We start from the raw sequence: 56,067 nt of genomic DNA, 5'->3' as shown, positions 1-56,067 counted from the left end.
CGGTGCAGGCCAGAACCCGGCACGCCAGGCTCTGATCAAGGCCGGCCTGCCCATCTCCACCCCGGCCTCCACCCTCAATGTAGTTTGCGGCTCCGGCCTGCGCGCCGTGCATCTGGCCGCTCAGGCCATTGCCAATGGCGATGCCGAAATCGTGATTGCCGGTGGCCAGGAAAGCATGTCGCTGTCGCCGCACATCCTGCCGGGTTCGCGTGATGGTTTCCGCATGGGCAATGCCCAACTGGTGGACACCATGGTGGCCGACGGCCTGACCGATGCCTACAACCAGTACCACATGGGCATCACTGCCGAAAACGTGGCCGAAAAATACGGCATCAGCCGCGAAGAGCAGGACGCGCTGGCACTGGCCTCGCAAAACCGCGCTGAAGCCGCCCAGAAAGCTGGCAAGTTCAAGGACGAAATCGTTCCGGTACTGGTACCGCAGCGCAAGGGTGATCCGGTGGCAGTTGATGCCGACGAATACATCAAGGCCGGTACCACGGCCGAGACCCTGGCCAAACTGCGCCCGGCCTTCAAGAAAGATGGCACCGTCACCGCCGGCAACGCCTCCGGCATCAATGATGGCGCTGCCGCCGTCATGCTGATGACGGCAGCCAAGGCCGACCAACTGGGCCTGAAGCCGCTGGCGGTGATTCGTGGTTATGCCCTCACCGGCTGCGCCCCGGAAATCATGGGTATCGGCCCGGTTGCCGCCACTCGCAAGGCCGTGGAGAAAGCTGGCTGGACTGTCGAGCAACTGGATCTGGTAGAAGCCAACGAAGCCTTTGCTGCACAAGCACTGGGTGTAGCGCGTGAACTGGGCTGGTCTGCCGACAAGGTGAACGTCAACGGTGGAGCCATTGCACTGGGCCACCCGATTGGCGCATCCGGCTGCCGCGTACTGGTTACCCTGCTGCACGAAATGCAGCGTCGCGATGCCAAGAAAGGCCTGGCTACCCTGTGTATCGGTGGCGGCATGGGTGTTGCACTGGCAGTGGAACGTCCGTAAGCTACATAAACTGCACTTGCCGTACCAACAAACCGGGTGCACTGCCCGGTTTTTTCATGGATGGCCCGCCCGCAAAAAAGCCCCGGCACACTGGCCGGGGCAGGTTCGGTCAACCGCCCTGCTGGCTGACCGAGGTGGAGACTTCACACCACCAGGCAATCCACTCTGCGGCACTGCCTGGGAGGTTTTTTCAGCATAGATGGGGGCAAGAAATTTCCCAGCGCAATATAACCGGCCTTCAGTCCAGTTGTAGTGGTGGCAAGCCATGCTGGGCACGTGCCCGATTACATGCTTCTTCGTACACACCGATGCTGGCACGTGCGCCAAATTCGCGACAAGGTGACGGCCGCTCACTATAGATGCCGCAGCTGACCGACTCTCCCACCCGGCCGATCAGGGCAATGCAGCGCGGGCGGGCATAATCTGTGCCACGCATGCGTACGGTGCTGCGGGTTTCCTCATCGGCCAATCGCGCCGGCACCCAGCCACCCGGCTCACTATCCAGTTCGGAATGATGAAAGCTGACACGAAATGCCGCGCAACAGGCACCGCAGCGTTGGCATATGTTTTGCTCAGATGAAGACATGACGATGGAAAACAGAAAATTCAAGTGGCCACAGTATGCCTGTAAGCTGGAGGAAATTCAGCAGCCTTGCGAGCCTTGCATGCCTACCTTGCTTTCTACTCTCTGCCCCGGCAGCCACTGGCCCGACTACCGGGGCGGCAGCTTGCTCAATCTGATCGCCAGTCTGTCGACCGAACTGGGTGGTCCACAGACCGATATAGCGGGACTCTACCAGCCATGGCTGGCGGGCATTGGCCGGCATCGCCATGTAGTATTGATCCTGATCGACGGGCTGGGCAGCCGGCAACTAGCAGAGCTGGGACCACACAGCCATTTGCACCGACACCAGCTCACCACGCTGACTTCGGTTTTCCCTGCCACCACCGCAGCGGCGATTACCAGCCTGATGACCGGCCAGTCCTCCGCCAGCCATGGTCTGGTGGGTTGGCATCTGTACAGCGATAGTGGCAGCAATGCTCCAGCAGAAATCGTCGCACCGCTACCGCTCACCGTGCGCCATCCGGCCGACAGCGCGTCCACTCCGCAGCAACTAGCCGAACACTTGCTGGTGTGCCCGCCCTTGCTGCCACAATTTGGCCGGCGGGTGCAGATAATGCAACCGCACTACATCGCCGACTCGCCCTACAGCCTGCACCATGCGGGCTCGGCCCATCGCCGCAGTTATCGCAGCATAGACGAGGCTTTCAAGCTGCTGGCCCTCAGTCTGCAAACGGCATCCGCACCATGTTTTCATTATCTCTATCTGCCGCAACTGGATAGCCTGATGCACCGTCACGGCACGCAAAACGGTGCAGTTCGTGCGCTATTCGCCCAGATTGACCAAGGATTCTCCAGCCTGGCCGCCATTGCCGAGCAGACGGATTGCGCCCTGCTGGTCACAGCGGATCATGGCTTTGTCGACACACCACGTCAGCGGCAGATCAGCCTGGACGAAGCGTTTCCCGCGCTGTACGCCATGCTGGACCAACCCTTGTCCGGCGAACGCCGCGCTGTGTTTTGCCATCTCAGGCCCGGTTTGCAGGAGCGCTTCATCAGCCTGGCACAACAGCAGATAGGCCATGCCTACTGGGTGATCGAGAGTACGCAGCTGCTGGCTGGCGGCGCCTTCGGCCCTGGCCCGCAGCATCCGCAACTGGCGCAGCGGATTGGTGAGGTCTGCCTGCTGGCCAAGGACGACTGGAGTATTCGCGATACGCTGCCTCAGGAAAAACCGCTATACCTGCCCGGCCAGCACGGCGGCGTGACCGCAGCAGAAATGACCGTGCCACTCATCGTGCGCCTACCCCGGAAGGATTAGCGCCCATCCTTCCTGTGGCGAATACCATTGGCAGGAGTCCACAACGCACAATGGGGCATGACAAAGCCGAATCTTCCCTTGGTCTATGCCTGTTCCGGCTGCTCCAGTGCTGCCCAGATGGCTAACGATCTTGCCCTGCGACTGGACTGCGCAGGATTAGCCGAGATGTCCTGCATCGCCGGTGTAGGGGGAGGTGTGGCCGCACTGGTCAGACTGGCCCAATCCGGCCGGCCAGTGCTGGCATTGGATGGCTGCAAACTGGCCTGTGTACAGGCATGTCTGCAGCAGATCGACGTCACGGCAGACCGCACGCTGTTACTGTCAGAGCTAGGGGTCATCAAGCGCAAGCACCAGGCTTACGCGGCAGAACAGGCCGAGGAAATCTGGCCCATGCTCAGCACTCTGGCCAATAGCCTGACCAAGGCATCATCAGAATAAACCGCTTTGTTGCTGTTGCTGCTGCAGGCTGGCCAGTTCGTCGGCAAACTGCTGTTCCAGCTCGCGCAATTGCTGGCGATTGACATGCACCGGCATGATGGCACGGGAGACCGGCTGCAATTGACCCAGCACCACGTGTTCGTAGCTGAGGGCGGTCACGTCGTCGGCAGCTGGCCGCTCATGCCGTACGCCCATGCGGTTGAGGTAGATGGTTTCAGCCTCGATACGGAAAAATGCTGCAGGCTGCTCCAGCACTTGGCACACCACATCCAGTATGCCGCTCAGTTCGGCCAGGCCAGCCAGCGGCTGCAACTGCTGCTGCAACGCGGCTTCCCGCTGGCGCAAACCTGGCTCATCCGCTGGCAGGCTTGCCGCGCCGGAAGAGACATTGCCGGTGGCATCAATCACCTTGCCGCCGCCGCGTGAAAGCGTCAGCAGTTTCAGTTGCACCTGCTCCAACTCGCTTTGCAGATCCAGGCGCATCTGCTGCATCAAGCGCAGACGTCGGCCAATGACGGCCACCAACACCGCCAGCCCGCGCTGACTGACGTTTTGTTGCAAGTCTTCCTGATTTGCCGAGGGGTCCATCAAGCGGTGCTGATCGAAACTGACCACCAGCTGTGCCACATCGCTACGCACTTCTCCGTTGAACTCGGTCATACCGAAACGGGCCGTCTCGCTGCGGTTCATGCTCATCATGGCCCAGGCATCGTCCCCCTTGCTGGCCGACAGGAAAAAGTCTTCCAGTGCGGAGCTACTCTTGAGGAACAGCAACAGGCTGAGCGGGCTGGAAAACAGCAGGCCAAGGCGCCGGTCGGTCGCGAAACCGCGCAAGGACAACTCGACCGGCTCAATGCGCTGCCAAGGCAGGCTGGCCAGATAGTCCAGCGAACGCCGCATGCCGGGCAGCAAGCGCTGCTGATAGCCAGACAACAGCCGCAAACGGGCATCGCTGCCATCCACCACGGCCTCAATGGCCTGCAACAAGGTGGCCTTGCGCTGCCGGGACGCCGCATCCAGCTCCAGTTTTTGCCATAGCCAATCGAACATCGGCAGACTCCCTTCACAACAAACTACAGGCCAGACCAAGGCCTGCAGTAGCGGATTATGATCATGCTCCCGCACATTCAGGATTTTTGCCTGCTGCGGCACAGGCGGGAAGAAGCGGCGCAGACAGCCAGAACATCAGCCCGCCCAATACCGCAGGCCGAGCAGAGCGGCCTGATACAGCATGCCAGGATTTTACCGGTGTGCTGTAGCGCAGCATCAAACTTGTGGCGAACTGCCTTGCAAAATCTCTTGCAAGGCCGCCAGCGTCTGCACAGCGAATACCACCGGCAGCACATGCGTGCCACCATCGATGGTAATCAGCGGCGCATCCAGCAGCAGGGCCAGCCGCTGGCCAATATCCAGTGGGAAAATCTCGTCCTGTGAGCCCCAGACAATGGCAACCGGCATGGTCAGTGGCTGGCTATGGCGCTCCAGATGCTGTTGCTGGCGAGTCGCCAGTTCCTGCATCAGCGCGCGCAACTGCGGCGCGCGGTCACGGTAATAGAATTGCCAGACATCCTTCAGCAAGAACTGCGGCGCACGGGCCAGCGGGCTTCCCACCATTGCCATCATGCGCGCCACGCCCTGTGGATCGTCCGGCACAAACAGCTGCTCGGCTGACGCCACCTGAGCACGTAGCAGCAAATCTTGCTGATCCTCCGGGGTATACACCATGCCAGGTGAAGCCATGATCACCAGCTGCGACACCTGCTGCGGCAAACGCCGCGCCAGCTCCAGCGCAACAAAGCCGCCGTAGGACAAGCCCACCAGCTGTACGGGGCCGCTGATACGAGCACGAATCAGTGCCTCCAGCGCGTCAGCCTGCGCCAGCAGCGAAGGGGCTGTAGCGGCATGGCTGCGGCCGAACCACAGCAAGTCTGGCACCAGCACATGGTGACGCCGGACCAGCCCGGCCATCACCCGCCCCCAACTAGCCGGACCATCCCCGCCGAAACCGTGAATCAGCAACACGCTGCTGCCCTGCCCGCCCTCCAGAAAGGCCAGTTCACCCTGCTCCAGCGACAAGCGACGGCTGTGAAAGCCGGCCAGTCGCAAATAAATCCGCACCATATACTGGCCGGTAGCAGAAGGAAAACAGCAGGCCAGTACCACGGCTGCAAGCAACAACAAGAGAATGAGATAGGCGTTCATGCTAGTGATGATGTCATGCCCTCCTTACAAATCCAAGTCAGCCGCACCATGCAAAACGGCGACCATTCCGTCGCCGTGTTTGCCCGACACCTGTCGTCGCTCAGAACATTTCGTCATCACGCAGGTAACGCCATTGCCCGGTCGGCAAATTGCCCAGTTTGATGGTGCCGATGCGGATACGCTTCAGCCCCACCACGCGCAAGCCTACCAGCTCGCACATGCGGCGAATCTGGCGCTTCTTGCCTTCGCGCAGGATAAAGCGCAACTGGTCTTCGTTCTGCCAGGCAACTTCAGCCGGCTTCAGTGCCTCGCCATCCAGCGACAGACCATGATTGAGCAGGGCCAGGCCACGCTCGTCCAGCTCCCCGGTCACACGGACCAGGTATTCCTTTTCCACCTCGGAGTTCTCGCCGATGATGTGCTTGGCGACACGACCATCCTGCGTCAGCACCAGCAGGCCGACCGAATCGATATCCAGCCGCCCGGCCGGAGCCAGACCACGCAGATGGGCAGGAATGAAGCGCTTCTTGCTGGGGTCTTCTGTCCAGTGATTGTCTGGCTTCACCAACGTTACCGCCGGTTGATAACCCTTTTCTGCCTGGCCGGAGACATAGCCCATCGGCTTGTTCAGCAGGATGGTGACGCGGGAAGCTTGCGCATCCTGCGCCTTCTTCAGTACTTCGATGGTGTTGTGCGGCAGCACTTTCTGGCCAAGCACGGCCACTTCGCCGTCTACCTTGACCCAGCCTTGCTCGATATAGCTGTCCGCCTCACGACGGGAACAGATGCCCAGCTCGGCCATACGCTTGGAAAGGCGCACGGGTTCCATTGGATAATCCTGTAATAAAAAAAGCGGGTAGCACCGGGTGTCATGCCGCCACGGGCCATTCCCGTTCGCTGCATGCCGCCATCGGCACAGCCGCTGTTGATCTGCCGCCATTGTAGGGGATAGACCGGCGACTGACCATGATTTACGCGGATTCAGCCTGACACCACCATGGCTGAGCACTGGCGGCAGCGTCATTCCGACATCAGACATGATGCAAAAAAAGAATAACCGAGGATGACAGCGGACAAGAAAATGCCCGGTGAGTCGGGGAGGATTCACCGGGCCGAGGTATAGCCAATACTGAAGAGGAACAAAAGCCAGAGGTACTTCAACAACAAGCAAAAATAAGGTTGGCAGGTACTACAGGAGATCCAATAAGTACGGGCACTGCCAACAGAGCTAACTTTAGTCGCTGTTTACACTTTTAACCATCCGTAAAAATCCGTAGTCAAAACCACATTACTTGGCGGCCGACAGTTCTGTCGGCGGGCGTGGAGTGGCAGCAACCGTGCCACGGCTGAGCGAACCGAGCACAATACCCGAGAAAATAGCAGCCAAGCCAGCCACATGATACCAACGCAAATCCTCCCCCAGCAGCAGGATGGACTGCAGCGCACCGAAGGCCGGCATCAGATAGAGAAAAGCCGCTGCCTTGGCCGCGCCCACCTGGGCAATGGCGCGGTTGTACATCAGGAAGGCCAGCACCGACGGGAAAACACCCAGATACAGCAAACAGCCCATGATGGGGCCGGACAGCAGATGAAAACCTCCGGCCTGCCAGGTTTCCGCCACAAAAGCCGGCAGTAGTATCGCTTCGCCCACCAGCAACAGCACCATCATCATGACTAGCGGGTCCAGCCCCGGCAACAAGGTACGCAGACCAAGCGTATACACCGCCCAGCACAGTCCGGCAGCCAGTACCAGCAGATCACCGTGACTGAACTGAAAATGGCTCATACCCAGCAGATTTTCCTTCAGCACGATCAGCAAGGCCCCTGCCAGTGCCAGGCCCATGCCAGCCCACTGACGCCGGCTCAGCCGCTGCCGGAAGTACAGCGAGCCCAGTACCAGCACCATCATCGGCGTGGCGCTGTTGAGAATGACCGCATTGGTGGCCGTGGTGCTACGCACAGCAACATAGACCAGCGTATTGGTCAGCCCGATACCGAACACGCCCAGTAGCAGCAGCTTTTGCCACTGCAGCCTCAACAAAGGCCAGGCCAGGCCCGGGCCAGCCGAGGCAAGCCAAACGGCAACAGGCAGAGCAAGGCGATGGCCCAGCGGCCGAAGGCCAGCCCGAAAGGACCGATCTGGCCATGAATGGCACGGGCAATGACAAAGTTGGTCGACCACAGCAACATGGTGAGTACCAACAGCAGATAAGCCACGCGGGAAGACTGGGAACTTGAACGGGACATGATGATGTAGCGAGATGGGTAATGGCAGAAATTCTACCCAAACAAACTTAAACAATATTGCCATTTAAAATATTAAAATAAATTAATAGTGCTTATTTTTTTAAATATATAGATTTTAATTTTACAATAATAAAAATACTCGCAATCGTAGGCAACCACTCCTTCTTGGAGCAAGAAGCAGAAGAAGCTATGCTATCCGGATTGCATAGCCCGGTGGTCTCCATGGCATTTTTCCCTGAATACGAAAACCTCGACGGCATCGCTCTGGCCGCCCTGCTGCAAAAGGGTGAGATCAGCACTGCCGATTTATTGCGCGCCGCCCAAGAGCGGATGGATTTGCACAATCCGGCGGTCAATGCCGTGCTGCTGCGCCTGGATGAACAAGCGGCCCGCCAGCTACAACGCGCGGGTGCCAGCCCCTTGGCCGGCCTGCCTATCCTGATCAAGGACTTGCAGGCCGACATCCAGGGCTGTCCCACGCGCAGCGGTAGCCGATTGTTCCAGGATCATGTCGCCACCGAGGATAGTGAACTGATCCGTCGTTACCGCCAGGCCGGGCTGATTTTCGCCGGCAAGACCACCACGCCGGAGTTTGGCCTTTATCCCTATACCGAATCCAGGCTCAGCGGTACCACCCGCAACCCCTGGGACAACAGCCGGACTTGTGGCGGCTCCAGCGGTGGCTCGGCGGCAGCCGTGGCAACCGGTATGGTACCCATTGCCCATGGTGGCGACGGTGGCGGTTCCATCCGCATCCCGGCATCCAACTGCGGGCTGTTTGGTCTGAAGCCCAGCCGTGGCCGCTCGCCCTGCGGCCCGCACACTTCCGAACTGTGGCAAGGCTATGCCAGCGAACACGCCTTGACCCGCAGCGTGCGCGACAGTGCGGCCATGCTGGACATCCTGTGCAAGGGCTTTGACGCGGGCGATGCCTATCATTGCCCGCTGCCGGAAACCTCGTTTCTGGCCAGCCTGCAACAACCCATCGGCAAGCTGCGCATTGCCTTTACCCGCCAGCCGTTTCTAGGTGGCAAGCTGCATGCCGATGGCGAGGCTGCGCTCAGTCACAGCCTGCGCCTGCTGCGCGATCTGGGCCATGAAGTGGAAGAGGCCCACCCGGCGCTGGGCAGCGCTGAGGAAATGTGCCATGCGATGCTGGTGATGATTTGCGGCGAACTGGCCTGCCTGATGCGCAACAGCCAGCGGCTATGTGGACGCAAGGCTGATTTCCGTCTGGTTGAAGCCGACAGCTGGACGCTGGCCCGTTACGGCGAGCTGCTGTCGGCGGGCGAATTTGCCTGGATGCGTGACTTTGCCCTGCGCCAGGGCCGCATCATGCAGGCATTCCATCAGCGCTACGATGTGTTGGTGACGCCGGTACTGAATCAGCCACCGGCAGCTATCGGCGCACTGGCCACCTCGCGCTTTGAACAATCCCTGTCCACGCTGTTGCTGGGGCATCTGGGCTGGGACTGGACGCTGAAGCTAAGCCGTCTGGTACCAGAGCATTCACGCAAGCTGATGGAATACATCGGCTGGACCATTCCCTTCAATATGAGCGGCCAGCCGGCAATGAGCGTGCCACTGTTCTGGAATGAGGCCAATCTGCCCATCGGCACGCAAATGGTGGCAGCTTACGGCAAGGAGGCCCTGCTGCTGCAACTGGCGGCACAACTGGAACAGACGCAGCCCTGGTTCCAGCGCCGTCCGCCACGACAACAGGGCTAGCCTGCAGTCGCTCGCAGCCAGTCCGGGTGGGCTGCCAGGGCATCGGCAATCTGGCGGCTCACGCTATCCAGCAGCACCTGCTGCGCCACCACCAAGGCCGCCTGTTCGCTGCCGCTTACTGGCTGGCGCTGGCTGAAATAGCCTTGCAGCACTGGTGCAGCCTGGCCATGCCGGACAATACGCCAGGCGGCAGTCAGCAATGCGCCCTGCCCCGGCTGCAAGCGGAACTCGCGCACATCCAGCTGCAAGGTCAGATCGGCCCGCGCCAGACTCAGTTGCGGCGCGGCATAGACACCCGACAACCCCAATTGGCGCGACACATTGAGCGCCAGCGCCTGCGTCAGCAGCCGTGACAGGCTGGCCGTCCAGTAGTCGCGCTCCTGGATCTGCGGCTGTCCCTGACGGTCTTCCAACAGCAATTGCGGCCGGTCCACACTGGCGGGCAGGCTGACCGCCTCCACCAGGATCACCGCACCAGCCTGCGGCACGCCCTGTGCGGGCAGGCCAGCCTGCAACTGATAGTAATGCAGCGGGGCCGAGCTGCAGCCGGCCAGCACCAGCCCCAGTAGCAGGCCACTTGCGGTACGGATAAGGGTGTTCTTGCTCATGGTTTGCTTTCCTGCTTGCCACGGATCAGCGCTTCCGGGTGGCGGTCCAGATAATCACTCAACGCGCGGAAGCTGCGTGCGGTGTCGCTGACTTCCTGTGCGGCCTTGCGTACGTCCTGCTGCAGCGGCGAATTGGCTTGCAGGGTCTGGTTGGCGGCATCCAGCGTGCGCTGCAACTGCTGCAGCGTTTGCAGAGTTTGCGGGACCACCTTGCCATCCAGGCTTTCGCCCAGCTGGCGGGTGGCGGCCAGTGTGGCATGCAGCTCCTTGATGGTGCCGTCCAGCTCCTTGCCGATACTGTCGAACGGCACCTTGTCCAGCTTGCGGGCAATACGTTGCAGCACGCCCTGCAGCTCTTCCAGATCGCCCGGAATGGTGGGCAGCACATCCATACCCTGGCCGTGTTCCAGCCGTGCTGGTTTGGCGTCTCGGAAGAAATCCAGTGCCACGTACAGCTGGCCGGTCAGCAGACTGCCGGAGCGCAGTTGTGCGCGCATGCCGTGCTCCACCATTTTTTCCAGTTTCAGCTGATGCAGCCTGGCTTCGTCCAGATTGCGCGACATGCTCAGCAAACGGCTGGGGTAGATGCGGATATCCACCAGCATGTTGAAGTCTTTGCGTGGCGCATCATATTCCATGCTGATACTGGTGACTTCGCCAATGATGATGCCGCGGAAGTCCACGGGAGCGCCCACGGCGAGGCCACGTACCGATTGCTGGAATTTCAATTGCAGCGGCACGACCTCATGATCGGGCGACTGCATCGCCTGATCGCGGGTATTGGACAGGGAGAAGGTGCTACTGGCCGCGGCCGGCTTGCTCTCTTGCACGCTGGTCGGGGTTTCGAATGCCACCCCGCCCAGCATGATGGCGCTAAGCGACTGGGTATTCACTTTAAGGCCATTGGCCGAGACCGACAGATCCACTCCGCTGGCGTGCCAGAAACGACTGTCATCGGTGACAAAGTGATCATACGGCGCGTTGATGAACACGGTGATATCAACGCTGCGGCCCTTCTTGTCCAACTGGTAAGCCACCACCTGGCCCACCGGCACCCGTCGAAAATAGACTGGCGCGCCGATGTCCAGCGACCCCAGCTCCGTGGCCTTGAGGACAAACTGGCGGCCGGGCAGATCGCCGGTGAGAATCGGCGGCACTTCCAGTCCGGTAAAGTGCTGGCTCATCTCGCTGCTCTTGCCCGCATCCATACCGACATAGGCGCCGGACAACAGCGTACCCAGACCGGACACGCTGCCACCGGCGATACGCGGCCGCACGATCCAGAAACGGCTGTCGCGCGCCAGAAAGCGCTCGGCCTCCTTGCTCAGTTGAGCGGTGGCTTCGATATTCTTGCTATCCGGGCTGATGCGTACCGCAGTGACTTCGCCGATTTCCACATCCTTGTACTTGATGCGGGTCTTGCCAGCCTCCAGCCCCTCACCACTGCGGAAGGTAATGGTAATGGTCGGCCCGCGCGACAGAATAGCCTGCACCGCCAGATAGCCACCAATCAAGGCCGCCACCAGCGGAATCAGCCAGACCAGCGAAGGTGACCAGCGGCTGGGGCGGTTGGGGTCGGCCACCGCCAATGGCACGGCATCTGGCTGGACGGGCAGACCTTCATCCGCGGTCTGCGCTATGTGCTTGTCACTCATCATCATCCTCGAAAACATCCCAGATCAGTCTGGGATCAAAATACATGGCCGACAACATGGTCAGTACCACCACGGCACCAAAGGCAATCGCCCCCGGCCCGGCCTTGATGGTGGCCAGCGACTGCAACTGCACCAGTGCCACCAGCAGGCCAACGACATAAATATCCAGCATCGACCACGGCCCCACCACTTCCAGCAAGCGATACAAGCGGGTGCGCTGGCGTGGTGCCCAACGCGAGCGCCAGTGCACGGTGAGCAGCAGCAGCAGCATGGACAGAATCTTCAATAAGGGCACCAGTACGCTGGCAATGAACACCACCAGCGCCAGTGGCCAGGAACCACCCTGCCATAGATACACTACCCCGCTCATGATGGTGTCGCGCTGGGTACCCGACAGCATGTCGGTGAGCATGATGGGTAGCAGATTAGCCGGGATATAGCAGATTATCGCAGCGATCAGGAAGGCCCAGGCATATTGCAGGCTGTGCGGCTTGCGTCGGTGCAGTGCTGCGCCACAGCGCGGGCAATGCCAGGCTGACTGTTGCGCAGCAGCCGGCAGGCGGCATAACAGATTGCAGCCGTGACAGCTCCACAAACCGTGGCGGGCAGCGGTCTTCAGCGGGTAGCGCGGCATGCCTGATAGCGCTCCCATAGCAAGCCGGCATCAAAACGGCTGGCGCTGCCCGCCAACAGCAGAATAAGGGCGAAAAACGACCACAGGCCGATGCCGGGATGCACAGCAGCCATGTGGGCCAGCTTGACCAGCGACACCAGCACACCCAGCAAAAAAACCTCGACCATGCCCCAGGGATGCAGGATGCGCACCAGGCGCATCACGGCGGCAAAGCCACGCGGTGCATGCCCCAGTGTCAGCGGCAGCAACAGATAGAGCAGGCAGAGCAGCTCCAGACCAGGCAGCAACACGCCCGTCAGCAGGATAAGCAGCGCCACCGGCTGCATCTGCTGCTGCGCCAGCTGCCAGGCGGTGCCAAGCAAGGTGGTGGCGGTGCGTACACCGCCGGCTTCCAGCCCGACTACGGGGAAGACATTGGCCAGAATGAATACCAGCAGGCCGGCCAGCACAAGCGCCAGCGAAGTGGCCGGCTGATAGCTGGGGCCGGGCAACAAGCGGCAGCCGCAGCGGGCACAGCAGACACCGTAAGCAGCATGTGCGGGCGCGGTCTGCAGCAGATCGCACTCGTGGCAGGCCAGCACCGGAGAATCTGCTTGGGAAGCGAGAGAGTTCATCATGGCTGGCTATTGTACAAGCGGCCATGCGGGGCCGACAGCCCGGCCGGCAAGCTCGGCCTTGCGCTGTGCGGTGAAATGCCACCACGGCAGGGCCTGATCCTGCTGCAGGTAATGGGTGACCGCGATAAAAACATCCAGCACGCAAGGATCATGCCGCTTGCCGGTTTGCTGGCACAGGGCCAGGTAAAGCGCATAGGGATCAGCCTGGCGCAGTGATTGCGGGCTGTCATACCCCAGCAAGTACAAATCCGCTGCCATGGCCGGCCCGACATTAGGCAATTGCAATAAATTAACGGCCTCGCTGGCTGGCGGGCAGCGTGCAGGGTGCATGCCTGTTCTCCTCACGATAATGCCGATATCTTAAAACAACAGCGGCTGCTTGGACGGCTTGCGGAGCAGATTTTCTTATCCTGCCTCAAGGAGGCCTACCGTCGGACTGCGACAAAATCCTGGCTTCACTCCCTCAAGCCGGAAGATCAACGTGACTACACTATCCCCTCAACTGAATACCAGCTATCTGTTTGATGCTCGCGGTATTGCCAAGCGCTTTCGCCACGCTGCCATTTTTGCGGCACTGGAAAGCCTGCACGATGGCGATATCATGCGCTTTGTCAACGATCACGATCCGCTGCCGCTGCTGGAGCAGATTGCCCAGCGCTATGCACAGCAGATCAGCTATCGCTATGTTGACCGCTTGCCGGAGATGATCGTGATCGAATTCCAGATCAGCCTGGGTCAACAGCAGGAAGCTGCGCCAGCCAACGCCGGTGGTTGCGGCGGTGGCGGCGGCGGTTGTGGCTGCTCCGGCCAGTAATACCCGCATCGACAAGCTGCGTCCAAGCGGCATGACAATGGCTGTTGCAGGGTCTGCGCATTTATCCGGCCTGACTCTGTAACAGATTGTTATAAAACCACCACCGCAACGTGGCATATAAAACATTTTAAAAACAGATAATTAGAATAAATATTGCGCACAGAAATACCATGATCATTATCAGGTAAACGCTTTTCAATACTTGCTAACATTTCACTGCTTGTCGGTTTTACCCAGCCCTTACTAGACTGCCGCCACTTACACAGTGGATTAGCGAATCATGCAAATGAACAAATGGATTTCGGTGATTGCCCTCAGCCTGGCCGCTACGGCAGCCCAGGCTGGCTCGACAACAGATGCGATTCTTGGTGGTGCAGTGGGCGGTGCCGCAGGCGCTGCGGTGGGTAATGCGGTAGGTGGCCGCAACGGCGCCATCATTGGCAGCGCAGTAGGCGGCGCCACCGGCGTGGCCATCACCACCAAGAATCAGCACGAAGACCGACCGGCAGCACCGGCACGTGATGAAGGACGCCGCCATCACCGCCATCATCACCATGATAATGGTCGTCATCGCGGCTGGGACAAGCACGACTGAGTCTCTCCCGTACGCAACAAGACAAAAAAAGACCACGCCGTTACGCGTGGTCTTTTTTCGCCCGGCCGGCATGCCAGGCTCAGCCATGCAGCCAGGGTTGCAGCATGTCCCAGGCCAGCTTGCCGATCAGCACCGTGGTCAGCAACAGAAACAGGATACGGACGAAGCCAGCGCCCTTTTTCATGGCTACCCAGGAGCCGGTCATCGCGCCCAGCACATTGAAGCCGGCCATGGGAATGGCGTACTGGAACAGCACATTGCCGGTGGGAATGAAAAAGGCCAGTGCCGCCACATTGGTGGTGAGATTGACCACCTTGGCCGCGGCCGAGGCATGCAGAAAGTCAAAGGCGAAAAAGCGGATGAACAGGAAGATCAGGAAGCTGCCGGTACCCGGTCCGAACAGGCCATCATAAAAACCGATGGCCCCGCCAATGGCCATGCCCACCGCCATTTCGCGCCGCCCTATCGTCACCGGCTTGTGCAGTTTGCCAAAGTCCTTTTTCCACAAAGTATACATGGCCATCAGCACCAACAGTACCAATACCAGCGGGCGGATCACCGACTTGGGAATGGCATTGACCGTAGCCGCCCCGGCAAAGGACATGATGAAGGCAGTGATGGCGGCTGGAATCACCAGCTTCCATGGCAGGCGTACCCGCTGCAGATAAGACCGCGTTGCCGACAAGGTGCCCACCGCCGATGACATCTTGTTGGTGCCAAACAGCGTGGCTGCCGAGTACTGCGGCAGGAAGTTGAACAGCGCCGGCGTCTGGATCAGACCACCACCACCCACGGCCGCATCGATCAGACCGGCCATGAAAGAAAAAAAACACAAAAACCCCAAGGTCAACAACATGACTGCCTCCTGATAATGCAGCCATTGTAGGGCTTGCCCTGGCTGCATGCTTGCAATACCGTATTGCAATTTCTGCAATCAAGGCCAAATCAATGAAGCTGTTATGGGAGCTGCAGGTATTCTGCGCCGTGGTGGAACGCAAGAGCTTCGTCTCGGCGGCGCGTCAGCTGGGCACCTCACCCAGTACCGCCACCCGCGCCGTCCAGGCGCTGGAGGAAAGCCTGGGCAGCAGCCTGCTGGCCCGCTCGCAAAAACAGGTCAGCCTGACCATGGCCGGCGAAGCCTATTACGATACCGCACGCCAGATGCTGCAATTACAGGAAGAAGTGGAAGACGACCTGGCGGCGCTGGGCAGCACGCCACGCGGTTGGCTGCGCTTTTCTGCACCAGAGGTGATGGCCAGCCATTTCCTGCCTGCCATCCTGCAGCAGCTGGCGGAACACAATCCGCAACTGCGGTTTGACATCCTGTACAGCGACACCATTCTGGAGCCTATCCGCGAAAAGCTGGACTTCAGCATTCGTGGTGCCTATCCCGCCTCCAGCGAGCTGATCGGCTTTCCGCTATGGCCTTATCAACGCCGGCTATATGCCAGCCCGGCCTATGTTGCCAGTCGCGGCCTGCCGCTACAGCCAGAAGAGCTGACCGATCACGCCATCCTGATTCATGCTGCGCCGCGCATCCTGAAAGCCTGGAATTTCGTCTCGGATACCCATCAGGTCAGCCTCAACCTGAATGCCAGTCATCGGGTGAGTTCCGGCAATGCCGTGCTGCAGGCAGCGCTGGCCGGCTGGGGCATAGCCCGCATGGGTGACTGGCTGGCCGAACCGCTGGTGGCCAGTGGCCACCTGACACGGCTGTGCCCTGACTACCGCATCGTGTCCAGCCGCGGCGAAGATGCGCAGATGCATGCGGTATTTGCCAGCCGGCGCATTCCGCGCAAGGCCAGACTGGTGCTGGATGCCATCCGCAACACAGCCCAGGCGGCCGGTTTTGGCCACCACCCAGCACCATGACGCATGCAAAAGGGCCGGCATGGCCGGCCCTGCTCACTGCAGCAGACTACACGCGGCTTACATGGCTGCGCGGTAGATGGCGCAGATTTCTTCATGCGTGGCTTGTACCGGATTGGTAAAGCCACAAGCATCCTTCAAGGCATTGGTGGCCAGTACCGGGATATCTTGCTCTTTCACGCCCAGCTGGGTCAGACCGGCCGGAATGCCCACCTTGGCCGCCAGAGTGCGGATAGCCTGAATCGCCTCCTCCGCACTGGCTTTCACCCCCAGCGCCACACCGACATCCGCCAGCCGCGCAGCCGCCACCTTGCTGTTGAACACTTGCACGTGCGGCAGCAGCACTGCATTGCACACGCCGTGCGGCAGGTCGTAAAAACCGCCCAACTGGTGCGCCATCGCATGCACATAACCCAGCGAGGCATTGTTGAAAGCCATGCCGGCGAGGAACTGGGCATAGGCCATTTGTTCACGCGCTTCCATATCCTGGCCGTTTTCCACGGCACGCGGCAGAAAGGCGACGATCAGGCTGATGGCCTTGAGCGCGCAGGCATCGGTAATCGGCGTGGCAATAGTCGACACATAAGCCTCGACGGCATGGGTGAGCGCATCCATGCCGGTGGCAGCGGTCAGCGAAGGCGGCATGCCGGCCATGGTTTCCGGGTCGTTTACCGACAGGATAGGCGTGGTGTGCTTGTCGACAATGGCCATCTTGATGTGGCGCGACTCGTCGGTGATGATGCAGAAGCGGGTCATTTCGCTGGCGGTGCCGGCCGTGGTATTGATGGCCACCAGCGGCAGCTGCGGCTTGGCCGACTTGTCCACGCCCTCGTAGTCCTGAATCTTGCCGCCATTGACGGCGACCAGGGCAATACCCTTGGCACAGTCGTGCGGCGAACCGCCACCCAGCGAAATCACCACATCACACTGTTTTTCCTTGAGCAAGGCCAGGCCGGCATTGACATTGGCGCAGGTCGGATTGGGATGCACGCCGTCAAATACCACGGACTGGATATCCGCCGCAGCCAGCAGCGTGCTGACTTTCGCCGCCAGACCGGTCTTGACCAGACCGGCATCGGTCACGATCAGCGCACGTTTGAAACCCTGCGCCTGCATGCTGTCGACTGCCTGTTGCAGACAGCCCGCTCCCATCAGATTGACGGAAGGAATGAAGAATGCACTGATGGCCATGATGATCTCCTCGTGGTGGGTTCAAGCTTTGTCATCATCTTGGCACGACAGTGGAATGGCATATTGCGGCAGATCAAGCGCCCTAACTTGTAGTGCCAGCACTACAAACTCGCCGCAGAACAAGGGCTTGCTGGCCTGAAACTGCAGCAAAGGTGCGCTCCGACAGCCATCGGTAGATAATCGCTTTTTTACACCCTGCCAGAGCTTGCCATGCAGATTCTGTCCGCCCACGACTATCCTGCCACCCCCTGGAAAAATGGCGGCGGCATGACCCGCCAGGTAGTGATTTCACCGCCCGGCTCCACACTGGACAACTTCGACTACCGCATCAGCATCGCCAGCGTAGCCAGTGACGGCGACTTCTCCCACTTTCCCGGCATCGATCGCCAGCTATTGCTGCTACAGGGAGCGGCCTTGCTACTGCAACGCGAGGACGGTAGCGAAGTACGGCTGGATACCTTCAGCCTGCCACTGGCTTTTACTGGCGAGGAAAACATCAGCAGTCGGCTGACAGAAGGCCCGGTCACCGATTTCAATGTCATGACCCGGCGCGGCCGCTATCTGCAGCAAGTAGAGGACTTCACCCTGGACGGCGAACGCCAGCTGCAAAGTGATGATGAAATCTTGCTGGTATTGCTGGCTGCCGGCGCCGAGCTGGAAATCAGCCGTGAAGATGGCCGCAGCTGTCGCCTGCTGCCACAGGACGCGCTGCTGCAACAGCTGGCCATCGGCCTGACACTGCGTAGCAGCGCGGCGGCACGGGTAATCGTGGTAAGGCTGAACCGACTGTCTGCCACATGAATTACCTGGCACACCTGCATCTGGCGCCAGATGACGCCACTGCCCGTGTCGGCAATCTGCTGGGGGATTTCATCAAGCCAGCCCACGCCGGCCACCTGCCGCAGGCTCTGCAACAAGGCATGGCCCTGCATCGCTGGATCGACAGCCATACCGACCAGCACCCGCTGGTATTGCAGAGCAAGCTGCGCATCGCCCCACAACGCCGCCGCTATGCCGGCATCCTGGTGGATATTTTTTACGATCATTTTCTGGCGCGGCACTGGGATCAATTTTCTGCCATGCCACTGGCCACGTTTACCCACCGCAGCTATGCCGAACTGCAGCAGCACCGCCAATGGCTGCCACCGCGTCTACTCGACATCCTGCCGCGCATGCAGTCAGAAGACTGGCTACTGTCCTACGCTGAGGTGGACGGCATCGCGGCGGTGCTATGTGGTTTTTCCCGCCATCGCATTCAGCGCGCCAATCCGGTTGCCGCCGGTATCGAGGATCTGCTGCTGCACCATGCGGCACTGGAGCAGGACTTTCTCGCCTTCTACCCGCAGTTGCAGCAGGCGCTACGCGACATGCAGGCTAGCGATGCAGCAGATTGGCATTACTCTGAATCAGCTCGACAAACAGCTGCTCCACCCCTTCCCACATGATCTGCACCCCCAGACACATCAGGATGAAGGCTGAAAGCCGCAGGAACACCACCGAGCCCGTCTGACCCAGATAGCCCAGCAGCTTGTCGGCATGGCGGTAGCACATATACACGAGTACAGACAGCGACAGCACAGCCGCCAGACTGGCCATGGGCACCAGCATGTACTTGATCATCGGCTTGCCGGTTACTGTCAGCGATGCACCCACGGTAATCGAGACCGAAATCGAACCCGGCCCCACCGTCAGCGGAAAGGTCAGCGGGTAAAAAGCCCGCTGCTTGAGCTCGTCGCGGTTTTCCTGCCGCACCGGCTCACTGGAAGGTTGGGTACTCTCGGCCGGGCTGTCATTCAGCATGCGCCAGGCTGCCAGCGAAATGAGCAGGCCGCCAGACAGTTGCACCACCGGCAACGACACACCGAAAAACTCCAGCACAAAACTGCCGACATACATGCTGCCCAGCAGCAGCAAGAAACAGTACATGGCAATACGGCGCGCCAGGAAAGCCCGCTGCTGCTTGCTGTTGCGTGCTGTCATGGAAATGAAGATGGGCACCAGTCCGGGGGGATTGATGATGGGCAGCAAGGCTGCCAGCACAAACAAATACTTGCTGAAAAACAGTGACATCAAGGCCATATTATTGTTCTCCGGGTATGCACCCTCAATGCGGTGGTGGGGTCTGCCAGTGTCGGCCGAATGCGGCGATTGTAGCTTGCCGCCGGCGCAGACACACCATTGCGGGACAGCAGGCGGCTACAGCATCGGCACACACGACAACGGCCCGGTCAAACCGGGCCGTTGCAGGGCATGCAAGACCAGCGATCAGCCGGTAGTTTGCTGCGCCAGTTGACCATCAGCCAGCTCGTCGCGCTTGAGTTGGGCATGCGCCTCGGCCAGTGCGATCTTGTCCAGCGGGATCAGCTTGCTGCCATGCTTCCATTTGTAGCCCAGCCACAGCAACAGGAACAGCGGAATGCCGATATAAGTGGCGATAATGCCGTTCCAGTCCACCTTGGCACTGGTGAAGGCTGCATAGTTCTGCCCCAGCATGATCAGCATGCACAGTGCAAAGGCAAACAGCGGCCCCAGCGGAAACCAGCGCGCCTTGTAAGGCAGATCGGCCAGATCATAACCCTGCTTTACATAGGCGCGGCGGAAGCGGTAATGACAGATGGCAATGCCCAACCAGGCAATGAAACCGGTCATGCCGGAAGAGTTCAGCAGCCACAGATAGACCGCGTTGCTCTCAAACAGCGAAGTCAGAAAGCACAACCCGGCAATCACCGTGGTGGCATACAAGGCATTGCGCGGCACGCCGCTGCTCGACAGCTGGCCGAACCAGGCCGGTGCCATCTTGTTCTTGGCCATCACATACAGCATGCGGGTAGAGGCATACATGCCGGAATTGCCGGCCGACAGAATAGCCGACAGGATGACCGCGTTCATCAGACTGGCCGACAAGGCCAGACCGGCACGGCTGAATACCAGCGTGAAGGGGCTGGCACCCACGTCCTGCACGTCGTTCTTCAACAGCATGGGATCGTTATACGGCAGGATGAAGCCGATGATCAGAATGGACAGCATGTAAAACATCAGGATGCGCCAGAAAATCTGCTTCACCGCACGCGGAATGGTCTTGGCCGGATGGCTGGACTCCCCCGCCGCCACGCCGATCAGCTCGGTTCCCTGGAAAGAGAAACCGACAATCATCGACACGCTGACAAAGGCCGCCATGCCACCGACAAAGGGCCCATCGCCGTGCACAAACACATTCAGCCCCGGCGCATAACGGCTGTTATCCGGATGGAACATGATGCCCCAGATCATCATGAAACCCACGATGATGAAGGCAATGATGGTGACCACCTTGAGCATGGAGCACCAGAACTCCGCCTCACCAAAGCCCTTCACCGAGAAATAATTGAGGGCAAAGATGATGGCCAGGAACAGCGCACTCCACACCACTCCCGGCACGTGCGGCAACCAGTAGTGCATCACAATGGATGCGGCGGCCAGTTCCACTGCAATGGTTACTGCCCAGTTATACCAATAGTTCCAACCCTGGGCGAAACCAAAGGAGTGATCAACAAAACGCGAACCATACACCTGGAAAGAGCCGGAAACCGGCATGAAAGCCGCCATCTCGCCCAGGCTGGTCATCAGGAAATACACCATCAGCCCGATCAGAGCATATGACAGCAAGGCGCCGCCAGGGCCGGAAGTGGCTACCGTGGCCCCCGAGGCCAGAAACAGCCCGGTGCCGATGGAGCCGCCAATGGCGATCATGGACAGGTGGCGCGCCTGCAGGCTGCGCCGAAGTCCTTCGCCCTCTCGATTATTTTCCATAGTCTGTCCCTACTGCAGAGTTTCCAACTTGTGCTCCCGATGTCTGAGGCAAAATATCAGCAAAGGGTAATGATCAAAACCGTACAGGATGTCAGTAGATAACAGAATAATCCAGCTCATTTTTGTATTGAATTGTAAGAATATGAATAATGAATTTTCTTTTAATGACAAAAATCAAGTAATTGTCACTCACCACCCCACGCCAGTGCAGTAGACAAGGGCATCCAGCCCAGATCGCATACATGCCTCAGGCGGTGGCACGCGGTAGCAACACCACGCCCGCACCCAGCTTGCCGCTGGCTCTGCTATACCGCGGCATGGTCCACACACAAGCCATCACCCACCAACCTTGCACGGCGATGAGTGCCAAATAGCATGCCGGACTGCGTGTCTTGCAACAGATAGCAACCGCGCTAAGCTGCGGATGCATAAGTGTTTTTAGCCATTGCAACAGCATGGCAAGGCACCAAGCCAATCCCGCCTACATTTCTACTGACAAATCAGCCATTTAGCCGTATAATGCGCCCTGCCTCCTTCCGGACCGTTCCCCAGCACGGGGTTCAATCCGTCTGCCTTGCCTTGGTAACGGCACATTTTTACTGTGTGCTACCTGTCTTACCTGCTTGGTTATCGATAGAAGCAATCTGTTATCACAGATCGTGCGGCGCTCCGTGAGGGACTGCCGCATGGGCTATTGGCCCACCCGTTACACTGAAAGGAATCGTTAATGTCCAAAGAAGACATGATCGAGCTGCAAGGCGTTGTTATTGAAATGCTGCCGGAATCGCGCTTCCGCGTGCGTCTGGACAACAACGTAGAAATCCTGGCCTATGGCTCGGGCAAGATGAAGATGCACCGCATCCGCGTCCTGGTTGGCGACCGCGTTACCGTGGAAATGTCTCCCTACGACCTGACCAAAGGTCGCATCAACTTCCGTCATCCGACCGCACCGGTTGGCGGCGGCGCACCGCACCACTTCAAGCGTCGTTGATAAGCTGAGTTCCCTCGCGGCCACTCAGCCCACCTGTGGGTCGCGTAGTCAGTTCCTGCCTTGCCCGCCGGCTATTCTGCCCGGCATCATATCGCAGCACACTGCCCCGGAAGTGATGACCATACGGTCCATCGCTTTGCGGCAGGTGACCGCTTGACGGCTGCCCGGCCGCCGGACCTCTGTCCCGGCCTTCAGCCACCTCACCTTCATATCAAGATATTCTGTCGGCGAATCGCAATCCGTTTAAGTTAAATCCGGTTAAATTCCCAACACCGGTTTACAAATAAACGATTTATCGATTTTTCCACTGGCAAGAATGCATGACACCTGCTTAGATTGAGAAATACCCTTCTAAACAGTGCGTCAGCCATGACCAGCCAGATTCCAAGACAGATTCTGCTCGCCGAAGACAGCAGCAGTCAGCGCAGCCTGCTCAAGGCGCTCTGCCTGCAAATACCCAATACCGTGGTACACGAAGCTGCCGACGGTAGCTGGGCCTTCCAGCTCAGTCGCAAGATTCCCAAACTGGACTTGGTCATCACCGACCTGAACATGCCGGGCATGGATGGCATCGAACTGGTGGAGCAGCTGTCACGCCAGCCACACATTCCGTCATTGCTGCTGATCAGCGGCCACTCGCCAGAACTACTGTCCAACAGCGTGCGTGCCGCTCAGGAGCTGGGCTTTACCGGCATCGGCCATTTGGCCAAACCGATTGATGATGATCTGTTTCTGACGGAGATCACCCGCCTGCTCGATGTGCAGCAAGACATCAGCGACAGCAAGAGCAGCCTGCCGCTGATCGACATCATTACCGGGCTGGCACACAACCAGTTCTGCGCCTTCTATCAGCCCATTTACGATTTGCGCCAGGGCCGTGCCGTGCAGATCGAGGCCCTGGCACGCTGGCGTCACCCGCAGCAAGGCATACTGGGGCCCAACCAATTCATCGGCATGCTGGAACACGAAGGCTTTATCTCGCTGCTGACCAACCGCATCGTGCAAACCAGCCTGGACATGCTGATCCGTGAGCCAAACATGCAGCAGCTGCGGCTGTCGATCAATCTGTCGCGCCGCCTGCTGGATGACCGCGAGTTTCTGGATTGGCTGGTTGAGCAGGTGGCATCGCGCGGGCTGGCTTTTGACCGCATCGTGCTGGAAATCACTGAGACCATGGCCTTCACCAACTTCGGCCATACCCTGGCGACCCTGCTACGGCTGCGCATGCGTGGTTTCGAATTGTCGCTGGATGATTTTGGCACCGGCCACACCACGCTGGAACACATCAAGAACCTGCCGCTAACCGAGCTGAAGTTCGACCGCATCCTGATCAAGGACATCCACCGAGATGCCCGCAGCCAGAGCATCATTTCCGGCATGGCCAATATTGCCCGTGAACTGGGCCTGCGCATGGTGGCAGAGGGAATCGACAATACCGAAGACCTGGACTATCTGTGCGCGCAGCACCCGGACATCGAGCTGCAAGGCTTTCTGCTATGCCGCCCCGTGCCGGCAGAAGAACTGGGCAAGCACATCTTCCCCAGCTGTCAGCTCAGCCGGCGTGCCTGAGCACCACCCCTGCCCCGCCATCAGTCCGCAATCTTGCCGCGCAAGGCCTTGATGCCGCTGCGCCGCGACTTGCCCTCCAGCCTGCGCTGTTTCGAGCCATAGGTAGGCCGGGTGGCATGCCTGGCCTTGGGCACGTGCGCTGCCGCATCCACCATGGCCTGCAGCCGCGCCAGCGCATCGGCACGGTTCAGCTCCTGCGTGCGGTGCTGCTGCGCCTTGATGATGATGACCCCATCCTTGCTCACGCGGGCATCAGACATTGCCAGCAGACGCTGCTTGATGTGATCGGGCAGGCTGGAGGCCGTCACGTCAAAACGCAGGTGAATGGCAGAAGACACCTTGTTGACGTTCTGGCCACCAGCACCCTGCGCCCGGATGGCCGTCAGTTCAATCTGCTTCGGATCAAGCGGATAACGACTCACTGCCATCCTTCCCTGCTTCCAGGGCCTGCAACACCTGGGCCGTACTGCGCACCCGACCAAGGCGCGGGAAAATATGCTTGACCGAGAACTGGTGGCACTCCAGCAGCGGGCAGCTCATGGCATCCTCCGCCAGCACCACCGCATAGCCACGCTCCCAGGCGGCACGGGCGGTCGAGTCCACCCCGATATGGGTGGAGATACCCGCCAGCACCACGGTGCGCACACCACGGCGGCGTAGCTGCAAATCCAGCTCCGTGCCATAAAAGGCATTCCACTGCCGCTTGATGATCTGGATATCACTGGCAGCCACCTCCAGTTCTGCCGGCTGTTGCAGCCAGTTATCCGGCACTGGCGTGGCTGGCGGCTGCAGATCGGTCGGCAGCTTCAATGCATCCCCACCATCGGCCGACCAACCCACCCGCACCAGCACCACCGGAGCACCAGCTGCGCGAAACGCCCGCGCCAGGGCCGCCGAGCGTTCCAGCACCTGTTCGGTGTCATAGGGTTGTTTGGCAAAACCGAGAATGCCCTGCTGCAGATCGACCAGGATCAGGGCGGTGGTGGCGGGATCAAAACGGTCCGGCATGGCAGTCCTCAAACAGTGACAAGACAGGCTCCGACAATACTACTGCCAGCGCCACAGCAACAAGAAAAATGGCGAAACGCCGTAGCGTTTCGCCATGTTCCACTACCGGTCCAGCCAGACCGGGTCGGTGTGCGACATCAATCCGGCAGGGCGACCTTGCCATCCTTGCTGAACTGGTAATCCTTGAACACGTGCTCGGCGCTGAGGATCTGGTAGCTGCCGTCCTCATTGCGACGGGTCGTGTCCTTCAGGCGATAGGTGTACTGACCACAAGTCCAGCAATCAAAGTTGCGCATGTGGGTGCACAGACAGGTCTTGTCCATCACCTTGATGCGGCGCTCGCCCGGATGGGCCGCCACTTCGCGGTTATAGGCCTGGATGTAGGCACAGCTGCCATTGGCATCCAGCAGATAGCCGTAAGCCTCGCAATTGGGACGGATGCCGTCGCCAATGGCCGGGCAGGACTTGATCATGCGCATCGGGTAGCCGGTGGGCGACAGCTGGTTGACTTCGATATCGTCTTCCGTTGCCTTGAAATATTCCTGCTGCACTTTTTCCGGCAGACCGCATTCGCTGGTGACGGTAAAGCGGGTGGCCACCTGCACGGCACTGGCACCGTTTTCCAGGAAACCCACGGCATCGCTGCCGGTGAAGATGCCACCAGCCGGAATCAGCGGAATATCCAGCTGTTCGGCCTGCATCCAGGCGTGAATCTCGGCGACGATGGTGGCCAGATCATACTGCGCCCAGTCCATGCCGAAACCCAGATGGCCGCCAGCCAGCGGGCCTTCCACCACCACGTAGTCCGGCAGGCGGCCGGTACGGGCGGATTTTTTCAGGAACAGCTGCAAGGCACGCAGCGACGAAACAATGATGCCCAGCTTTACATCACGAAAACGCGGGTGGTCTTCGATCAGGGCAAACGAACCCAGATGCAGGCCGGCAGCCAGGGTGATGCCGTCGATGCCGGCATCCATGGCGGTTTGCATGCGTACGCGCAAGGTTTCCTTGGGCGCATTCATGGTGAGCTTTTCCATGCAGTTGATGAAAATCAGCCCATCGCCCTTTTTGGCGTCCATGGCGGAGCCAACGTGCATTTTGGTGGCTTCAGCCAGAATATCCAGGTCGAACTTGACCACGGACTTGTCGGCGTTCTCCACGTTGAATTTGTACTGCTTGAGCTTGTCCTTGACGAACTTGGTATTGAAGCGGCGGTCGGTAACCGTCGGCACCATGGCATCGGAAATATGACCGATGCCGCCCAGACGGGCCGCTTCCAGCGACAGGGCAACGGTGGAAATGTCCACACCCATGCCACCGACCATGATGGGAACCAGCTCTTGCTTGCCCAGACGCAGGCGGAAATCGTCAACACACTTCATTTTGATGAACCTCAGTTTGGCTGGGCGGCATTATCCCCCATCCCTTTGCACAAAATCCATTTTTTTAGAGTTTTTGCTCGCAGCCAAGGTAAGTCAGGCGGGCCGGCGGGTGCCAGCGGCCTCCACTCAAGCATACAAGGCCTTTGTTACCGTGGTGCTCCCGTTTCAGCGCATGGCCAGGGGCAGCCGGTCACGGGTGTCCTTCACGGTTTTCAGCACGATGAAGGAACTGAAGTCGCGCATGCCGGGTACCTTGTTCAGCTTTTCGACGATGAAATCGGAAAACGCCGGCAAGCTGCGACAACGTACATGCAGAATGTAATTGCAGGGGCCGGTCACCACATAGGCTGCGGTCACCTCCTCGAATGCGTCCATCTGCTGCAGGAACTCGCCATGCCAGTCTTCCCGGCTACGATCCAGCGTGACCTGCACGATGGCTTCCAGCTCGAAGCCCAGCGCCACCGCGTCCAGCTCGGCGTGATAGCCACGAATCAGCCCACCCTCCTCCAGTGTGCGCACCCGGCGCAGGCAGGCCGAAGGCGATAAGGCCACCTGGTCGGCCAGATCCTGATTGCTGAGCCGGCCGTTGTGCTGCAGTGCAGAAAGAATACGCACATCAATGGCATCCAGCTGCATTTGCAACTTCCTTTCTTCAACAATGAAATTTGTTGAATATTCTGCGAAATATCACCAAACCACAAGTTGAACTTGCAATTTTTCAAAATAATCACGGTGCTAACATGAATTGCCCAATCCATGGAGAGCACCATGCTGTATGACATCAGCCCGCCGCTGTATGCCGGCATGCCAGTGTGGCCGGGAGATACCGCGCTACAGGAAAGCCCGGCCTGGCAGCTGGATGCACACTGCCCGGTCAATGTCGCCAGGCTGACCTTGTCGCCGCACAGTGGCGCACATGCCGATGCGCCGCTGCATTACCAGGCGGACGGTCTGCCCATTGGCCGGGTTGATCTGGACGCCTACCTTGGCCCCTGCCGCGTGGTGCACTGCCTGGATGCAACGCCCTTGCTCACCCTGCCCCGGCTGCAGCAGGCACTGGCAAGCCAGCCGGACCCGCTGCCCCCACGGCTGCTGATCCGCTGCTACCGGCAGTTTCCGCAGCAATGGGATGCCAACTTCTGCACCATGGACCCGGCACTCATCCACTGGCTGGGCCAGCAAGGGGTACGGCTGATCGGCGTGGATACCGCCTCGCTGGATGGGGCAGACAGCAAGACGCTGGACGCCCATCACGCCGTTGCCCAGCACGGTATGGCCATTCTGGAAAACCTGTGGCTGGACGAGACGCCACCCGGCGACTACGAGCTGATCGCCCTGCCACTGAAATTGATCAACCTGGATGCCAGTCCGGTCCGCGCCGTACTGCGCACCACCCTGCCCCGATAACAAACACAGCACCACAAAGGAGAGACTGATGCTGACTCGTGAACACTGCCTGGCCGCCGACCGCCAGGATCAACTGGCTGCCCTGCGCCAGCAATTCGACCTGCCGCCAGGCGTGCTCTACCTGGATGGCAACTCGCTGGGCGTACTGCCCAGAAGTGCCGAGGCACGCAGCCTGGAAGTATTGCGCCAGGAATGGGGGGTGGGCCTGATCCGCAGCTGGAATAGCGCCGACTGGTTCGAACTGCCGCGCCGGCTGGGCAACAAGCTGGCCGGGCTGATCGGTGCCGGTAGCGATGAAGTGGTGATTACCGACACCACCTCGCTCAATATCTTCAAGGCACTGGCCGCCGCCATCCGCATCCAGCAGCAAGCCGCCCCGCAGCGCAAGGTAATTGTCTCGGAGCGCGACAACTTCCCCACCGACCTGTACATGATCCAGGGCATGATCGACCTGCTACAGCAGGGCTACGAAATGCGGCTGATCGACGACACCCTGTCGCTGGAACAGGCACTGGGCGAAGACGTGGCGGTCTTGCTGCTGTCACACGTCAATTACCGTACCGGCGCCATGTATGACATGGCCGCCGTCACCGCCCAGGCCCATCAGCATGGCGTGCTCACCATCTGGGACCTGGCCCATGCAGCAGGGGCCGTACCGGTAGACCTGAACGCCGCCCAGGCCGACTTCGCGGTCGGCTGCACCTACAAATACCTCAATGGCGGCCCCGGTTCCCCCGCTTTCATCTGGGTAGCGGCCCGCCATCAGGATGGCTTCTGGCAACCCTTGTCCGGCTGGTGGGGCCACTCGCGCCCGTTTGACATGGCTGTCGATTACCAGCCGGCCCAGGGCATCCGCCGTTTTCTCTGTGGCACCCAGCCCATCCTGTCGATGTCGCTGGTGGAGTGCGGGCTGGACGCCACGCTGCAAACCAGCATGGCGGCACTGCGCGAGAAATCGCTGGCGCTGACCGACCTGTTCATCCAGTTGGTGGAACAGCGCTGCGGCCACCACCCGCTGACGCTGATCACCCCGCGTGAGCATGTCCGCCGTGGCAGCCATGTCAGCTACCGCCACCCCGAGGGCTATGCGGTGATGCAGGCACTGATCGACCGTGGCGTCATCGGTGACTACCGCGAGCCGGAAGTGCTGCGCTTTGGCATCACCCCGCTCTATCTGAGCCATACCGATATCTGGGATGCCGTGGAAATCCTGCGCGACATTCTGGACAGCGCCAGCTGGGACCAGCCGCGCTTCAAGCAGCGTCACGCCGTGACCTGAGCCACACCCCGCCAGCCGCCCGGCTGGCGGCTCTCACCCGGTAACACACCATCAGCGGAGCCGAGCGCATCCAGGCCAAGCCACGCCCAAGAGAAATGCACTGCTCCATCAGGAAGGTAAGGAGAAGACATGAGTTTTGACCACATCCAGCAGCGCGAAAGCGGACTGCAACGCCGGCTGAGCGGCCGGCAGATGAGCATGATCGCCATCGGTGGTGCCATTGGCACCGGCCTGTTTCTTGGCAGCAAGTTTGCCATCGGCTTTGCCGGCCCCAGCGTCTTGCTCAGCTACGCCATCGGCGGGCTGATTACCCTGCTGCTGATGGGCTGCCTGGCGGAAATGACCATCGCCCACGCCACATCCGGTTCGTTTGGTGCGTTTGCCGAGCATTACATCAGCCCGCTGGCCGGTTTTCTGGTGCGCTACAGTTACTGGACCTGCATCGTCATGGCCGTGGGTACCGAAGTCACGGCAGTGGCCGAATACATGCAGTACTGGTTCCCCCACGCACCATCGTGGATCTGGATCGTGCTGTTCTCCGGCGTGCTGATCGGTGTCAATGCCATGAGCGTCAAAGCCTTTGGCACGGTCGAATACTGGTTTTCCGCCATCAAGATCTTTGCCATCGTCGGCTTCATCCTGCTGGGTAGCTACGTGGTGTGGGGCAGTGGCAACCCGGCTTATGGCACGCAGAACTTCACCAGCCATGGCGGTTTTTTCCCGCATGGCTGGTGGGGAATGTGGGTGGCGGTGGTGATCTCCATCTTCAGCTATCTGAGCGTGGAGATGATCGCGGTGGCAGCGGGTGAAGCCGAACACCCGGAACAGGCAGTGCGCCACGCCTTTCGCGCCACCATCGTGCGCCTGCTGGTGTTTTACGTCTTGTCGCTGACGCTGATTCTGGCCATCGTGCCCTGGGATGGCCTGGGCAAGGGCAGCAGCCCCTTTGTCACCGTGATGCAGGTGCTGGGCATTCCCTATGCGGCAGGCATCCTCAATTTCGTCGTCATCGTGGCGGCGCTGTCGGCCATGAACAGCCAACTCTACATCACCACCCGCATGATGTTCAGCCTGTCACGCGCAGGCGATGCCCCCGCCAGCCTGGGCAAGCTCAATCACAACGGTATTCCGCTCAATGCCCTGCTGCTGTCCACCAGCGGTATTGCCCTGGCTACCCTGCTGTTTGTGCTGTTCCCCGGCCAGGCCTTCACCCTGATGATGTCGCTGTCGATGTTTGGCGCGCTGTTTACCTGGATGATGATCTTCCTCACTCACTGGTATTTCCGCCGCCATCACCAGCGCCACGGTGCCAAACCGCTGGCTTTCCGCCTGCCCGGCTTTCCGGTTTCCACCCTGCTGGGCCTGGGGCTGATGCTGGCCATCTTGCTGACCACGGCGCTGACCGATGTCTTCCGCCTGACACTGGCCTTCGGCCTGCCCTTCCTGTTGCTGCTGATTGTGCTGTACCGCTTTGTGCGGCCGCCACGCCCATAAACCAGCGCCAGCATGCAAAAAGCCACCCCGCAGGGTGGCTTTTTTGACTTGAGCGTCAGCGAAGCCGCTCAGGCGCGCAGGCGGCGCAGTACTTCTTCCTTGCCGATCACCGCCAGTACCGCATCGACCGACGGGGTCTGGGTGGTGCCGCACACCAGCACGCGCAGCGGCATGCCCAGTTGGCCCATCTTGATGCCTTCTTCGGCGCAGAAGGGCTTGAACAGCTCATGGATGCTTTCTGCCGTCCAGCTATCCAGCGCAGCCAGCTTGTCGGCAAAGCGGCCCATGCGAGCCACGGCATCGCCAGCCAGGTGCTTTTCCACGTCGGCTGCGGCGGCTTCGCGCTTCTGGTAGAAGTAATCCACTTCCACTGCCAGCGCGTTCAGGTCTTGCACACGTTCTTTTACCAGTGCGATCACGTCTTCGATGGCCGGGCCGCTGCTGGTATCGACACCAGCAGCCGCCAGACGCGGGGCAATCAGCGCAGCCAGACGGCTGTTGTCCGCCGCCTTGATGTGCTGGGCATTCAGCCACAGGAATTTTTCCTGATTGAAACGGCTGGCCGAGGCGCTGACCGCTTCCAGGCTGAACCACTCGACAAACTGCTCCATGCTGAAGAATTCGTCATCGCCATGACCCCAGCCCAGACGCGCCAGGTAGTTGAGCAGCGCTTCCGGCAGGATGCCCTTGTCGGCGTAGTCCACCACGCTCACTGCGTCGCGGCGCTTGGACATCTTCTGGCCGTCCTCATTCAGGATCATCGGCAGATGGCCATACACCGGCAGCGGTGCATTCAGCGCCTTGAGGATGTTGATCTGGCGCGGGGTATTGTTGACGTGGTCGTCACCACGGATCACGTGGGTGATCTGCATGTCCCAGTCGTCCACCACTACGCAGAAGTTGTAGGTGGGGCTGCCATCCGGGCGGGCGATGATCAGGTCGTCCAGCTCGGTATTGGAGAATTCGATACGGCCCTTCACCGCGTCGTCCCAGGCGACGGTGCCGTCCAGCGGGGTGCGGAAGCGGATCACCGGCTGCACGTCGGCCGGAATGGCCGGCAGGGTCTTGCCCTCTTCCGGGCGCCAGCGACGGTCGTAACGCGGCTTTTCACCATTGGCTTCCTGCTCGGCGCGCATGGCTTCCAGTTCTTCCTTGCTGCAGTAGCAGCGATAGGCATGGCCGGATTCCAGCAATTGCTGGATCACTTCCTTGTAGCGGTCGAAACGCTGGGTCTGGTAGAAGGGACCTTCGTCATAATCCAGCCCAACCCAGTGCATGCCGTCCATGATGGCCTTGACCGACTCCGGCGTGGAGCGCTCAAGGTCGGTGTCTTCGATGCGCAGCACGAAAACGCCATTGTTCTTGCGGGCATAGGCCCAGGAAAAGAGAGCGGTGCGCACGCCACCGATATGCAGATAGCCGGTGGGGCTGGGGGCAAAGCGGGTACGGATCATGATGGGATGGGTCCAGCCGGATGAAGAAAGGCGCTATTGTACGCCGCCAACAAAACAGCCCGCAAATGCGGGCTGGGTATGCGTCATGCTCCGGCAGGATTCTGCTGACTCAAATCAGGCCGCCAACGGCTGGCAGCACGTCGGCAGGCAGCATCTGCGCCAGCAGCCAGAAAGCCGTACCGGCCAGCATGGCGGCCATGCCGCAGTTGAAGGCACGCAGCCGGCGCGGCGAGGCCAGCCAGCGGCGGATGGCCACGCCACTGCCCGCCCACAGCGCAATGCAGGGCAAGCCGACCACAAAGGTAATGGCAGCGAACAGCAGGCCGGCGGTGAAGGGGTGCATGTGCTGCGGCAGGAACACCACGGCAATATTGAAACCCATCAGCCACACCTTGGGGTTCAGCCAGTTGAACAGCAGGCCGCCGACAAAACCCATGGGCTGGCCTTGATCATCCTGCTCACCGGCCGCGCCAGCGCGGGCCATCCCCCAAGACAGCCACAGCAGATAGCTGCAGCCAGCCAGGGCCAGATACAGCTGCACGCTGCTGATCAAGGCCACCAGATTACCCAGGAATACCGTCAACACCCCCACCTGCAGCGCCAGCCCCAGCGCCATGCCCATCATGGCTGGCAGGGTGCGGCCAAAGCCGTAATTGACCCCGGACGAGGCCAGCACCAGATTATTCGGGCCGGGGGTGATGGACATCACCAGCAGATAGGTGACCAGTGCAACAAGATTCATGACAACTCCAGGGTAGGGCTGAGGCGGAAGCACCTGCAGCGACCGGCTTGTGGCCAGCCGGGCAAAGGCGGCAGCGCTATCGGTTTTTGATGAGCACATGGTACGCAAAGGGACTGGACAGTAACAGATTCAGAAAAATACAATTGAGACCATAACAGTTGGCAACATACAAAACTGTTCCGGTCTGTTCCGGGCCAAATTGTGCCGGCCAGGCCATCCCACAGCCTGCAGGAGACGTGTAATGAGCCAGGAGCCGCTGTATCAACAGCTGGTCAATGAGTGGATCACCCTGATCCAGAACGGTGTGGTACGCGCTGGCGAACGCCTGCCCTCGGTACGCAAGGCCTGCGCCATGCACAAGGTCAGCCCCTCCACCATCCTGCTGACGTATCGCACGCTGGAAGACCGTGGTTTTATCGAGGCCAGGCCGCAATCCGGCTTCTATGTAAAAGCTGCCGCCAGCCTGCCGCTGCCGCGCATGCGCCGCCAGAGCGAAGCCGCGCCCACCGGCGAGGTGGTGGACCATATCGAAACCGTGATGCGGGTACAGACCGCTGCTGATTTCATCGACCTGTCATTGGCCAGCCCGCGCGGCAGTGACTTCTACCCCACCACCCGCTTCAAGCACATCATGGGCCGGCTGCTGCGCCAGCAGCCGGAGCTGACCACCGACTACCCCTTCCCGCCCGGCTCCGAACGGCTACGCCGGCAAATCGCCCAGCGTGCGGTCAGCTGGGGCTGCGTGCTGGCCATGGACGACATCGTCATCACCAATGGCTGCTCCGAAGCGCTGCAACTGGCCTTGCGCGCGGTGTGCAAGCCGGGTGATACGGTGGGGCTGGAATCGCCTACTTATTTTTATTTGCTGCCGCTGCTGAAAAGCCTGGGCCTGTCGGTGATCGAAATCCCCACCCATCCCAATAGCGGGCTGTCGCTGGATGCACTGGAACTGCTGCTGTCGGAAAAACGGCTGCAAGCCATCGTGGCCATGCCCACCGTGCACAATCCGCTGGGCAGCACCATGCCGCCCGAGGCCAAGCGCCGGCTGGCGCAGCTGGTCAACGACTACCGCGTGCCCTTGATCGAGGACGCGCCGCACGCCGATCTGCACTACGGCGTGCAAACGCCGGACGCGGTAAAAGCCTTCGACCGTGATGGCTGGGTGCTGCTGTGCTCCAGCTATAGCAAGACGCTGGCACCGGGCTTTCGTATTGGCTGGATTGCCGCCGGGCGCTTTGCCCGCGAGGTATTGCAGCTGAAGTGCGCCAGCTCGCTGGGCCAACCACGCCTGCTGGAAGAAACCCTGGCCGAGTATCTGGAAAGCGGCGGTTACGACCACCACCTGCGGTTGATCCGTCGCCATTTCATGAGCCAGATGGAGCGGCTGCGCGGCACGGTGGCCAGCCGCTTCCCGCAGGGCACCCGCGCCACCCTGCCCTCTGGCGGCTGCCTGCTATGGGTGGAGCTGCCCTCTGGCGTGGACACGCTGGAGCTGTTTCATGCGGCCTTGGCCGAACGCATTACCGTGGTGCCGGGGGTGATGTACTCGGCACGCGGCCGTTATCGCAACTGCCTGCGCCTGTCCTGCTGCTACCCCTGGAACGAAGCCTACGAACGGGCGCTGGTGCGGGTGGGCGAGCTGGCCTCGGGCATGGGCGACTCAGCGCTTGCCGGGCTGGGCGACTGACAAGGGCAGGCTCGCCGACATGGTCAGGGCAGGTTCTGGCGGTGTCGCCGCACTGGCCGGCAAGGGCAGCAGGATGTCCAGGTGGTGAATCCCGCCTTCCGGATTGTGATGTACCACCACGACCTTGCCGGCCTGGCCGGCCTGCAGTAGCGCTGGTTCCAGCCCCAGGTCGGCCGCCATGTCTTGCAGCGTGACATTGGCGATGGCGCCGCGCTGCTCCTCACCGGAAAAGCGCCAGTAGTTGATGCGCGACCACAGCACCAGACCGCCACCAAACAGGCAGACCAGCAAGGCATAGCGTCCCAGCACCGCCAGATGACCGGGGAGCTGGTCGATCCGCACCGTCACCGGCAATAGCTGTTCGCCCCAGATCAGCAAGCTGGCAAAGGCCAGGGCCGGCAGCCACAGATACACCCACAGCAGCCACCACAGCACGGTCAGCAGCCGTGACACCAGCCGCTGCAGCCAGCTCATATTGTGGGCAGCGCGTATGATCAGCACATCGGCCAGTTTTTTCATGCGCGTACTCCCCGGTCCGGACTGACCCAGCGTGCACGCTTGCCCTTGCGCCGCAGCACGCCCTGCGGGAAAGCCACCACGGTGGTGCCGATATTCAGCAGCCAGTAGGCCAGCGGATACCAGATCATCCAGAAATAGTTCTTGCCCAGATCGACGTCATACTGGCTGTCCATCAGTTTGCTGGTGGCAAACTGCAGCATGCAGGTCACCCCCAGCACCACGCCATGCCAGCCGGGCAGAAAGGGCGACTCCATCACCGGCACGATGCCCGGCAACAACAGGCTGAGCAGCCAGCTGACGATGATGAAGGCCATGACGTACGACCACACCACGCTGAGGAAATACTCGGCATACACCGGCCACATGCGGCGGTGCTTCCAGTGGCCGACAATCCAGGCATTGCGCATCAGCGCCTGGGTACCACCCTTGGCCCAGCGCAGCCGCTGCTTCCACAGGCCGCGCAGGGTTTCCGGCATCAGTATCCACACCAGCGCGCGCGGCTCGAAGCGTACATCCCAGTGCTGCAGCTGGATTTTCCAGCTGATGTCGATGTCTTCGGTCAGCATGTCGTCGCTCCAGTAGCCGGCCTGCACCACCGCCGTCTTGCGAAAGGCGCTGATCACCCCGGACACGGTAAACAGCCGGCCATAAGTACGCTGGGCGCGCTTGATCAGCCCGATGATGGCGGTGAACTCGCCCACCTGCAGCCGCCCCAGCAAGGTAGTGCGGTTGCGGATGCGCGGATTGCCGGTCACCGCCCCCACCCGTGGCGAACCATGAAAGTGGCGCATCAGCCATTTGGCCGAATAGGGATCGAGCAGCGCATCGCCATCAATGCACAGCAGGTATTCGTAGCGGGCCATGGTCAGCGCCGTGTTCAGCCCCACCGCCTTGCCCTGGTTGCTAGCCTGATGCAGTACGCGCAGCCGCGGATGTAGCGCCGCCAGTTCATTCAGGATGGAGGCCGTGGCGTCCTTGCTGCCATCGTTGACAGCAATCACTTCGTATTCCGGATAGTCCAGTGACAGCGCGTAGTGCAGGGTTTCGCGCACATTGTCTTCTTCGTTGTAACAGGGCACCACCACGGTAATGGGCGGGTAATCCAGCGGCGGCGGCTGATCCAGCGGCGGGTCTTTGCGTTCGTAATGAAAGTAGTAATGGATTGCCCCCACCATCCATAAATACGCCATGAACAGCGGGTAGAAAAAAGCATAGCCCAATAGCAGTGCCAGAGCGGTGGTCATGATCTGACTCCTTGCATGTGTGCAGCGACAGCGGCAATGATCGCCGCCGGGCTGGGGACGGGGGGCCGGCACACGGCCGGTAGCACTTACTGTTCGGGACGGCTGCGCATGGAAAATGCCGCCTTGAAATCGGCCAGCCGCGGCTGGTCCTGGAACAGGTCGTCCGGGTAATAGGCAATGTGGCGTGCGCCGCGGGTGTGCAACTCATCCACTACTTCGGCCATTTCCCGGGTGGGAATCGGCTTGCCGTTGCGCCAGTCACGCGCCTGCAATTCGAACACCGTGCGATCCAGCGCACCGGGCACGGCCTTTACCTTGTCAAACAGCTGGCGCAGCCATTGCCGTGGTTGTGCGGCGTTTTCCATATAGGGCATGGCCATGACGGCCACACGGTCGTAGTGCTGCAGCGCCGTGGCATAGGACTGGGCAAACCAGCTTTCCGTCGCCGGATTCATCACCACCCCGGCGTAGAGATTACGGGCGGTTTTCAGCGTGGGCTGCCAGGTGCGCACCACTTGTGCCAGCTCCAGTGTGAAGTCGTCCAGCAGCTTGATCTTGCTGTCGTTCCAGCGCTGCAGGGCTGCCTCGTCCTGCTGCAATGCGGGTAGTGAGTCCGGCAGGCCCATGGCGCGGTTGGCTGCCATGGCGGCTCCACTGATGTCTTCCACATCGGACAGGGTGGCGTCGTCATGGAACAGCAGGCCGTCAAACTGCACGCTGCGCGCCAGGTCTTCGTAAATCTCGCGTATGGTCTGCCGCGACTCGGCCGAATACGGGCTCAGCCGGATATAGCCCTGCTGCTCCGGCAGCCCCTGCCGCCCCAGAGCCAGCACTCTTTGCTGGCGCAAGGGGTTTTCACGCGGCAGATCGAAAGCCAGCAGCGGCATCCAGGCGTAGACGCGCACGCCAACACGGGTGCGCAATTGCCAGACTGCACGGTTGAACAGATCAGCCCGCATCGGCAGGTGGCGATTGGGGAAATACAGCGACCGCGCCACGCCATCGCCTTCGGGGTTGGCAAAGGCCTGCAGATAGACCGTGCTGGCCCCCATGGCCTTGACCCGCTCCAGCAGACGGCCCAGGTTTGCTTCCTGCCGCGCCGGATCGGGGTCGTAGATATAGTCGAGATCGACATGCATGATGCGGCTGGGCTCGGGCCGAATGCCGTCCGGCCAGGTTTCCAGCTGCTGGAACTGCCAGGCCAGATCGGCCACGCTCATATTGGCGTCCAGCAGCAGTCGGCGCAGCCCGGCCAGCGGGGTCTGCCGCGTATTGATGCCCTCGTCCAGGCTCATGGTCAGCGGCATGCCCAGTGCGCCGGCGATGGCCGCCGTTTCGCGGGTATAGCTGCCATAGGGCCATACCATCACCCGTGGTGCGCGGCCCAGACGCGCCTTGATCAACTCACTGTTGCGCTGCAAATCGGCACGGACACGCGCCTGGTAGGCTTCCGGGGTTTCATAGCCGCCTGCTTTCCAGGCAAGCGAAGTAATGGCCGGCTCGCTATTGCCCTGCGGATTGGCCTGTTGGCCAAAATGCTCGGCATAGCTGTGGCTAGCCACCTCGACCAGGCCGCTGGCCTGCATTTCGCGGATCTGCGCCCAGCTCAGAAAGGTGCTGCGTGGCACCAGGCCCTCGCCATAACGCACTTGCTCGCCATCCGCAGCCTCCAGCCAGCTCCCCACCAGCGCTATCAGCGCCGGCGCATGAAAGCTGCGCAATACCGGATAGACCTGGGTATAGACGCTGCGGTAGCCGTCATCGAAAGTCAGCAGCACCGCCTTGTCCGGCAGCGGCTTCTTGCCGGCACGGTCGGCCAGCACATCCTCCACGCTGACAAACTGATAACCCTGCCCGCGCATCCATTCCATCTGCCGCACCAGGCTGCGGGCATCCACAGCAAAGGGGTCGCTGCTGCGCTCATCTGGCTGCCCCACTTCGTGGTAACACAGAATGATCAGCCCGGAGCCGGCCTGCACCGGCGCGGCCAGCGCAAACAGTGTGCACAGGGCCAGCCACATCAGCAAAAACCATTGTTTCGTTTTCATCAGAACCGCCAATCGATATTCAGATAAACCTTGCTGCCAAAATCAGCCTGGCCGTCATAGGGGTGACGTACCCGGGTGTAGCCATAACGCAGGCTGGCACGCTCGCCCCAGCGCCATTCCTGCTCCAGCATCAGCCCCCATACGCCGCCACTGCCATAGCCTTGCTGCTGGTATGTGCCAAGCGTCAGCCCCAGCCGCTGATGCAGGCTGTTGTCGTAATGGCCCCACAAGCGCCAGTCCTGGGTAATGGTGAGGTCGGCTTCGCTATCGCTCCGCGGATTGAAATACAGGGCGGAAGGCGTGTCGCGATTGTGGCTGGCAGCCAGCCATAACGTACTGTCCAGCTTGTAGAGCGGGCCGCTATGCCAGCGCTCGGTCCAGCCGCCACCCAGCGACTGGCGCAGATTGCCGTCGGACAGCGACAGTTGACTCAGTTGCAGGGAAAACTGGCGGTAGTCATCCACCCGGTAGCCCGCCTGCAGCTCGGCCTTGTTGCCACGGGTCTGGCTCAGCCGCGCCTTGAGCGGGGTGTCGGCACTGTTCTGCTCGTAGCGTGCACCGAGAGTCCACTGGTCATCCGGCGTCCAGCTGTAGCCGGCAAAGGCGCCAGCCTGCTGCTGACCATCCATGCCAGCCAGCAGGCCAAACTCGCCACTGCCCTGCGCGCTGCGGTATTGCAGCCCCAAGCCGCCAGTTTCATAGCTGGCCGGCTCCGGCTGATCGACATAGCTGGCCCGCTGCAGCTGATGCTGGGCAAACAGCCGCCAGTGGCCGAAGGGGGAGGAATACAACCGTGACAGGGTATCCCAGGCATTCTGTTCGCTACTGCCCTGGCCGCCGGACAGGTCGCGCCCGGCCTCTACCGTCAGCTCCGGCCGTTGCGACCAGTCGTAGCTGCGCTGCAGCTTGTCCAGTTCTGTCCAGTCCGGCCGCTGTTGCCGCAGTTCGCCCAGGATGGCTGCCGCCTGCGGATACTCCCAGGTATCCAGCGCCACGCTGGCCAACCCGGCGCGGGCCTCGAGCGAGGCCGGATCATCCACCTGCAAGCGACGGTAAATGTCACCGGCACGGCGCGGCCAGCCGCGTTGCAAGGCCAGCGCTGCCTGGTTCTGCCGCAGTTCGGTATTGAAGGGAGCATCGCGCAGCAATAGCTCCACTTGCTGCCAGGCGGCCCGGGTCTGGTCCTGGTAGGCCGCCAGCATGGCATCCAGCAGCAGCACGCGTTGATAGTCCGGATTAAAACTGCGCTGGCCGGCGGCATTGCTGCGCACACGCGGCGTGGTGGTACGCATGGCGGCCAGTTCGGCGCGGACGCCGGTAAAGTCATTACTCTCCAGCAAGGCGTACACCAGAGCACTGCGCCAATCCAGCGCCTCGTCGGCAGCGGGATTGCCACGGATGGCCTCGCGATACAAGGGCACAGCGGCTTGCGGCTGGCGCTGTGCCAGATAGGCATCTGCGGTTGCCGCCAAACCGTATGCGCTAAGTGGCAGCCCCGGATGCGACTGGTAGAGCTGAATCGTCTCAGCAAAACGGCCGCGCTGGGTCAGCATCTGCAAACGGTCGTCCAGCACCCGGTTGCCAAGACGGCTGTCACCGGCCGGCAGTGCATCCAGCAGCTGCTGGTTCAGCGTCAGTGCGGCATCGGTCTGCGCATGCCGCCCGCTGCCGTTTTGCAGACTTTCCTGCATGCGGCCCCAGCGGCTCAGCGTGGCGGCATGATCCAGCTCGGCCTGGCGCTGCAAAACAGGATCGGGGTGGTCTTGCTGGCGTAGCGTGGCCAAGGCCTGCTCCGGCATGCCCAGCCGCAGTTGCACCTCGACCAGCAGGTTTTGCAGCGGTGTGTCGTGCGGGTAATCGCTTTGCCGGTCTTGCAGATAGGCCAGTGCCTCGGTCAGCTGCCCGGCCTGAATCAGCACATAGGCCCGCGCCCGCACCAGCTCGCGCGCATCGCCAGCAGGTGCTACCGCAGCAGCCTGCTCCAGCGTGCGGCGGGCATCTGCTATCTGGCCTGCCTCGGCCTGCGCCATGGCCAAGCCAGCCGTCCAGTCGGCACGGTTCTCACGCTGCAACAGTGTCTGGTAAAGCGCTACCGCCTGCGGGTAGCGCCGCGTGTCACGCGCAGCGCGAGCCAGCAAGGCCAGGGTGTCGCTGCGCAAGCCATCATGCGGCGATGGCAGGCTGGCCAGCGCATCGGCCGGCCGGCCACTCCAGCACAACAGGGTCAGGTAATCGTCGAACAGGCTGCCCTGCAAGGGGGAGCGGGCGCGCTGGTTTTCCAGCATGGCTAGCGCCGCCGCCGGTTCGCCGGCACGTGCTTTGAGAATGGCAGCCACGTAGTCGGCTTGCTGCCACAGGGGGATTTCCGCCATCAGGCTACTGCTAGCCATGCACAAGCCAAGTAGCAGGCTGGACATGCAGTTTTGTTTCATTGTCGCCACGCTTATATTAAACAACTAATTTAAATAGTGTTTAATAAAATCTTATGTCGCGACAACGGCATAATCAAGTTTTAAATTGTGAATTAATATTATCTATCAAATAAGCACGCATGGATTTCGCGCCCGCCAATTGTCGCTACAGCCCGAATCGACTATGCTCGGAACAGGCCAGATGGCGCGCCCAGACTGGCTGCCACACCCGATACACCCCTATTTGCGAGCTATGACCTCATGTGCCAGCTACTAGGCATGAACTGCAATACCCCGACCGACATCCTGTTTTCCTTCGAAGGCTTTCACCGCCGTGGCGGCCTGACCGATCACCATGCCGATGGCTGGGGCATCGCCTTTTTCGAGGGCAAGGGCTGCCGCATTTTTCTGGATGACAAACCCTCGGTTGAGTCGGCCGTTGCCCATCTGGTACGCAACTACCCGATTAAGTCGCAAAACGTCATCGCCCACATCCGCAAAGCCACCCAGGGTGAGGTCAATCTGGCCAATACCCACCCCTTCATGCGCGAGATGTGGGGCCAGTACTGGATCTTTGCCCACAATGGCGATCTGAAAACCTTCCAGCCCGAAGCTGGCTGCCACTTCAATCCGGTTGGCAGCACCGATTCGGAAGGCGCTTTCTGCTACCTGCTGGAACAACTACGTCGCAAATGGTGCAGCGCGCCACAGCTGGACGAGTTGTTTGCCGAAATCAACCGTCTGGCCGCCGAGATACGTCAGCATGGCGTATTCAACTTCATGCTGAGCAATGGCGAAGTGCTGTTTGCCCACTGTGCCACGCACTTGCACTACATCATTCGCCAGGCACCGTTCAACAAAGCCCACCTGGTGGACGACGACGTCACCGTGGATTTCTCCACCGTCACCACGCCCCACGACCGCGTGGCGGTGGTGGCCACCCAGCCGCTGACCGACAATGAAAGCTGGACCCAACTGCAGCCCGGCCAGCTATTGCTGTTCCGTGACGGCGCACCTTTGCTGGTCAGCTCTGCCGACAGCTGATCCACAAGCAGCGCCCCCCGCTACAGCAACACAGCCGTTTCTCGCCAGAAACGGCTTTTTCACATTTGCGCCCCGCCACTTCCGCGTTATGCTGCTGGCAAAGCCCCTCTCGCAGCCATGGATAACAATAGCGCTACAGGAAGACCACATGAGCCGATTCGATTTCAGCCACCCGCCCTTCGATACCCTCAGCCCCAGCGAGCAGCAAACGCTGGAAAAAAACGCCGACATCCAGTTTTTTGCTGACGAGGAATGCCTGCTCAGCCCGAACGAGCGGGTGGAAGCGCTGTATGTGGTGCTCAAGGGCAGCGTACGGGAAATGGCTGGCGACGAAGTCATCACCCTCTACCGCGAGCGCGATACCTTCGATGCCCGCGCCATGGTGGCCGGCCATACCCCGCACCGCTTTGTGGTACACGAGGAAGCGCTGGTCTACACCCTGCCGCGCGATGTGGTATTGGCACTGACCGAGCAGAACCCGCGCTTTGGAGCGTATTTCTATGCCAGCGTGTCGGAAAAATTCGGCAGCATGGCGCAACGGGCCGGCAACCGCGAACTGCAAACCCTGCTCACCGCCACCGTGCGCGATGTGGGCGGCCGCACCCCGGTCTTTGTCGATGGCGATTGCAGCGTGCGCGACGCTGCGCGGGTGATGAAGGAAAAGAAGGTCAAATCAGTACTGGTACGCCAAGATGGCAAGCTGGGCATTTTCACCACCACCGATTTTCGCGACATCGTGCTCAAGGAAATCCCCGGCACCACCCCGCTGGCCGAGCTGTGCCAATTCGAATTGCTCACCGTCGACGTGGGCGACTTCCTGTTCAATGCCCTGCTGATCATGACCCGGCGCAATATCCGCCGCCTGGTGGTGACAGATAACGGCGAGGCCATCGGCATTCTGTCGCAGGTGGACATCCTGTCCTACTTCTCCAACCACTCGCACCTGATTGCCCAGCGCCTGGAACGGGCGGACACCCTGGACGAACTGGCCGATATCGCCGGCCAGATCACCCGCCTGGTACAAATCCTGTTCAGCCACGGCGTCAAGGCCCCGCAACTGGGCCGGCTGGTGCAAACCCTCAATGCGCGGCTGTTCGCCCGTACCTGGCAATTACTGGCCCCACCAGAGCTGCAACAGAACAGCTGCTTGTTGGTGATGGGCTCCGAAGGCCGTGGCGAGCAGATACTGAAAACCGACCAGGACAACGCCCTCATCCTGCGCAACGGTTTCAACCATCCCGAATTGCCCGCCATTTGCGAGGCTTTTTCCGCCGCCCTGGCGCGCTTTGGCTACCCGCCTTGCCAGGGGCAAATCATGGTCAACAATGCCGCCTGGCGCCTGACCGAAAGCCAGCTGCAGCAGCAGATTCACCAATGGGTCTATCAGCCGGACGGCCTTGCACTAATGAATCTGGCCATTTACGTGGATGCAGAGGCCGTAGCCGGCGATGCCAGCCTGCTGCAGAACAGCCATGATTACCTGATGCGCCAGTTGCGTGACGATGCCAGCTTCTTCTCGCGCTTCGCCCGCGCCATCGAGCAGTTCGACACCCCGCTGGGGCTGTTCTCGCACCTTCTGACCAAGGAACGTAATGGCAAGGCCGTGCTCGACCTTAAAAAAGGCGGCATTTTCCCGCTGGTGCATGGCGTGCGCTCGCTGGCGCTGGAACATGGCCTGAACCAGTGCAACACCTTCGACCGCCTGCACGCGCTGGCCGAAGCCGGCCATCTGGACAAGGAGTTAAGCAGCGAAATTGCCGAGTCGCTGTCCTTCCTGCTCACCCTCAAGCTCAGTCAGGGCCTGCAGCAAGTGTCGCTGGGCAAGCTGCCGGGTAATCAGATCGAACCAGACCAGCTCTCCACGCTGGAACGCGACTTGCTCAAGGATGCACTGGGGGTGGTGAAAAAATTCCGCGCCCAGCTGCGCCATCACTTCCGTCTGGGGAGTTTTTGATGCTGGCCCGGCTGAAGCGGCAATGGCAGCGCCGCCAGTTGAAAGATCCGCGCTATGCCACCTTGTTCGAGGAGCTGGACGAGGAAGTGGTCAGCGTGGACTGCGAAACCACCAGCCTCAAGGTACAGGAAGCAGAACTGCTGTCCATCGGGGCGGTGCGGCTGCGCGGCAATCGCATTCTGTCCAGCCAGGCGTTTTATGTGCTGGTCAAACCCACGCGCAAGCTGGAAAGCCGCAATATCAGCATCCACGGCCTGCGCCCGATGGACGTGTCCGAAGGCCTGGATGCCGACACCGCCGTGCGGCAGCTGCTGGACTTCATTGGTGGCCGGCCACTGGTCGGTTATTACCTGGAATACGATGTCGCGGTGCTCAACAAATACGTGCGCGCCATCACCGGCATTGGCCTGCCTAATCGTCAGATCGAAATCTCCGGCCGCTATTACGATTACAAGTTCAAGCAGAACCCGGGAGCCTATATCGACCTGCGGCTGTCGGTGCTGAACGAAGACCTGCAAATCCCCGCCCTGCCGCGCCATGATGCGCTCAACGATGCCATCACCGCCGGCATGCTGTACCTGAGCCTGCAACAGCGCGGATTCGGCTGAAACAGAAGCCGGTCATGCCATGCAAAAACCCGGCCGTGGCCGGGTTTTCTATTTGCTGCATACGACACCGCCGGAAGCTGGGGCGGCTAACAAAATAACGAAGCGTTCCTGGAGCAAAGAGGCGCAAGGCCGCAGCAGGGCTTTTGTTAGTGGCGCTTAGTAGCCCAATTCCTCGTGCTGGGTCTCCACCTGCTTGCCAGCGCCCAGCGACATCATCAGCAAGGCGATACGCTCGTGCACGATCACGGTATGGCTGTTGCCGGAAAACTGCATGAAACGGCGCAGGTCTTCGCGTACCTTGCGGGAGCCGGTCACGTCGATAATGATGTCAACCTGATCGCCCTGCTCGGCAATCTCGATGAAGTTGCTGGTCACCGGTACGCCGCGTTCGCGAGCCAGTTCGATACCGGGCAGACGCAAATCCAGATCAGCCACCCCAACCATCTCGACAAACGGGGCATCCAGCAGTTGCCGGAGCAGCGGGGCACCAGTTACACCCGCGCCTATCATGCCGATCCTGAATTTTTCCATGTCACCCTCGATGCGGCAGATTATGCCTTTAGAATAAGAGCCGACACTCTAGCAGCCAGAACGGCGCGTGGATTTGAGACAAATCAAACTGCATGCAGCCAGCGCGTGGCCCAAGGCAAAATACTGCTGCCAGGCCGGGTGACAGACAACAAAAACCCGGAGCAAACCGGGTTTGGATAACAGCCATGACAGCCATGGCAGGCAGGCGTCAGTGCAGGCTCTGGCGCGACAGGAAGCGCAGATACCCCACCCCCTCCAGCCAGAAGCCGCCATCGGCCAGCGGCGTGGCATCTTCCAGATCGCCCAGCGTCAGCACCAGATCCTGGCCATCGACATGGGCCTCCAGCACCACATCGTCCTCATCGGCAAATTCCTCCGACGCACCGTGCTGGTCCGGCTTGATAAACTGGTTGTTGACCTGAATGTAATCCGACTCATTCAGCAAGCGCAGGATGTTCATGACAAGCTCCTTGTGATGCAGTTGCGAGACAAGATCACAGCCGACAGTCATCCACCCGATGCGCCCGTCAGCTACCGCAGCACTGTCAGGCCGCCGCAACACCGATCCGCACCCTCCTTTACAACCAGCCCAGCTCGGCAAACGACACCGCCTGGCTGCCCGTCACCACAAAATGGTCCAGCAGGCGGCAATCCACCAGTGCCAGCGTTTCCCGCAGGCTGTCGGTGAGACTGCGATCCGCCGCCGACGGCTCTGCCACGCCCGAGGGATGGTTGTGTGCCACGATCACCCCGGCGGCATTGTGCTGCAGACAGCGCCGCGCCACTTCCCGTGGATAAACCCTGGTTTCGGTCAGGGTGCCGCTGAATACCTCTTCCACCGTAATCACCCGATGCTGTGCCGTCAGGAACAGCACCACAAACACCTCGACATCGCGCCGCCCGATCACCCAGCGCAGGTAATCCTTTACCGCCGCCGGGCTTTGCAGCGCATCACTGAGATTCATTTCCTCGGCCAGCGCCCGTCGCGCCAGTTCCTTGCATGCCATCAGCTGGGCATATTTCGCTGCACCCAATCCTGGACAGCGCTCGAAATCATCCAGGCGGCAGCCCAGCAGTGTTGCCAGCGAACCGAACTGCCCCAGCAACTGCCGCGCCATGTCCACCGCCGTCATGCCACGAATACCTGTACGCAGGAAAATGGCCAGTAACTCGGCGTCCGACAGGGCAGCCGCACCTTGTGCCAATAGTTTTTCGCGTGGTCGCTCGGCCAGCGGCCAATCATTAATGGACATGAATGTGTCACCCTTACTCTGGTCATAGCCTGTTTGCAGGCAGTCGGCAATCATCATATCCACCGCCCAGTCCGCCACTCGCCTTGCCAAGGGCCAGTTGCAAGCCGCAGCGCGGCTCTGGACAAAATCCGGTACACTTTCGCCTTTACTGCACAGCACGTTGAGAAGCCCCATGACAGCCAGACGCATCCTGCTTGGCGTGAGCGGCGGCATTGCCGCCTACAAGGCCGCCGAACTGACCCGCCTGCTGGTCAAGGCCGGCCACCAGGTCGAGGTGGTGATGACCGAGGCAGCCACCCGTTTCGTTACCCCGCTTACCTTTCAGGCCCTGTCCGGCCATGCTGTCTACAGCGATCTATGGGACCCGCGCCCGGACAACGCCATGGCGCACATCGAACTGTCGCGCCGCGCCGATGTATTTCTGATCGCCCCGGCCAGTACCAATCTGCTCTACAAGCTGGCGCATGGCGTCAGCGATGACCTCATCTCCACCCTGGCCGCCGCGCGGACCTGTCCGCTCATCGTGGCACCAGCCATGAACCGCCAGATGTGGCAGAACCCGCCGACCCAGCGTAATGTCGCCCAACTGCGGGCCGACGGGGTGGCAGTATGGGGACCAGCCTCCGGCGAGCAAGCCTGTGGCGAAGTGGGCGAAGGCCGCATGCTGGAGCCGGAAGAGCTCGCCGAAATGCTGGAAGGTTTCTTCACCGTCCAAAGTCTGGCCGGCAAGAAAGTGGTACTGACCGCCGGCCCCACTTATGAAGCCATCGATACCGTGCGTGGCATCACCAATATCAGCTCCGGCAAGATGGGCTACGCCCTGGCCCGCGCCTGTCGTGATGCCGGCGCCGAAGTCACGCTGATTTCCGGGCCCACCGGCATGCCGGCCCCCATCGGCATGACGCGTATCAATGTCGACAGCGCACGCCAGATGCACGATAGCGTGATGCAGGAAGTGGGCCGGGCCGATATCTTCATCGCGGTGGCCGCCGTAGCGGACTACCGGGTGAAAAACCGCTCTGCGCACAAAATCAAGAAAGAAGCCGGTCTACCGGTCATCGAACTGGAAGAAAACCCGGATATTCTGGCTAGCGTCGCCAGCCTGCCGGCAGCACCGTTCTGTGTCGGCTTTGCCGCCGAAAGCCAGAACCTGCTGGAGTTTGCCGAGCGCAAACGCAAGAAAAAACGGCTGCCACTGCTGGTAGCCAATCTGGCGCAACACGCCATGGGTGCGGATAGCAACCAGGTGGTATTGCTGGATGATGCCGGTGAGCACGCGCTGCCGGAAATGCCCAAGCCCGCCGTGGCCAGGGCCATCGTCGAGCACCTGGCCGCCATGCTGAACCGCTGAGTCGCAACCTCCAGCCGACATGCCTAGACAAGGCAGGCCAGTGCGCCTGCCTGCCCACTCCTTATTGCAGGAATACCATCATGAAACCTGTTGTAGACGTCAAAGTGCTGGACCCGCGCCTGCACGACAACCTGCCCGACTACGCCACGCCCGGCTCTGCCGGCCTCGACCTGCGCGCAGCCATCGACAAAGACCTGCTGATTGCTCCGGGTGAAACCCAGCTGGTACCCACCGGCATGGCCATCCACATTGCCGACCCCAAACTGGCCGCCATGATCCTGCCGCGCTCGGGCCTGGGCCACAAGCACGGCATCGTGCTGGGCAACCTGGTGGGGCTGATCGACTCCGACTATCAGGGACAGCTGTTTGTCTCGGTATGGAACCGTGGCCATACCGCTTTCCGGCTGGCTCCACTGGAGCGTATCGCGCAGATGATCATCGTGCCGGTAGTACAGGTGCAGTTCAATCTGGTCGATGATTTCAGCCAGTCGGAACGTGGCGAAGGCGGTTTTGGTAGTACTGGCCGCAGTTGAAACAAGCAGGGACAGCCAGGCTGAAAGCATGGGCTGTCCCTACATGGAAAAACCTGTCAGCGCTGCATATACTGCATTCATCACCTTGTCATGAATGCCGCATCCGTGCCGGACACCACCATGGAAACGAGCAGGACCACTCCGGATACTATGCCAACAGGTTATCCTCTCCCAGAAATACTGGGCAGCCTGGTTGAGCTGACTGCCCAGCGCGAACGCAGGACGCTGGAAATCAGTCTGCTCACCACACTGCGCGAATTGATGCCTGACTGTACCGTGGCGCTCTACAACTGCCGCTGGATTGATGGCCATCCCTGGTGGCGCATCCAGCTTGATCAGCCCGATCAGGCAGCGCTCCCCAACCAGCCCTGGGCCTTGCCCAACAGCAAAATCCTGCGCATTCTGACCCAGCAGGAGGAGCGCCAGCCGGTTTACCAGACCGAAACCGGCCTGTGCGTGCCGCTCTACCAGATCAACCAGGTGGTGGCGGTGCTGATGGTCACGCCGAACCACGACAGCGCAGTCGACCACACCTTGCTGCTGGCACTGGCACGCATTCACGAAAACTTCCTCAACCTGCTGCACGCCTCCGACAGCGATACCCTGACCGGGCTTAACAACCGCCGCAAGTTCGACTCCCAGCTCTATACCCTGGTCGCCAGCCAGCATGACGAATTACCCCGGGTCCCCTTTCTTGCCTTGCTGGATATCGATCATTTCAAACGGGTCAACGATAACTACGGCCACATCATCGGTGATGAGGTGCTGCTGATGCTGGCGCAGCGCATGCAGCAGTTTTTTGGCGAAGAAGACGGCCTGTACCGCTATGGCGGCGAAGAGTTCGCCATCCTGTTTCGTGCAGTCAGTGCAGAAAAAGCCCAGGTCATCCTGGAGGGCTTTTGTGAACGCATCTCCAATCAGCCCTTCCCGCAGGTAGGTCAGGTCACGGTCAGTATCGGTTTTACCCGACTCGACCAATGTTTTGTGCCAGCCCAGGTGATCGACCGCGCCGACAAGGCGCTCTATCACTCGAAAACCAATGGCCGCAATCAGGTCAACCAGTTTGAAGCCCTGCAAGCGCAGGGCTTCGTCAACGAGGTGGAAGTCGCCAGCGGCGATATCGACCTGTTCTAGCCGCTGCCGACACGCTCAACGCAAAGAGAAAGCCTCGTGGTGGAAGCGCGGCGGCTGCGGCCGGCTGGCCAGTTCACGTTGCAGGCTATTCCCCAGGCCGTCTGGTCCGCAAAACCACACATCAGCCGCCATCGATGGCAAGGCCTGTGCAGTCAGACGCTGGCCATGCGCACTTTCCAGCAGGTGCAGCCGCACGCCCAGACGTTCACAGGCATGGCGCAACTCATCCAGCCTGACAGCCTCGCCGGCATGGCGCACGCAATAAAAGAAATCCACCGGCGCGCGCAGTGGCTGCCACTGCGCCTGTAGCCAGGCTAGAAACGGCGTCACACCCACACCTCCGGCCACCCATACTTGCGCACCTTGCGCGGCCAGCCCTTCCCGTCCACCGGTAAACCCACCATATGGCCCTTCCAGTACCACCTCGGCTCCCCGCTGCAGGCGGCCAGGCAAGCTGCTGGTGTAATCGCCCAGCCCCTTGATAACGAAGCGCAACTCGCCCTGCCCCTGCCAGGCTGATGCGATGGTAAAGGGATGTGCGCCTTCTGCCGCATCAAGCCGCAGCAAGGCAAACTGGCCAGCCAGATGACCGGGCCAGCGCGGCACGGCACAACGCAGCTCCAGCATGTTTCCCGGCAGTGTCTCGATAGCCGTGATGGTGCCGACATGCCGCTGCCGGCTGCCCACCTTGCGCCGCAGTGACATCATCGCAGCGTAGCTCCCCACCAGCAGCAGCACGGCCAGCACCCAGCCCAGCGGCGTCCACCAGAAGGCAGGCGGCGTCAGAATGGCACTATGAAAAGCGCCCATCAGGTAAACCGGGGCAAACAGCTTGTGCAGCTTGCGCCAGAAGCCATACGGCACCATGCGCAGCAAGGCGATAATGACCAGGCCCAACACGGCCCAGGCCGCCCACTCGCCCACCTGCTTGGCCAGGCTAGTCCAGGAAAACAGGTGCGGGCCGCCATGCCGCACCTTGGGGGCGATCAAGCCCAGCTGGATCAGCCAGCGCGGCGACAGGTCGAGCAGCCAGTGCGCCGACAGCATCAGCCCGGCGGCGATGCCCAAGCGGCGATGCAAGCCGTAGAGCTTGTCCAGCCCGCCCCACAGTTTTTCCAGCCACAGCGGGCGCATGCCCAGCAGCATGCCCAGCGACATCAGCATGATCAGCTCGACCCCACTGAACAGCATGAGCTCATGCCGCCAGGCAAAATAATTGTCTGGCCAGGCGATATACAGCCCGTGACAAAGCAGAAATGCCAACGCCGTCAGCAGCATGGCCGTGGCAACCGGATGGGTTTTCCAACTGAATGTTTTCATGCCCGGTATCCTTTTTTTATTGATACCGAACATTGAAACGTCCGCAGATGAAGTGCTGCTTAAGCCGGCAGCGGCAAATGTGTTTTTGTAATAAGCCCACCGCAACATTAACAATGATTAGCAATTTGCGGTAAACGCAGCCGGAATCACTAGCCACTATTGACATCCGCCCCTGCAGCCCCATTTAATGCCCTACTTCACTACGCCGTACATTTTGCAGCGTCTCACTTACCCTCCCACACAGGAAAATCACATGGCCATTATCGTAAACGGCGTCGAAATCACCGAAGCCATGGTGCAGGCTGAACAGGAAAACCACGCAGACGCGCCCAATCCGCGCGATGCCACCGTACAAGAACTGATCCTGCGCGAACTGCTGCTGCAAAAAGCCAAGGCCGAAGGCCTGGATGGTGCCAATCCGAACGCGGCCATCGGTGCCCTGCTGGAAAAGGAAATCCAGGTGGAGCCGGTGGACGAAGCCACCTGCCGCGCCTTCTACGACGAATTCCCGGAACGCTTTGCCAGCGGCGAATCCGCCGTGGCCAGCCATATCCTGTTCCCGCTGGGTGCAGGCGACGAATTGGGCAATATGCTGGCCAAATCCAAGGCCGAAGGCGTGCTGGCCGAGGTGCAGGCCAACCCGGCCCGCTTTGCCGACCTTGCCCGCGAACACTCCACCTGCCCGTCCGGCCAGCAAGGCGGCAGCCTCGGCCAGTTTGGCCGTGGCCAGATGGTGCCGGAATTCGAACAAGCCGTATTCAGTACCGAAGCCGGCCAGATCACCCCGAACCTGGTGCAAACCCAGTTTGGCTTCCACATCATCCAGGTCAACGAACGTACCCAGGGCGGCCAGATCGGCTTTGACGACATCAAGGAACGCCTGCAGCAGTACCTGACCCAGATGGCCGGCAACAAGGCCATGCACGAGTATCTGGCCGGGCTGGTACAAGCCGCCAAGATCGAAGGCTACAGCATGCCGGCACTGTAAGCTGTTCGCACATAGCCACAGCCATGAAAACCGGGGTTTCCCGGTTTTTTTACATGCCAACATTAAACAAAAAACATTAACAGTTTTAAATATTGCCGCCAAACCAGCAGCCTGCTAGGCTGGTGCCTTAGGGTCATACTGACCCAAATACAGGGAGAACAACCATGCATCTCATCTGGTTTCTACTGGTCGGCATCATCGCCGGCTGGCTGGGCAGCTTGCTGGTAAAAGGCGAAGGACTTGGCCTGTTTGGCGACATGGTGCTCGGCATCATCGGTGCTTATCTGGGCGGATTTCTATTCCGCAGCCTTGGAGTTGGTGCTGGTGACGGCATGGTAGGCAGCATCATCGTAGCCACGATCGGTGCGGTCGTGCTGCTGCTGATGGTAAGGCTGGTCAAACGCAGCTAAGGCCAACTGGTATGGGAAATGGAAATGGCCCTCACGGGCCATTTCCATTTGGTGCACAAGGCGCTCCGTACTGATGCCGAAGCCGCCAGCCAGCTCATCACGCATAAACCGCAGACCAGGCTGGCATGAGTCATGCATTCAGCGTGAATACACCAACCCACCATCCTCACTCTGCAATGTGCCAGCCACCGGTAGCAGCGTCATGCGTTGGAAGGGCTGCGGGGCTATCTGGCTGATGTCATCGATAGCGAATGCGGCCAGTCTGGCCTCTGCCCGAGCAGCCGGAATGGCAAACCACTGCCAGTCGCCGTTATCTCCCTGGCGGCGCAAGCCCGCACGCGCCCAGGCTTCGCCAGCCGGCACCTGGACGATGGCATCGCCGCTACGATCGCTCACCGCCTGCCACTGCTTGCCGCTAGCGCTTTCAAACATCACCGCCATGCCGGCAGCCGGCCCTACCCGCGGCATGCCGACAATCGCAACCCAGCTACCCGGCTCTGCCGGCTTGCGGATATTCAACTCATCTTCCTCAAATAGCCGGAAGCGCGGAGAGCCCTGCGGGCCGGCCGCCTGCAACACCACCTTGCCATTTTCCAGACGCCACTTGCCCTGCGCAAACTGATCGATGGCGCCATAAGTGAGCGACCATTCAAAACTGGCATCCGGCCGCAGCAGCAACTCGCCGCCCACTTCACGCACATTCTTCAGCCAGTAATGGCCAGCCAACGCGGCCTCATCCAGCTCGGCTGCCCCCGCAGTAGACAGGCAAGCCCAGGCCAGCACCACGCTGGCCAGCAGGCGGGATAGCAAGTGTTTCATCGATCACTCCCGGCAAAATAATGAAAAGCAGACAATAAGCCGCCAGGCCGAAAATGACAATGCAATAGCGTCGCCAGCCAACCCTGAGTTGGAACTCAGCCCCGCTGCGGCACCAGAAGTCCGCGCCCGACTGCCGGACGGGCAACAAAAGCCGCCAGCACACGCTGTACTTCGGCAAAATCGTCATAGCCCACCAGATCGCCCGCGCCATAGAAGCCAACCAGATTACGTACCCAAGGCAGGATGGCGATGTCGGCAATGGTGTAATCATCACCCATGATCCAGCAGCGGCCCTGCAAGCGTGCATCCAGCACGCCCAACAAGCGGCGCGACTCTGCCACGTAACGGTCACGCGGGCGCTTGTCCTCATAGTCCTTGCCGGCAAATTTGTGGAAAAAACCCAGTTGGCCAAACATCGGGCCAATCCCACCCATCTGGAACATCAACCACTGGATGGTTTCATAACGCTGTGCCGGATCAGCTGGCAGGAACTGACCGGTCTTCTCGGCCAGATACAGCAGGATGGCCCCGGACTCGAACAAGGCCAGCGGCTTGCCATCCGGCCCCTTGGGGTCAAGGATGGCTGGAATCTTGTTATTGGGATTGAGTGACAGGAATTCCGGGCTGAACTGGTCCTGGCTGTCAAAGCTGACCAGATGTGCCTCGTAAGGCAGGCCGCACTCTTCCAGCATGATGGATACTTTCACCCCATTGGGGGTGGGCAGCGAATACAGTTGCAGCTGGTCCGGGTGGCTGGCTGGCCATTTGCGGGTAATCGGGTAGAGGGAAAGGTCGGTCATGGTGGAGCCTTTGCACTTGGAAGATGGTGGGATCAAGCGATGGACTGAGACTAGAGTGTAAGGGGAAAGCCGCCTGCGCTTAATGTCAGGATATTGAACGCTGTGTTTTTACAAGGGATCGGCCGACCTGCTCCGTACTACGTGCCGCTCGCTTGCCCGGCTAAAGGCAAATCAGCCCAAAGCAGCTACGCGGCGGGCCGGTTATGGTCAGGTACCCATTCCCTCATGCCGCTAACCTCGCACAATGATAGTGCTGCCCGCCATAGTCACAGCAAAGCAGCCCAGAAAAACCGGACAGCTACCCACCCCCTGTCCGGCAGCTCTGGCAAGCTAACAAATCGGAAAAATCATGGCAGCAGGTACTTGCGTAGTACGCTTTGCCCAGGGGTAGTAAACCAGTGCAGTCACCAGCAGGCCTACAATCCAGGAAATATCCGTGTTACCCAGCAGCTTGACAGCAAAACCGGTATACATGGCCTGACTGATAAATGGCACTTGCGACAGAATACCCACACCGTAGCTAATCAATGCCGGCCAGTTGTACGCGCCATAGCGCCCATTTGCCCGGTACAAAGCAGGGATATCTACTCTTTCGCGGGAGATCAGGTAGTAATCGATCAGATTGACCGCACTCCATGGCACAAAAGCCACCAGCAGCAGCAAAACGAAATTCTTGAAATTAGCCAGGAAATCATGACTGGCAAACACCGCCAAGACCACGCTCAGCATGATGAACAGCGCGATCACCAATTGACGCGTTCTGGGCGAGTAACTTCTAGCGCCATTCATGCCGCTGACAATGGTGAGTGAACACATGAAACCACCGTAAGCATTCAGGCAATTCACCGTCAATTTACCGGCCACAATGGCAAAATAAATCACCATGGCCAGTGCCGGACCAGCCAACTCGCCCATAAACCCCACCTGATTCTTGATGAAGGAACCACCGGCTCCGGCCACCAGCACACCGAAGGTCATGGCACATTGCGCACCGATGGCCGTGCCGAGGAAAACCGGCCAGAAAACCTTCCCGGTAGGTGTATCCGCAGGCAGATAGCGCGAGTAATCCGCCACATACGGTGCGAAAGTCAGCTGCCAACCAGCCGACAACGACATCGCCAGCAGCAGTTGGCTAATATCGCCATCCGGGCCAGCCAGCAAGGTGTCCAGCGGGTGCGCGGATAGCAAGCGCCAGGCCAGAAAGCCAAAACCGGCAACACTCACCACGCTGGCAATGCGCCCCAGCTTGTGAATCACATTGTAACCAGCAATGGCGATCACTCCGGTAATCACGCCGAACACCACCATCCCCACCGGCGAACCATCGGTGCCGAGAATGCGGTTGATCGCCTGGCCAGACAGCACTGTGCCTGTAGTGGCAAAACCCAGATACATGAAGATGGCCAGCAGCAAGGGCAAGGCCGCACCTTTCACGCCAAACTGTACCCGGCTGGTAATCATTTGCGGCAGACCCAGCCGAGGCCCCTGTGCGGCATGCAGCGCCATCACGGCACCACCCAGCACATTGCCAAGCAATAGCCCCAGCAATGCAGTGATGCCGTGTACGCCAAACACGACAGCCAGTGCGCCATCCACAATCGCAGTGATCTGCAAATTTGCGCTAAGCCACAGGGTAAATTGCTGAAACGGTTGACCGTGACGTGCCGAATCCGGCACCCAGTCGATGGAATACTTGTCTTGCATTCATGTCTCCTTTGTCGTCAGACCCTGTCCGTTTTTTATCTGGTGTCCGCTGCAGGGGTGGTTAAATGTATATTCATTTACGCAAATATGAATATACATTTAATGCAACAGCATGAGCACTGTTGCTTTCTACACACAGGAAACAGCCAGGCTGCCGCATCGGGAAAAGCAGAGAGATAACACGAGACCAGGCGCTGTCCGCGCGAGCCGACACGGGCGGGAGCCGCGAACTTGGTTTTATCTTTTTATGTCGCCGCGAAGAACACCGGGCGAGTATCCGCTCACACGGATGATGGTTTGCCTGCCGCTTTCCGCGCGGCGAACGGAAAAGCATGGCCTGTGGCTCCGCGCCGGGTCCCGTCACTGCTGCGGCACGGCTGGAGCGGGAATTCGACGCGCTGCGGGTCGCCTTTTCTTTGGGTCCTTGCTGTTGACGAAGTGGCGAAGCAAAAGTAAAGGACCTCGCCGGCGGCGGCGAGACCCGCGAAGTGGCTTTTGTTGTTAGTTTTAAGCTAGTGAGTACTTAGTGGGAATCCGCTTACGCGGATGATGTTTTGTCTTGCCGCTTCCGCGCGGCTGACGGGGAATGGGGTGGCGTCGATTCGGTGGGAAACTCTCAATAGCGTAGGTGTTGTCGTGCAACTGTCCAGGTGCAAGAGTCCAGCCAAAGCCAGTGCCGAATTGGCTCGTCACGCCCTTTCTTTGCAAGCCAGAACAAATTCGGCGAGACCGGGTCCCGTCAGCGCGAGCCGACACGGGCGTGCCGCCCAGGGTGTTAAGCGGTCGGCTGTCCGCAGCGGCGCGACGGTAGCGCGCCGCAAGTTCCGGCCGCGCCCTGGGCGGTGCGGCTGGGGCGGGAATTCGACGCGCTGCGGGTTGCCTTTTCTTTGGCTGGCGGTTTCAAGGGCCAAGTGCAACGGTGCTTGGAATTCTGATATCCAGATTGAAGCAACATTCCCAGAATGCTTCGCTTGGCTTCATAAACCCGAGTGATTTGCGCGGCCGGTTATTCAGGCTCCAAGCGATCTGATCCAGTTCCTGTTGGGTAAACTGGCTTAAATCCGCTCCCTTGGGCAGGTACTCCCGTAGCAGACCGTTAGTATTCTC

At 60.3% G+C, this 56,067-nt stretch carries 56 protein-coding genes (1 of these 56 only partly in view); 23 read left to right on the top strand and 33 right to left on the bottom strand.

Annotated elements, in window-relative coordinates:
* Positions 1–1,006, top strand: the 3' portion of a protein-coding gene (locus tag H2Z84_RS09830; RefSeq protein WP_103525060.1) for an acetyl-CoA C-acetyltransferase. Its footprint begins 176 nt before the window's first position; only the last 1,006 of its 1,182 coding nucleotides appear in the window; the start codon falls outside the window, past its left edge; the stop codon is at positions 1,004–1,006.
* A gap of 238 nt (positions 1,007–1,244) precedes the next feature.
* On the opposite strand, the gene H2Z84_RS09825 is transcribed toward H2Z84_RS09830, so the two are convergent.
* Positions 1,245–1,592, bottom strand: coding sequence for a YkgJ family cysteine cluster protein (locus H2Z84_RS09825; RefSeq protein ID WP_181835841.1), 348 nt, complete (start codon positions 1,590–1,592; stop codon positions 1,245–1,247).
* Between the two features lie 79 nt (positions 1,593–1,671).
* Here H2Z84_RS09825 and H2Z84_RS09820 point away from each other — a divergent pair, with 79 nt between their 5' ends.
* Positions 1,672–2,889, top strand: a complete 1,218-nt coding sequence (locus H2Z84_RS09820) for an alkaline phosphatase family protein (RefSeq protein ID WP_181835840.1) — start codon at positions 1,672–1,674, stop codon at positions 2,887–2,889.
* 57 nt (positions 2,890–2,946) lie between these two features.
* Positions 2,947–3,327 carry a putative zinc-binding protein gene (locus H2Z84_RS09815; RefSeq protein WP_181835839.1) on the top strand — a complete coding sequence of 127 codons (381 nt, stop codon included), beginning with the start codon at positions 2,947–2,949 and terminating at the stop codon, positions 3,325–3,327.
* On the opposite strand, the gene H2Z84_RS09810 is transcribed toward H2Z84_RS09815, so the two are convergent.
* The 5 genes from H2Z84_RS09810 to H2Z84_RS09790 form a co-directional block, all read right to left on the bottom strand.
* Positions 3,319–4,377: a hypothetical protein gene (locus H2Z84_RS09810; protein ID WP_181835838.1), complete on the bottom strand. Its 1,059-nt coding sequence runs from the start codon at positions 4,375–4,377 to the stop codon at positions 3,319–3,321. The genes H2Z84_RS09815 and H2Z84_RS09810 overlap by 9 nt on opposite strands.
* A 216-nt stretch (positions 4,378–4,593) precedes the next feature.
* Complete coding sequence (locus tag H2Z84_RS09805) at positions 4,594–5,529, bottom strand: alpha/beta fold hydrolase (RefSeq protein WP_181835837.1); 936 nt, start codon at positions 5,527–5,529, stop codon at positions 4,594–4,596.
* A gap of 100 nt (positions 5,530–5,629) precedes the next feature.
* A complete protein-coding gene (locus H2Z84_RS09800; RefSeq protein ID WP_181835836.1) occupies positions 5,630–6,358 on the bottom strand; it encodes a pseudouridine synthase in 729 nt (242 codons plus the stop codon).
* 459 nt (positions 6,359–6,817) lie between these two features.
* Complete coding sequence (locus tag H2Z84_RS09795; protein ID WP_181835835.1) at positions 6,818–7,567, bottom strand: DMT family transporter; 750 nt, start codon at positions 7,565–7,567, stop codon at positions 6,818–6,820.
* Positions 7,564–7,776, bottom strand: coding sequence for an EamA family transporter (locus tag H2Z84_RS09790; RefSeq protein ID WP_181835834.1), 213 nt, complete (start codon positions 7,774–7,776; stop codon positions 7,564–7,566). The genes H2Z84_RS09795 and H2Z84_RS09790 overlap by 4 nt, the downstream gene beginning before the upstream one ends.
* A 222-nt stretch (positions 7,777–7,998) precedes the next feature.
* Here H2Z84_RS09790 and H2Z84_RS09785 point away from each other — a divergent pair, with 222 nt between their 5' ends.
* A complete protein-coding gene (locus H2Z84_RS09785; RefSeq protein WP_181835833.1) occupies positions 7,999–9,504 on the top strand; it encodes an amidase in 1,506 nt (501 codons plus the stop codon).
* Here H2Z84_RS09785 and H2Z84_RS09780 read toward each other — a convergent pair.
* Genes H2Z84_RS09780 through H2Z84_RS09760 form a run of 5 tightly spaced genes read right to left on the bottom strand, consistent with a single transcriptional unit; the run spans position 9,501 to position 13,348 of the window.
* Positions 9,501–10,112: a PqiC family protein gene (locus tag H2Z84_RS09780; RefSeq protein ID WP_181835832.1), complete on the bottom strand. Its 612-nt coding sequence runs from the start codon at positions 10,110–10,112 to the stop codon at positions 9,501–9,503. The two genes, H2Z84_RS09785 and H2Z84_RS09780, sit on opposite strands and share 4 nt — an antisense overlap.
* Entirely contained in the window at positions 10,109–11,767 is a 1,659-nt protein-coding gene (locus H2Z84_RS09775) for a PqiB family protein (protein WP_181835831.1), read from the bottom strand. The genes H2Z84_RS09780 and H2Z84_RS09775 overlap by 4 nt, the downstream gene beginning before the upstream one ends.
* Positions 11,760–12,401, bottom strand: a complete 642-nt coding sequence (locus tag H2Z84_RS09770; protein WP_181835830.1) for a paraquat-inducible protein A — start codon at positions 12,399–12,401, stop codon at positions 11,760–11,762. Before H2Z84_RS09770 ends, H2Z84_RS09775 begins: the two co-directional genes overlap by 8 nt.
* Positions 12,383–13,018 carry a paraquat-inducible protein A gene (locus H2Z84_RS09765; protein ID WP_181835829.1) on the bottom strand — a complete coding sequence of 212 codons (636 nt, stop codon included), beginning with the start codon at positions 13,016–13,018 and terminating at the stop codon, positions 12,383–12,385. Before H2Z84_RS09765 ends, H2Z84_RS09770 begins: the two co-directional genes overlap by 19 nt.
* A 6-nt stretch (positions 13,019–13,024) precedes the next feature.
* Positions 13,025–13,348 (bottom strand): helix-hairpin-helix domain-containing protein, encoded by a 324-nt coding sequence (locus H2Z84_RS09760; protein ID WP_181835828.1) that lies wholly within the window; start codon positions 13,346–13,348, stop codon positions 13,025–13,027.
* A gap of 151 nt (positions 13,349–13,499) precedes the next feature.
* Here H2Z84_RS09760 and H2Z84_RS09755 point away from each other — a divergent pair, with 151 nt between their 5' ends.
* Both H2Z84_RS09755 and H2Z84_RS09750 read left to right on the top strand, forming a co-directional pair.
* Positions 13,500–13,832 (top strand): DUF2249 domain-containing protein, encoded by a 333-nt coding sequence (locus tag H2Z84_RS09755; protein ID WP_181835827.1) that lies wholly within the window; start codon positions 13,500–13,502, stop codon positions 13,830–13,832.
* 280 nt (positions 13,833–14,112) lie between these two features.
* A complete protein-coding gene (locus H2Z84_RS09750) occupies positions 14,113–14,427 on the top strand; it encodes a YMGG-like glycine zipper-containing protein (RefSeq protein ID WP_181835826.1) in 315 nt (104 codons plus the stop codon).
* Between the two features lie 79 nt (positions 14,428–14,506).
* Here the strand turns inward: H2Z84_RS09750 and H2Z84_RS09745 are convergent, their stop codons facing one another.
* On the bottom strand, positions 14,507–15,283 hold the full coding sequence (locus tag H2Z84_RS09745) for a sulfite exporter TauE/SafE family protein (RefSeq protein WP_199052548.1): 777 nt from the start codon (positions 15,281–15,283) through the stop codon (positions 14,507–14,509).
* A 92-nt stretch (positions 15,284–15,375) separates the two neighbouring features.
* Between H2Z84_RS09745 and H2Z84_RS09740 the strand changes: the two genes are divergently transcribed.
* Positions 15,376–16,299 (top strand): LysR family transcriptional regulator, encoded by a 924-nt coding sequence (locus tag H2Z84_RS09740; RefSeq protein WP_181835825.1) that lies wholly within the window; start codon positions 15,376–15,378, stop codon positions 16,297–16,299.
* 57 nt (positions 16,300–16,356) lie between these two features.
* Here H2Z84_RS09740 and yiaY read toward each other — a convergent pair whose 3' ends face one another.
* Entirely contained in the window at positions 16,357–17,487 is a 1,131-nt protein-coding gene (gene yiaY, locus H2Z84_RS09735) for an L-threonine dehydrogenase (protein ID WP_181835824.1), read from the bottom strand.
* Between the two features lie 210 nt (positions 17,488–17,697).
* Between yiaY and H2Z84_RS09730 the strand changes: the two genes are divergently transcribed.
* Positions 17,698–18,288, top strand: coding sequence for a HutD/Ves family protein (locus H2Z84_RS09730; RefSeq protein ID WP_181835823.1), 591 nt, complete (start codon positions 17,698–17,700; stop codon positions 18,286–18,288).
* Positions 18,285–18,932, top strand: a complete 648-nt coding sequence (locus tag H2Z84_RS09725; RefSeq protein WP_181835822.1) for an acyl carrier protein phosphodiesterase — start codon at positions 18,285–18,287, stop codon at positions 18,930–18,932. Before H2Z84_RS09730 ends, H2Z84_RS09725 begins: the two co-directional genes overlap by 4 nt.
* Here H2Z84_RS09725 and H2Z84_RS09720 read toward each other — a convergent pair.
* Positions 18,862–19,566: a MarC family protein gene (locus tag H2Z84_RS09720; RefSeq protein WP_181835821.1), complete on the bottom strand. Its 705-nt coding sequence runs from the start codon at positions 19,564–19,566 to the stop codon at positions 18,862–18,864. The two genes, H2Z84_RS09725 and H2Z84_RS09720, sit on opposite strands and share 71 nt — an antisense overlap.
* A 186-nt stretch (positions 19,567–19,752) precedes the next feature.
* Positions 19,753–21,276 carry an amino acid permease gene (locus tag H2Z84_RS09715; protein WP_181835820.1) on the bottom strand — a complete coding sequence of 508 codons (1,524 nt, stop codon included), beginning with the start codon at positions 21,274–21,276 and terminating at the stop codon, positions 19,753–19,755.
* Between the two features lie 727 nt (positions 21,277–22,003).
* Here H2Z84_RS09715 and infA point away from each other — a divergent pair.
* Together infA and H2Z84_RS09705 are read left to right on the top strand one after the other, a co-directional pair.
* The gene (gene infA, locus H2Z84_RS09710) at positions 22,004–22,267 is read left to right on the top strand and encodes a translation initiation factor IF-1 (protein WP_059286936.1); all 264 of its coding nucleotides are present in this window, start codon (positions 22,004–22,006) and stop codon (positions 22,265–22,267) included.
* A 369-nt stretch (positions 22,268–22,636) separates the two neighbouring features.
* Positions 22,637–23,836, top strand: a complete 1,200-nt coding sequence (locus H2Z84_RS09705) for an EAL domain-containing response regulator (RefSeq protein ID WP_181835819.1) — start codon at positions 22,637–22,639, stop codon at positions 23,834–23,836.
* Positions 23,837–23,856: 20 nt separating this feature from the next.
* On the opposite strand, the gene arfB is transcribed toward H2Z84_RS09705, so the two are convergent.
* From arfB to H2Z84_RS09685, 4 genes are all read right to left on the bottom strand, one after another.
* On the bottom strand, positions 23,857–24,264 hold the full coding sequence (gene arfB / locus H2Z84_RS09700) for an alternative ribosome rescue aminoacyl-tRNA hydrolase ArfB (protein ID WP_181835818.1): 408 nt from the start codon (positions 24,262–24,264) through the stop codon (positions 23,857–23,859).
* Positions 24,239–24,844, bottom strand: a complete 606-nt coding sequence (locus tag H2Z84_RS09695) for a hydrolase (RefSeq protein WP_181835817.1) — start codon at positions 24,842–24,844, stop codon at positions 24,239–24,241. The genes arfB and H2Z84_RS09695 overlap by 26 nt, the downstream gene beginning before the upstream one ends.
* Before the next feature lie 137 nt (positions 24,845–24,981).
* Positions 24,982–26,226, bottom strand: a complete 1,245-nt coding sequence (locus H2Z84_RS09690) for a nitronate monooxygenase (protein ID WP_181835816.1) — start codon at positions 26,224–26,226, stop codon at positions 24,982–24,984.
* 165 nt (positions 26,227–26,391) lie between these two features.
* Entirely contained in the window at positions 26,392–26,862 is a 471-nt protein-coding gene (locus H2Z84_RS09685) for an Lrp/AsnC family transcriptional regulator (RefSeq protein WP_181835815.1), read from the bottom strand.
* Between the two features lie 132 nt (positions 26,863–26,994).
* Between H2Z84_RS09685 and kynB the strand changes: the two genes are divergently transcribed.
* From kynB to H2Z84_RS09670, 3 genes are all read left to right on the top strand, one after another.
* Entirely contained in the window at positions 26,995–27,633 is a 639-nt protein-coding gene (kynB, locus tag H2Z84_RS09680) for an arylformamidase (RefSeq protein ID WP_309545465.1), read from the top strand.
* Between the two features lie 28 nt (positions 27,634–27,661).
* A complete protein-coding gene (gene kynU, locus H2Z84_RS09675) occupies positions 27,662–28,912 on the top strand; it encodes a kynureninase (protein ID WP_181835813.1) in 1,251 nt (416 codons plus the stop codon).
* A gap of 129 nt (positions 28,913–29,041) precedes the next feature.
* Positions 29,042–30,406 carry an amino acid permease gene (locus H2Z84_RS09670; RefSeq protein ID WP_181835812.1) on the top strand — a complete coding sequence of 455 codons (1,365 nt, stop codon included), beginning with the start codon at positions 29,042–29,044 and terminating at the stop codon, positions 30,404–30,406.
* A 68-nt stretch (positions 30,407–30,474) separates the two neighbouring features.
* On the opposite strand, the gene gltX is transcribed toward H2Z84_RS09670, so the two are convergent.
* Positions 30,475–31,863, bottom strand: coding sequence for a glutamate--tRNA ligase (gltX, locus tag H2Z84_RS09665; RefSeq protein ID WP_181835904.1), 1,389 nt, complete (start codon positions 31,861–31,863; stop codon positions 30,475–30,477).
* Positions 31,864–31,969: 106 nt separating this feature from the next.
* Entirely contained in the window at positions 31,970–32,602 is a 633-nt protein-coding gene (locus H2Z84_RS09660) for a LysE family translocator (protein ID WP_181835811.1), read from the bottom strand.
* A gap of 241 nt (positions 32,603–32,843) precedes the next feature.
* Here H2Z84_RS09660 and H2Z84_RS09655 point away from each other — a divergent pair, with 241 nt between their 5' ends.
* Entirely contained in the window at positions 32,844–34,289 is a 1,446-nt protein-coding gene (locus tag H2Z84_RS09655) for an aminotransferase-like domain-containing protein (protein ID WP_103526217.1), read from the top strand.
* On the opposite strand, the gene pgaD is transcribed toward H2Z84_RS09655, so the two are convergent.
* The 4 genes from pgaD to pgaA all read right to left on the bottom strand — a co-directional run bounded on the left by pgaD (position 34,263) and on the right by pgaA (position 40,517).
* Positions 34,263–34,808 carry a poly-beta-1,6-N-acetyl-D-glucosamine biosynthesis protein PgaD gene (gene pgaD / locus H2Z84_RS09650; RefSeq protein WP_103526216.1) on the bottom strand — a complete coding sequence of 182 codons (546 nt, stop codon included), beginning with the start codon at positions 34,806–34,808 and terminating at the stop codon, positions 34,263–34,265. The genes H2Z84_RS09655 and pgaD overlap by 27 nt on opposite strands.
* Positions 34,805–36,052: a poly-beta-1,6-N-acetyl-D-glucosamine synthase gene (pgaC, locus tag H2Z84_RS09645; RefSeq protein ID WP_181835810.1), complete on the bottom strand. Its 1,248-nt coding sequence runs from the start codon at positions 36,050–36,052 to the stop codon at positions 34,805–34,807. The genes pgaD and pgaC overlap by 4 nt, the downstream gene beginning before the upstream one ends.
* An 86-nt stretch (positions 36,053–36,138) precedes the next feature.
* Positions 36,139–38,100 carry a poly-beta-1,6-N-acetyl-D-glucosamine N-deacetylase PgaB gene (pgaB, locus tag H2Z84_RS09640; protein ID WP_181835809.1) on the bottom strand — a complete coding sequence of 654 codons (1,962 nt, stop codon included), beginning with the start codon at positions 38,098–38,100 and terminating at the stop codon, positions 36,139–36,141.
* Positions 38,100–40,517 (bottom strand): poly-beta-1,6 N-acetyl-D-glucosamine export porin PgaA, encoded by a 2,418-nt coding sequence (gene pgaA / locus H2Z84_RS09635; protein ID WP_220272774.1) that lies wholly within the window; start codon positions 40,515–40,517, stop codon positions 38,100–38,102. The genes pgaB and pgaA overlap by 1 nt, the downstream gene beginning before the upstream one ends.
* Positions 40,518–40,772: 255 nt before the next feature.
* Here pgaA and H2Z84_RS09630 point away from each other — a divergent pair, with 255 nt between their 5' ends.
* The 3 genes from H2Z84_RS09630 to H2Z84_RS09620 all read left to right on the top strand — a co-directional run bounded on the left by H2Z84_RS09630 (position 40,773) and on the right by H2Z84_RS09620 (position 44,117).
* Positions 40,773–41,555, top strand: a complete 783-nt coding sequence (locus tag H2Z84_RS09630; protein WP_181835807.1) for a class II glutamine amidotransferase — start codon at positions 40,773–40,775, stop codon at positions 41,553–41,555.
* A 148-nt stretch (positions 41,556–41,703) separates the two neighbouring features.
* Positions 41,704–43,509, top strand: coding sequence for a putative nucleotidyltransferase substrate binding domain-containing protein (locus H2Z84_RS09625; RefSeq protein WP_181835806.1), 1,806 nt, complete (start codon positions 41,704–41,706; stop codon positions 43,507–43,509).
* The gene (locus H2Z84_RS09620; RefSeq protein WP_181835805.1) at positions 43,509–44,117 is read left to right on the top strand and encodes a 3'-5' exonuclease; all 609 of its coding nucleotides are present in this window, start codon (positions 43,509–43,511) and stop codon (positions 44,115–44,117) included. Before H2Z84_RS09625 ends, H2Z84_RS09620 begins: the two co-directional genes overlap by 1 nt.
* Before the next feature lie 156 nt (positions 44,118–44,273).
* Here H2Z84_RS09620 and H2Z84_RS09615 read toward each other — a convergent pair whose 3' ends face one another.
* The 3 genes from H2Z84_RS09615 to radC form a co-directional block, all read right to left on the bottom strand.
* Positions 44,274–44,648 (bottom strand): Gfo/Idh/MocA family oxidoreductase, encoded by a 375-nt coding sequence (locus tag H2Z84_RS09615; RefSeq protein ID WP_059286423.1) that lies wholly within the window; start codon positions 44,646–44,648, stop codon positions 44,274–44,276.
* 208 nt (positions 44,649–44,856) lie between these two features.
* The gene (locus H2Z84_RS09610; protein WP_103526209.1) at positions 44,857–45,108 is read right to left on the bottom strand and encodes a hypothetical protein; all 252 of its coding nucleotides are present in this window, start codon (positions 45,106–45,108) and stop codon (positions 44,857–44,859) included.
* A gap of 118 nt (positions 45,109–45,226) precedes the next feature.
* Positions 45,227–45,901 carry a RadC family protein gene (gene radC / locus H2Z84_RS09605; RefSeq protein WP_181835804.1) on the bottom strand — a complete coding sequence of 225 codons (675 nt, stop codon included), beginning with the start codon at positions 45,899–45,901 and terminating at the stop codon, positions 45,227–45,229.
* Between the two features lie 172 nt (positions 45,902–46,073).
* On the opposite strand from radC, the gene coaBC reads away from it, so the two are divergent.
* The 3 genes from coaBC (at position 46,074) to H2Z84_RS09590 (ending at position 48,919) form a co-directional block, all read left to right on the top strand.
* On the top strand, positions 46,074–47,252 hold the full coding sequence (coaBC, locus tag H2Z84_RS09600; RefSeq protein WP_181835803.1) for a bifunctional phosphopantothenoylcysteine decarboxylase/phosphopantothenate--cysteine ligase CoaBC: 1,179 nt from the start codon (positions 46,074–46,076) through the stop codon (positions 47,250–47,252).
* A gap of 80 nt (positions 47,253–47,332) precedes the next feature.
* A complete protein-coding gene (dut, locus tag H2Z84_RS09595) occupies positions 47,333–47,785 on the top strand; it encodes a dUTP diphosphatase (RefSeq protein ID WP_059286425.1) in 453 nt (150 codons plus the stop codon).
* A 120-nt stretch (positions 47,786–47,905) separates the two neighbouring features.
* On the top strand, positions 47,906–48,919 hold the full coding sequence (locus tag H2Z84_RS09590; RefSeq protein WP_181835802.1) for a GGDEF domain-containing protein: 1,014 nt from the start codon (positions 47,906–47,908) through the stop codon (positions 48,917–48,919).
* A 15-nt stretch (positions 48,920–48,934) separates the two neighbouring features.
* Here H2Z84_RS09590 and H2Z84_RS09585 read toward each other — a convergent pair whose 3' ends face one another.
* A complete protein-coding gene (locus tag H2Z84_RS09585) occupies positions 48,935–50,239 on the bottom strand; it encodes a ferredoxin reductase family protein (RefSeq protein ID WP_181835801.1) in 1,305 nt (434 codons plus the stop codon).
* A 253-nt stretch (positions 50,240–50,492) separates the two neighbouring features.
* On the opposite strand from H2Z84_RS09585, the gene H2Z84_RS09580 reads away from it, so the two are divergent.
* Positions 50,493–51,227 (top strand): peptidylprolyl isomerase, encoded by a 735-nt coding sequence (locus tag H2Z84_RS09580; RefSeq protein ID WP_181835800.1) that lies wholly within the window; start codon positions 50,493–50,495, stop codon positions 51,225–51,227.
* Positions 51,228–51,391: 164 nt separating this feature from the next.
* Positions 51,392–51,637 (top strand): GlsB/YeaQ/YmgE family stress response membrane protein, encoded by a 246-nt coding sequence (locus H2Z84_RS09575; RefSeq protein ID WP_181835799.1) that lies wholly within the window; start codon positions 51,392–51,394, stop codon positions 51,635–51,637.
* Positions 51,638–51,775: 138 nt separating this feature from the next.
* Here the strand turns inward: H2Z84_RS09575 and H2Z84_RS09570 are convergent, their stop codons facing one another.
* The 4 genes from H2Z84_RS09570 to H2Z84_RS21290 form a co-directional block, all read right to left on the bottom strand.
* Complete coding sequence (locus H2Z84_RS09570; RefSeq protein ID WP_181835798.1) at positions 51,776–52,456, bottom strand: hypothetical protein; 681 nt, start codon at positions 52,454–52,456, stop codon at positions 51,776–51,778.
* Positions 52,457–52,551: 95 nt separating this feature from the next.
* Positions 52,552–53,256, bottom strand: a complete 705-nt coding sequence (locus H2Z84_RS09565; RefSeq protein WP_181835797.1) for a glutathione S-transferase N-terminal domain-containing protein — start codon at positions 53,254–53,256, stop codon at positions 52,552–52,554.
* A 330-nt stretch (positions 53,257–53,586) separates the two neighbouring features.
* Positions 53,587–54,960 (bottom strand): purine-cytosine permease family protein, encoded by a 1,374-nt coding sequence (locus H2Z84_RS09560; RefSeq protein WP_181835796.1) that lies wholly within the window; start codon positions 54,958–54,960, stop codon positions 53,587–53,589.
* 900 nt (positions 54,961–55,860) lie between these two features.
* Positions 55,861–56,067, bottom strand: a 207-nt coding sequence (locus H2Z84_RS21290; RefSeq protein WP_181835795.1) for an IS30 family transposase, incomplete at its 5' end; no start/stop codon positions are given.

The organism is Aquitalea aquatica (genome assembly GCF_013911085.1).
In the GTDB taxonomy this organism is placed as follows: Bacteria; Pseudomonadota; Gammaproteobacteria; order Burkholderiales; family Chromobacteriaceae; genus Aquitalea; species Aquitalea aquatica.
Note: the sequence above shows the minus strand (reverse complement) of the source record. Positions and strands in the feature narration are given on the sequence as shown.

Coding starts and splice junctions, on each gene's coding strand:
- H2Z84_RS09615 (WP_059286423.1), bottom strand. CDS start 44,648: ATGGAAAAATTCAGGATCGGCATGATAGGCGCGGGTGTAACTGGTGCC.
- H2Z84_RS09560 (WP_181835796.1), bottom strand. CDS start 54,960: ATGCAAGACAAGTATTCCATCGACTGGGTGCCGGATTCGGCACGTCAC.
- H2Z84_RS09715 (WP_181835820.1), bottom strand. CDS start 21,276: ATGGAAAATAATCGAGAGGGCGAAGGACTTCGGCGCAGCCTGCAGGCG.
- H2Z84_RS09655 (WP_103526217.1), top strand. CDS start 32,844: ATGAGCCAGGAGCCGCTGTATCAACAGCTGGTCAATGAGTGGATCACC.
- H2Z84_RS09570 (WP_181835798.1), bottom strand. CDS start 52,456: ATGAAACACTTGCTATCCCGCCTGCTGGCCAGCGTGGTGCTGGCCTGG.
- H2Z84_RS09565 (WP_181835797.1), bottom strand. CDS start 53,256: ATGACCGACCTTTCCCTCTACCCGATTACCCGCAAATGGCCAGCCAGC.
- pgaA (WP_220272774.1), bottom strand. CDS start 40,517: ATGTCCAGCCTGCTACTTGGCTTGTGCATGGCTAGCAGTAGCCTGATG.
- yiaY (WP_181835824.1), bottom strand. CDS start 17,487: ATGGCCATCAGTGCATTCTTCATTCCTTCCGTCAATCTGATGGGAGCG.
- H2Z84_RS09580 (WP_181835800.1), top strand. CDS start 50,493: ATGGCCATTATCGTAAACGGCGTCGAAATCACCGAAGCCATGGTGCAG.
- dut (WP_059286425.1), top strand. CDS start 47,333: ATGAAACCTGTTGTAGACGTCAAAGTGCTGGACCCGCGCCTGCACGAC.
- H2Z84_RS09685 (WP_181835815.1), bottom strand. CDS start 26,862: ATGCAGCTGGATGCCATTGATGTGCGTATTCTTTCTGCACTGCAGCAC.
- H2Z84_RS09750 (WP_181835826.1), top strand. CDS start 14,113: ATGCAAATGAACAAATGGATTTCGGTGATTGCCCTCAGCCTGGCCGCT.
- H2Z84_RS09670 (WP_181835812.1), top strand. CDS start 29,042: ATGAGTTTTGACCACATCCAGCAGCGCGAAAGCGGACTGCAACGCCGG.
- H2Z84_RS09790 (WP_181835834.1), bottom strand. CDS start 7,776: ATGTCCCGTTCAAGTTCCCAGTCTTCCCGCGTGGCTTATCTGCTGTTG.
- arfB (WP_181835818.1), bottom strand. CDS start 24,264: ATGGCAGTGAGTCGTTATCCGCTTGATCCGAAGCAGATTGAACTGACG.
- H2Z84_RS09760 (WP_181835828.1), bottom strand. CDS start 13,348: ATGCACCCTGCACGCTGCCCGCCAGCCAGCGAGGCCGTTAATTTATTG.
- H2Z84_RS09805 (WP_181835837.1), bottom strand. CDS start 5,529: ATGAACGCCTATCTCATTCTCTTGTTGTTGCTTGCAGCCGTGGTACTG.
- H2Z84_RS09745 (WP_199052548.1), bottom strand. CDS start 15,283: ATGTTGTTGACCTTGGGGTTTTTGTGTTTTTTTTCTTTCATGGCCGGT.
- H2Z84_RS09740 (WP_181835825.1), top strand. CDS start 15,376: ATGAAGCTGTTATGGGAGCTGCAGGTATTCTGCGCCGTGGTGGAACGC.
- radC (WP_181835804.1), bottom strand. CDS start 45,901: ATGTCCATTAATGATTGGCCGCTGGCCGAGCGACCACGCGAAAAACTA.
- H2Z84_RS09785 (WP_181835833.1), top strand. CDS start 7,999: ATGGCATTTTTCCCTGAATACGAAAACCTCGACGGCATCGCTCTGGCC.
- pgaB (WP_181835809.1), bottom strand. CDS start 38,100: ATGAAAACGAAACAATGGTTTTTGCTGATGTGGCTGGCCCTGTGCACA.
- H2Z84_RS09590 (WP_181835802.1), top strand. CDS start 47,906: ATGGAAACGAGCAGGACCACTCCGGATACTATGCCAACAGGTTATCCT.
- H2Z84_RS09695 (WP_181835817.1), bottom strand. CDS start 24,844: ATGCCGGACCGTTTTGATCCCGCCACCACCGCCCTGATCCTGGTCGAT.
- pgaD (WP_103526216.1), bottom strand. CDS start 34,808: ATGAAAAAACTGGCCGATGTGCTGATCATACGCGCTGCCCACAATATG.
- coaBC (WP_181835803.1), top strand. CDS start 46,074: ATGACAGCCAGACGCATCCTGCTTGGCGTGAGCGGCGGCATTGCCGCC.
- H2Z84_RS09620 (WP_181835805.1), top strand. CDS start 43,509: ATGCTGGCCCGGCTGAAGCGGCAATGGCAGCGCCGCCAGTTGAAAGAT.
- H2Z84_RS09810 (WP_181835838.1), bottom strand. CDS start 4,377: ATGTTCGATTGGCTATGGCAAAAACTGGAGCTGGATGCGGCGTCCCGG.
- H2Z84_RS09770 (WP_181835830.1), bottom strand. CDS start 12,401: ATGCCGCGCTACCCGCTGAAGACCGCTGCCCGCCACGGTTTGTGGAGC.
- H2Z84_RS09765 (WP_181835829.1), bottom strand. CDS start 13,018: ATGATGAACTCTCTCGCTTCCCAAGCAGATTCTCCGGTGCTGGCCTGC.
- H2Z84_RS09780 (WP_181835832.1), bottom strand. CDS start 10,112: ATGAGCAAGAACACCCTTATCCGTACCGCAAGTGGCCTGCTACTGGGG.
- H2Z84_RS09815 (WP_181835839.1), top strand. CDS start 2,947: ATGACAAAGCCGAATCTTCCCTTGGTCTATGCCTGTTCCGGCTGCTCC.
- H2Z84_RS09825 (WP_181835841.1), bottom strand. CDS start 1,592: ATGTCTTCATCTGAGCAAAACATATGCCAACGCTGCGGTGCCTGTTGC.
- infA (WP_059286936.1), top strand. CDS start 22,004: ATGTCCAAAGAAGACATGATCGAGCTGCAAGGCGTTGTTATTGAAATG.
- H2Z84_RS09725 (WP_181835822.1), top strand. CDS start 18,285: ATGAATTACCTGGCACACCTGCATCTGGCGCCAGATGACGCCACTGCC.
- H2Z84_RS09690 (WP_181835816.1), bottom strand. CDS start 26,226: ATGAAGTGTGTTGACGATTTCCGCCTGCGTCTGGGCAAGCAAGAGCTG.
- H2Z84_RS09730 (WP_181835823.1), top strand. CDS start 17,698: ATGCAGATTCTGTCCGCCCACGACTATCCTGCCACCCCCTGGAAAAAT.
- kynB (WP_309545465.1), top strand. CDS start 26,995: ATGCTGTATGACATCAGCCCGCCGCTGTATGCCGGCATGCCAGTGTGG.
- H2Z84_RS09800 (WP_181835836.1), bottom strand. CDS start 6,358: ATGGAACCCGTGCGCCTTTCCAAGCGTATGGCCGAGCTGGGCATCTGT.
- H2Z84_RS09660 (WP_181835811.1), bottom strand. CDS start 32,602: ATGAATCTTGTTGCACTGGTCACCTATCTGCTGGTGATGTCCATCACC.
- H2Z84_RS09585 (WP_181835801.1), bottom strand. CDS start 50,239: ATGAAAACATTCAGTTGGAAAACCCATCCGGTTGCCACGGCCATGCTG.
- kynU (WP_181835813.1), top strand. CDS start 27,662: ATGCTGACTCGTGAACACTGCCTGGCCGCCGACCGCCAGGATCAACTG.
- H2Z84_RS09820 (WP_181835840.1), top strand. CDS start 1,672: ATGCCTACCTTGCTTTCTACTCTCTGCCCCGGCAGCCACTGGCCCGAC.
- H2Z84_RS09775 (WP_181835831.1), bottom strand. CDS start 11,767: ATGAGTGACAAGCACATAGCGCAGACCGCGGATGAAGGTCTGCCCGTC.
- H2Z84_RS09625 (WP_181835806.1), top strand. CDS start 41,704: ATGAGCCGATTCGATTTCAGCCACCCGCCCTTCGATACCCTCAGCCCC.
- H2Z84_RS09575 (WP_181835799.1), top strand. CDS start 51,392: ATGCATCTCATCTGGTTTCTACTGGTCGGCATCATCGCCGGCTGGCTG.
- H2Z84_RS09630 (WP_181835807.1), top strand. CDS start 40,773: ATGTGCCAGCTACTAGGCATGAACTGCAATACCCCGACCGACATCCTG.
- H2Z84_RS09705 (WP_181835819.1), top strand. CDS start 22,637: ATGACCAGCCAGATTCCAAGACAGATTCTGCTCGCCGAAGACAGCAGC.
- pgaC (WP_181835810.1), bottom strand. CDS start 36,052: ATGACCACCGCTCTGGCACTGCTATTGGGCTATGCTTTTTTCTACCCG.
- H2Z84_RS09610 (WP_103526209.1), bottom strand. CDS start 45,108: ATGAACATCCTGCGCTTGCTGAATGAGTCGGATTACATTCAGGTCAAC.
- H2Z84_RS09720 (WP_181835821.1), bottom strand. CDS start 19,566: ATGGCCTTGATGTCACTGTTTTTCAGCAAGTATTTGTTTGTGCTGGCA.